General features: G+C 71.5%; 45 protein-coding genes and 2 pseudogenes. 20 read left to right on the top strand and 27 right to left on the bottom strand.

Going from position 1 to position 57,671, the window contains the following annotated elements; all coding sequences use genetic code 11:
- The first annotated feature begins 192 nt into the window (after positions 1-192).
- Entirely contained in the window at positions 193-720 is a 528-nt protein-coding gene (locus tag BKI49_RS13615) for a universal stress protein (RefSeq protein WP_095934526.1), read from the top strand.
- Between the two features lie 150 nt (positions 721-870).
- The gene (locus tag BKI49_RS13610) at positions 871-1,434 is read left to right on the top strand and encodes a GPR1/FUN34/YaaH family transporter (protein WP_095934525.1); all 564 of its coding nucleotides are present in this window, start codon (positions 871-873) and stop codon (positions 1,432-1,434) included.
- 119 nt (positions 1,435-1,553) lie between these two features.
- On the opposite strand, the gene glmS is transcribed toward BKI49_RS13610, so the two are convergent.
- Positions 1,554-3,371: a glutamine--fructose-6-phosphate transaminase (isomerizing) gene (gene glmS / locus BKI49_RS13605; protein ID WP_095934524.1), complete on the bottom strand. Its 1,818-nt coding sequence runs from the start codon at positions 3,369-3,371 to the stop codon at positions 1,554-1,556.
- 50 nt (positions 3,372-3,421) lie between these two features.
- Positions 3,422-3,679 carry a hypothetical protein gene (locus tag BKI49_RS13600; protein WP_095934523.1) on the bottom strand — a complete coding sequence of 86 codons (258 nt, stop codon included), beginning with the start codon at positions 3,677-3,679 and terminating at the stop codon, positions 3,422-3,424.
- 164 nt (positions 3,680-3,843) lie between these two features.
- Between BKI49_RS13600 and BKI49_RS13595 the strand changes: the two genes are divergently transcribed.
- Entirely contained in the window at positions 3,844-5,409 is a 1,566-nt protein-coding gene (locus BKI49_RS13595) for a purple acid phosphatase family protein (protein ID WP_179332445.1), read from the top strand.
- A 25-nt stretch (positions 5,410-5,434) separates the two neighbouring features.
- Here the strand turns inward: BKI49_RS13595 and BKI49_RS13590 are convergent, their stop codons facing one another.
- Positions 5,435-6,322, bottom strand: a complete 888-nt coding sequence (locus BKI49_RS13590) for a DUF4429 domain-containing protein (RefSeq protein WP_095934521.1) — start codon at positions 6,320-6,322, stop codon at positions 5,435-5,437.
- 62 nt (positions 6,323-6,384) lie between these two features.
- Between BKI49_RS13590 and BKI49_RS13585 the strand changes: the two genes are divergently transcribed.
- Positions 6,385-7,977, top strand: coding sequence for a beta-N-acetylhexosaminidase (locus BKI49_RS13585; protein ID WP_095934520.1), 1,593 nt, complete (start codon positions 6,385-6,387; stop codon positions 7,975-7,977).
- Positions 7,978-8,067: 90 nt separating this feature from the next.
- On the opposite strand, the gene BKI49_RS13580 is transcribed toward BKI49_RS13585, so the two are convergent.
- The 7 genes from BKI49_RS13580 to BKI49_RS13550 all read right to left on the bottom strand — a co-directional run bounded on the left by BKI49_RS13580 (position 8,068) and on the right by BKI49_RS13550 (position 17,393).
- On the bottom strand, positions 8,068-9,840 hold the full coding sequence (locus tag BKI49_RS13580) for an IucA/IucC family protein (protein ID WP_095934519.1): 1,773 nt from the start codon (positions 9,838-9,840) through the stop codon (positions 8,068-8,070).
- Positions 9,837-10,379, bottom strand: a complete 543-nt coding sequence (locus tag BKI49_RS13575; RefSeq protein ID WP_095934518.1) for a GNAT family N-acetyltransferase — start codon at positions 10,377-10,379, stop codon at positions 9,837-9,839. Before BKI49_RS13575 ends, BKI49_RS13580 begins: the two co-directional genes overlap by 4 nt.
- On the bottom strand, positions 10,376-11,656 hold the full coding sequence (locus tag BKI49_RS13570) for a lysine N(6)-hydroxylase/L-ornithine N(5)-oxygenase family protein (protein ID WP_095934517.1): 1,281 nt from the start codon (positions 11,654-11,656) through the stop codon (positions 10,376-10,378). The genes BKI49_RS13575 and BKI49_RS13570 overlap by 4 nt, the downstream gene beginning before the upstream one ends.
- On the bottom strand, positions 11,640-13,082 hold the full coding sequence (gene desA, locus BKI49_RS13565) for a lysine decarboxylase DesA (protein WP_095934516.1): 1,443 nt from the start codon (positions 13,080-13,082) through the stop codon (positions 11,640-11,642). The genes BKI49_RS13570 and desA overlap by 17 nt, the downstream gene beginning before the upstream one ends.
- Positions 13,083-13,303: 221 nt before the next feature.
- Positions 13,304-14,173, bottom strand: coding sequence for a siderophore-interacting protein (locus BKI49_RS13560; protein ID WP_095934515.1), 870 nt, complete (start codon positions 14,171-14,173; stop codon positions 13,304-13,306).
- Positions 14,174-14,220: 47 nt separating this feature from the next.
- Positions 14,221-15,267 (bottom strand): ABC transporter substrate-binding protein, encoded by a 1,047-nt coding sequence (locus tag BKI49_RS13555; protein ID WP_095934514.1) that lies wholly within the window; start codon positions 15,265-15,267, stop codon positions 14,221-14,223.
- 287 nt (positions 15,268-15,554) lie between these two features.
- A complete protein-coding gene (locus BKI49_RS13550; RefSeq protein ID WP_095934513.1) occupies positions 15,555-17,393 on the bottom strand; it encodes a tannase/feruloyl esterase family alpha/beta hydrolase in 1,839 nt (612 codons plus the stop codon).
- Between the two features lie 424 nt (positions 17,394-17,817).
- Here BKI49_RS13550 and BKI49_RS13545 point away from each other — a divergent pair, with 424 nt between their 5' ends.
- On the top strand, positions 17,818-18,246 hold the full coding sequence (locus tag BKI49_RS13545) for a hypothetical protein (protein ID WP_143658444.1): 429 nt from the start codon (positions 17,818-17,820) through the stop codon (positions 18,244-18,246).
- Between the two features lie 79 nt (positions 18,247-18,325).
- On the opposite strand, the gene BKI49_RS13540 is transcribed toward BKI49_RS13545, so the two are convergent.
- From BKI49_RS13540 to BKI49_RS13525, 4 genes are read right to left on the bottom strand one after another with little or no spacing between them, the layout of a single operon-like run.
- Complete coding sequence (locus tag BKI49_RS13540; protein WP_095934673.1) at positions 18,326-19,486, bottom strand: acyl-CoA dehydrogenase family protein; 1,161 nt, start codon at positions 19,484-19,486, stop codon at positions 18,326-18,328.
- 11 nt (positions 19,487-19,497) lie between these two features.
- Positions 19,498-20,445, bottom strand: a complete 948-nt coding sequence (locus BKI49_RS13535) for a hydroxymethylglutaryl-CoA lyase (RefSeq protein WP_095934511.1) — start codon at positions 20,443-20,445, stop codon at positions 19,498-19,500.
- Positions 20,442-22,373, bottom strand: a complete 1,932-nt coding sequence (locus tag BKI49_RS13530) for an acetyl/propionyl/methylcrotonyl-CoA carboxylase subunit alpha (RefSeq protein ID WP_095934510.1) — start codon at positions 22,371-22,373, stop codon at positions 20,442-20,444. The genes BKI49_RS13535 and BKI49_RS13530 overlap by 4 nt, the downstream gene beginning before the upstream one ends.
- Before the next feature lie 8 nt (positions 22,374-22,381).
- Positions 22,382-23,998 carry a carboxyl transferase domain-containing protein gene (locus tag BKI49_RS13525; RefSeq protein WP_095934509.1) on the bottom strand — a complete coding sequence of 539 codons (1,617 nt, stop codon included), beginning with the start codon at positions 23,996-23,998 and terminating at the stop codon, positions 22,382-22,384.
- 96 nt (positions 23,999-24,094) lie between these two features.
- Here BKI49_RS13525 and BKI49_RS13520 point away from each other — a divergent pair, with 96 nt between their 5' ends.
- The 5 genes from BKI49_RS13520 to BKI49_RS35295 all read left to right on the top strand — a co-directional run bounded on the left by BKI49_RS13520 (position 24,095) and on the right by BKI49_RS35295 (position 28,554).
- Positions 24,095-24,685, top strand: coding sequence for an SACE_7040 family transcriptional regulator (locus tag BKI49_RS13520; RefSeq protein ID WP_095934508.1), 591 nt, complete (start codon positions 24,095-24,097; stop codon positions 24,683-24,685).
- Positions 24,686-24,785: 100 nt separating this feature from the next.
- Positions 24,786-25,943, top strand: coding sequence for an acyl-CoA dehydrogenase family protein (locus BKI49_RS13515; RefSeq protein ID WP_095934672.1), 1,158 nt, complete (start codon positions 24,786-24,788; stop codon positions 25,941-25,943).
- A 35-nt stretch (positions 25,944-25,978) separates the two neighbouring features.
- The gene (locus BKI49_RS13510; RefSeq protein WP_095934507.1) at positions 25,979-26,866 is read left to right on the top strand and encodes an acyl-CoA thioesterase; all 888 of its coding nucleotides are present in this window, start codon (positions 25,979-25,981) and stop codon (positions 26,864-26,866) included.
- Positions 26,867-26,869: 3 nt separating this feature from the next.
- Positions 26,870-27,850 (top strand): cation diffusion facilitator family transporter, encoded by a 981-nt coding sequence (locus BKI49_RS13505; protein ID WP_095934506.1) that lies wholly within the window; start codon positions 26,870-26,872, stop codon positions 27,848-27,850.
- Between the two features lie 296 nt (positions 27,851-28,146).
- Positions 28,147-28,554, top strand: coding sequence for a hypothetical protein (locus BKI49_RS35295; protein ID WP_179332434.1), 408 nt, complete (start codon positions 28,147-28,149; stop codon positions 28,552-28,554).
- An 88-nt stretch (positions 28,555-28,642) separates the two neighbouring features.
- Here BKI49_RS35295 and BKI49_RS13495 read toward each other — a convergent pair whose 3' ends face one another.
- The gene (locus tag BKI49_RS13495) at positions 28,643-29,431 is read right to left on the bottom strand and encodes a phosphatase (RefSeq protein ID WP_095934505.1); all 789 of its coding nucleotides are present in this window, start codon (positions 29,429-29,431) and stop codon (positions 28,643-28,645) included.
- Between the two features lie 152 nt (positions 29,432-29,583).
- Positions 29,584-31,125 carry a PucR family transcriptional regulator gene (locus BKI49_RS13490; RefSeq protein WP_179332435.1) on the bottom strand — a complete coding sequence of 514 codons (1,542 nt, stop codon included), beginning with the start codon at positions 31,123-31,125 and terminating at the stop codon, positions 29,584-29,586.
- 217 nt (positions 31,126-31,342) lie between these two features.
- Between BKI49_RS13490 and BKI49_RS13485 the strand changes: the two genes are divergently transcribed.
- The 3 genes from BKI49_RS13485 (at position 31,343) to BKI49_RS13475 (ending at position 35,557) form a co-directional block, all read left to right on the top strand.
- Positions 31,343-32,803: a sodium:solute symporter family protein gene (locus BKI49_RS13485; protein ID WP_095934503.1), complete on the top strand. Its 1,461-nt coding sequence runs from the start codon at positions 31,343-31,345 to the stop codon at positions 32,801-32,803.
- 103 nt (positions 32,804-32,906) lie between these two features.
- A complete protein-coding gene (gene speB / locus BKI49_RS13480; RefSeq protein ID WP_028803529.1) occupies positions 32,907-33,875 on the top strand; it encodes an agmatinase in 969 nt (322 codons plus the stop codon).
- Positions 33,872-35,557 (top strand): thiamine pyrophosphate-binding protein, encoded by a 1,686-nt coding sequence (locus BKI49_RS13475; RefSeq protein ID WP_095934502.1) that lies wholly within the window; start codon positions 33,872-33,874, stop codon positions 35,555-35,557. The genes speB and BKI49_RS13475 overlap by 4 nt, the downstream gene beginning before the upstream one ends.
- Before the next feature lie 70 nt (positions 35,558-35,627).
- Here the strand turns inward: BKI49_RS13475 and BKI49_RS13470 are convergent, their stop codons facing one another.
- On the bottom strand, positions 35,628-36,431 hold the full coding sequence (locus BKI49_RS13470) for an endonuclease I family protein (protein ID WP_095934501.1): 804 nt from the start codon (positions 36,429-36,431) through the stop codon (positions 35,628-35,630).
- A 366-nt stretch (positions 36,432-36,797) separates the two neighbouring features.
- On the opposite strand from BKI49_RS13470, the gene BKI49_RS13465 reads away from it, so the two are divergent.
- Together BKI49_RS13465 and BKI49_RS13460 are read left to right on the top strand one after the other, a co-directional pair.
- Complete coding sequence (locus BKI49_RS13465; protein ID WP_095934500.1) at positions 36,798-37,733, top strand: serine hydrolase; 936 nt, start codon at positions 36,798-36,800, stop codon at positions 37,731-37,733.
- A 354-nt stretch (positions 37,734-38,087) separates the two neighbouring features.
- A complete protein-coding gene (locus BKI49_RS13460; protein WP_095934499.1) occupies positions 38,088-41,822 on the top strand; it encodes an ABC transporter ATP-binding protein in 3,735 nt (1,244 codons plus the stop codon).
- Positions 41,823-41,876: 54 nt separating this feature from the next.
- Here BKI49_RS13460 and BKI49_RS13455 read toward each other — a convergent pair whose 3' ends face one another.
- A complete protein-coding gene (locus BKI49_RS13455) occupies positions 41,877-42,353 on the bottom strand; it encodes a hypothetical protein (RefSeq protein ID WP_095934498.1) in 477 nt (158 codons plus the stop codon).
- A gap of 155 nt (positions 42,354-42,508) precedes the next feature.
- Here BKI49_RS13455 and BKI49_RS13450 point away from each other — a divergent pair, with 155 nt between their 5' ends.
- Positions 42,509-42,898, top strand: coding sequence for a hypothetical protein (locus tag BKI49_RS13450; RefSeq protein WP_095934497.1), 390 nt, complete (start codon positions 42,509-42,511; stop codon positions 42,896-42,898).
- 92 nt (positions 42,899-42,990) lie between these two features.
- Positions 42,991-44,439 carry a S28 family serine protease gene (locus tag BKI49_RS13445; protein WP_095934496.1) on the top strand — a complete coding sequence of 483 codons (1,449 nt, stop codon included), beginning with the start codon at positions 42,991-42,993 and terminating at the stop codon, positions 44,437-44,439.
- A 28-nt stretch (positions 44,440-44,467) separates the two neighbouring features.
- Here the strand turns inward: BKI49_RS13445 and BKI49_RS13440 are convergent, their stop codons facing one another.
- The 3 genes from BKI49_RS13440 to BKI49_RS13430 all read right to left on the bottom strand — a co-directional run bounded on the left by BKI49_RS13440 (position 44,468) and on the right by BKI49_RS13430 (position 48,488).
- On the bottom strand, positions 44,468-45,106 hold the full coding sequence (locus BKI49_RS13440; protein ID WP_095934495.1) for a hypothetical protein: 639 nt from the start codon (positions 45,104-45,106) through the stop codon (positions 44,468-44,470).
- 164 nt (positions 45,107-45,270) lie between these two features.
- On the bottom strand, positions 45,271-47,169 hold the full coding sequence (locus BKI49_RS13435; RefSeq protein WP_095934494.1) for a glycoside hydrolase family 3 protein: 1,899 nt from the start codon (positions 47,167-47,169) through the stop codon (positions 45,271-45,273).
- A 407-nt stretch (positions 47,170-47,576) separates the two neighbouring features.
- Complete coding sequence (locus tag BKI49_RS13430) at positions 47,577-48,488, bottom strand: LysR family transcriptional regulator (RefSeq protein ID WP_095934493.1); 912 nt, start codon at positions 48,486-48,488, stop codon at positions 47,577-47,579.
- Positions 48,489-48,576: 88 nt separating this feature from the next.
- Here BKI49_RS13430 and BKI49_RS13425 point away from each other — a divergent pair, with 88 nt between their 5' ends.
- The gene (locus BKI49_RS13425; RefSeq protein WP_037765671.1) at positions 48,577-49,485 is read left to right on the top strand and encodes an EamA family transporter; all 909 of its coding nucleotides are present in this window, start codon (positions 48,577-48,579) and stop codon (positions 49,483-49,485) included.
- A 4-nt stretch (positions 49,486-49,489) separates the two neighbouring features.
- Positions 49,490-50,725: a 3-phosphoshikimate 1-carboxyvinyltransferase gene (gene aroA / locus BKI49_RS13420; protein ID WP_095934492.1), complete on the top strand. Its 1,236-nt coding sequence runs from the start codon at positions 49,490-49,492 to the stop codon at positions 50,723-50,725.
- Between the two features lie 32 nt (positions 50,726-50,757).
- Here aroA and BKI49_RS36420 read toward each other — a convergent pair.
- Positions 50,758-51,501, bottom strand: a pseudogene (locus BKI49_RS36420) (DnaJ C-terminal domain-containing protein); the annotation flags it as partial.
- Between the two features lie 210 nt (positions 51,502-51,711).
- Positions 51,712-52,407 (bottom strand): annotated as a pseudogene (locus BKI49_RS36415) (caspase family protein); the annotation flags it as partial.
- A 206-nt stretch (positions 52,408-52,613) separates the two neighbouring features.
- On the opposite strand from BKI49_RS36415, the gene BKI49_RS13410 reads away from it, so the two are divergent.
- Positions 52,614-53,258: a GNAT family N-acetyltransferase gene (locus BKI49_RS13410; protein WP_095934490.1), complete on the top strand. Its 645-nt coding sequence runs from the start codon at positions 52,614-52,616 to the stop codon at positions 53,256-53,258.
- Between the two features lie 107 nt (positions 53,259-53,365).
- Here the strand turns inward: BKI49_RS13410 and BKI49_RS13405 are convergent, their stop codons facing one another.
- The 4 genes from BKI49_RS13405 to BKI49_RS13390 all read right to left on the bottom strand — a co-directional run bounded on the left by BKI49_RS13405 (position 53,366) and on the right by BKI49_RS13390 (position 57,547).
- Entirely contained in the window at positions 53,366-54,166 is an 801-nt protein-coding gene (locus BKI49_RS13405) for a sugar phosphate isomerase/epimerase family protein (RefSeq protein ID WP_095934489.1), read from the bottom strand.
- 55 nt (positions 54,167-54,221) lie between these two features.
- Positions 54,222-55,154, bottom strand: coding sequence for a bifunctional helix-turn-helix transcriptional regulator/GNAT family N-acetyltransferase (locus BKI49_RS13400; protein ID WP_095934488.1), 933 nt, complete (start codon positions 55,152-55,154; stop codon positions 54,222-54,224).
- Positions 55,155-55,719: 565 nt separating this feature from the next.
- Positions 55,720-56,316, bottom strand: coding sequence for a dihydrofolate reductase family protein (locus BKI49_RS13395; protein ID WP_095934487.1), 597 nt, complete (start codon positions 56,314-56,316; stop codon positions 55,720-55,722).
- Positions 56,317-56,497: 181 nt separating this feature from the next.
- On the bottom strand, positions 56,498-57,547 hold the full coding sequence (locus BKI49_RS13390; RefSeq protein WP_095934486.1) for a LacI family DNA-binding transcriptional regulator: 1,050 nt from the start codon (positions 57,545-57,547) through the stop codon (positions 56,498-56,500).
- Positions 57,548-57,671: the final 124 nt, after the last annotated feature.

Here is a 57,671-nt window from a genome sequence, read left to right as displayed (position 1 = left end):
TACGGGGCAGCAACCATTGCGTTACGGGCGCCTCTCATGCATGCTCCGGGGAACGCCGCACAGCGCGCGCGGGATCTGGGCAGAGGAGGCGTGCCGCCGTACCCTTGGGGGTATGGGGTTGGGAAGATGATTCCCGGACACTGCTCTGCCGCACGTCGTCCCCACCACGAGGATCCAAACGCCGAGATACCCATGGCCGGTCACGAATTCTTCGATCCCGCGAACCGCAAGCGCCCGCTCGCCGACCCCACGGCTGCCGAGCCCCTGGCGGCGGAAGAACCCCGCCAGTCCTGCGATCCCGCCTTCAAGCACGGTGTCGTCGTCGGCTTCGACGGTTCGACGTCCAGTGAGCGCGCCCTCGCCTACGCGATCGGCATGGCCCACCGCTCCGGCTCCGGCCTGATCATCGTGCACGTCGCCAACCGGCTGCCGACCACCGTGTGGGCGGGCTGCGAGCCACCGGTCTTCGTCGACGTGCCGGACCACCGCACCGAGGTGCTGGGGCTGGAGCTGGCCTGCGCCGAGTATCTGGCCGAGGTGCCGTGGATCCTCGTCGAGCGCGGTGGTGACATCTGCCACGAGCTCGAAGAGGTGGGCCGGGAGTACGAGGCGGACGCCATCGTCGTCGGCTCCACGCACGGCATCGTCGGGCGCATCTTCGGCTCGGTGGCCGGCCGGCTCGCCAAGCGCGCGCAGCGGCCCGTCGTCGTCATTCCGTAACTCGCCGTCGTCCCAGGTGAGATGAGCCCCGGGACCGTGCGGTGCTCCTGCTGTGCAGCGTGAAACTACCCGCGCGTAGAGGTGTTTGTGCCCTTGTGAAGGGCATATATCGCTCACCGCACAACTGCACATGCCTGAAGGGAGCCCGCCGTGGACAACGACGTCTCTGCGGGAAGCACCACCACGACCGTCGGCCGACTCGCCCTGGGAATCACCCTGTTGGCCTTCGGCCTCGGGTCCACCGACGTGATCGACGGCGTGACGGCGGCTGACGCCGTATCACTGGCCCACTACGTAGGCGGCGTTGCGCTCTTCGTCGCCGGTCTGCTGGCCTTCCGTGACCGCGACGCGGCGAACGGCACGGCCTTCTCGGCGCTCGGCGCCCTGTGGTTCACCTGGGCCGTCTCGGCCGGGAACCAGATCTCCGACAATGCCGCGGGACTCTTCCTGCTCCTGTTCGCCCTGGTGGCGCTCTCCTTGACGCTCGCCGGCGGCGACACGCTCGGCCAGGGCACCTACGGGCTGTTCTTCGTCTCCCTGCTGCTCCTCGCCGTCGCCCGGTTCGCGGACAGCGGCAGCCTCACCAAGGCGGGCGGCTGGTTCGCCGTGGCGGCAGGGGCGGTCGCCTGGTACGCCGCCACCGCGGCCCTCGCCCACTGGCCCACCACGCTTCCGCGACGCGCCGCCGGCCGGGGGGTGACGGCCACCGGCTGAGCCAGGCGCGGGCCGGGGTTTTGGGCGGCTCCGGCCCTTGGAAGAACGATCCCTGTGCGCGGGTGGCACGCACAGGGATCGTTCATGTCCGGCCGCCGGCCGGGGAGTTGACGGAGGGTCTACTCGACGGTGACCGACTTCGCCAGGTTCCGCGGCTTGTCGATGTCCCGGCCCAGGGCCAGCGCCGTGTGGTAGGCGAGGAGCTGGAGCGGGATGCCCATGAGGATCGGGTCGAGCTCGTCCTCGTTCTTCGGCACCACGATCGTCTGGTCGGCCTTCTCCTGCTCCTGGTGCGCCACGGCGAGGATCCTGCCGCTGCGGGCCTTGATCTCCTCCAGGGCGGCGCGGTTCTTCTCCAGGAGGTCGTCGTCGGGGACGATCGCGACCGTCGGCAGGGCGGGCTCGATGAGCGCCAGCGGGCCGTGCTTGAGCTCGGAGGCCGGGTAGGCCTCGGCGTGGATGTAGGAGACCTCCTTGAGCTTCAGGGAGGCCTCGCGGGCCACCGGGTAGCCCCGGACGCGGCCGATGAAGAGCATCGAGCGGGCCTCGGCGTACTCCTCGGCCAGCTTCTTGATCTCGTCCTCCTGCTCGAGGATCTCGGAGATCTGGGCGGGCAGTTTGCGCAGGCCCTCGATGATCCGCTTGCCGTCGCGCACGGACAGGTCACGGGTGCGGCCGAGGTGCAGCGCGAGCAGCGCGAAGGCGACGGTGGTGTTCGTGAAGCACTTGGTCGACACCACGCAGACCTCGGGACCCGCGTGGACGTACATGCCGCCGTCCGCCTCGCGGGCGATGGCGCTGCCCACGACGTTGACGACGCCGAGGACCCGGGCGCCCTTGCGCTTCAGCTCCTGGACGGCCGCCAGCACGTCGTACGTCTCACCGGACTGGGAGACCGCGACGTACAGCGTGTCGGGGTCGACCACGGCGTTGCGGTAGCGGAACTCGGAGGCGGGCTCGGCGTCCGCGGGGATGCGGGCCAGCTCCTCGATCATCTGGGCGCCGATCATGCCCGCGTGGTACGAGGTGCCGCAGCCGAGGATCTTCACGCGGCGGATCTGGCGCGCCTCGCGGGCGTCCAGGTTCAGGCCGCCGAGGTGCACGGTGGAGAACCGGTCGTCGATACGGCCGCGCAGCACGCGGTCCACGGCGTCGGCCTGCTCGTGGATCTCCTTGTGCATGTAGGTGTCGTGGCCGCCCATGTCGTACGAGGCCGCCTCCCACTCCACGGTGGTCGGCTCGGCCGTCGTGCGGGTGCCCTCGGTGGTGTACGTGCGGAAGTCGTCGGCCTTGAGGGTGGCCATCTCGCCGTCGTCCAGCGTCACTATCTGCCGGGTGTGGGCGACCAGGGCGGCGATGTCCGATGCGACGAACATCTCCTTCTCGCCGATGCCGAGCACGACCGGGGAGCCGTTGCGGGCCACCACGATGCGGTCGGAGAAGTCGGCGTGCATCACCGCGATGCCGTAGGTGCCCTCGACCACCCGGAGGGTCTCGCGGACCTTGTCCTCCAGCTTCTCGGCCTGCGAGCGGGCGATCAGGTGGGTGAGGACCTCGGTGTCGGTCTCGGAGAGGAACTCCACGCCGTCCGCTTCGAGCTTCCGGCGCAGCTCGGCGGCGTTGTCGATGATGCCGTTGTGGACGACCGCGACCTTGTTGTCGGCGGACATGTGCGGGTGCGCGTTCACGTCGGAGGGGGCGCCGTGGGTGGCCCAGCGGGTGTGCGCGATGCCGGTGGTGCCCTTGAAGCGTGCGGGGACCTTGGCCTCCAGGTCGCGGACCCGGCCCTTGGCCTTGACCATCTTCAGGCCGGCCGACTTGGGGGCCGTGACGACGATGCCCGCCGAGTCGTAGCCGCGGTACTCCAGGCGCTGGAGGCCTTCGAGCAGCAGCGGCGCCACGTCACGCCTGCCGATGTATCCGACGATTCCGCACATACAGGAGTACCTCTGTCCCTCGGTCGTTCAGTTCTGTTCTCGCCCGGCACTCAGCCGTAGACGATGCGGCGCAGCTGGCGGAGGGTGAGCTCCGGCGGCGCGACCGCGCGGTACTTCAGGTCCGCCTCGATCCGTTCGAAGATCGACGCGTTCACCAGGCCCTGGCCCTGGAGCTCGCGGTGGCGGCGACGGACGTAATCCTCGGTCGTCTCGTCGAAGTAGGCGAGCACGTCCTGGACCACCCGCAGTGCCTCGCCCCGGTTCAGGGGCGTGGACCGCGTCAGATGATCAACAAGTTCGTCGTGCACCCGATGATCCTGGGGTACCGGAAAGCGATCCGCAAGAATCCTGCCCGATATCGGGCAGCACTGTGTTGAAACTCTTATGGTGGTCTGTTCGGAAGCTGTCCATCCTGTGTCTTGCGCCACGTCGATTGCCGGGAGCAACTTTTCGAGCCATGGACACTCCACGTATGGGCGTACCGGAGCAGCTCGCCGAGCGCATGACCATGGCCGAGCAGCACGAGTACCTCCGCGCCAAGTTCTCCCGGCGCAACATGATCAGAGGCGGCGCCGTCACCCTCGGCGCCGTCGCGGGCGGTGCCTTCGTGCCGGGCGCCGTCGCACAGGCCGCGGTCCCCACCCAGCGGACGGCCGCGAGCACCGAGACGGTCGACGGCGCGCTCGTCGCCCCCTTCGGCCGCCACCTCGCCTACGGCAACGACCCGCGCACCGAGATCACGGTCTCCTGGCAGGTCCCCGCCGCGGTGAAGAAGCCGTACATCCGCATCGGCGCCCACCCCTGGGACCTCTCCCGCAAGATCGAGGCCGAGGTCCGCACCCTCCACACCCCGGCGGGCGTCGGCGCCAGCGGCGACCACACCCAGTACTACCTGCACGCCCAGCTCACCCACCTGCGCCCCGGCAAGACCTATTACTACGGCGTCGGCCACGCGGGCTTCGACCCGGCCGAGCCCCACCTGCTGGGCACGCTCGGCACCTTCACCACCGCCCCCGCGCACGCCGAGCCGTTCACCTTCACCGCCTTCGGCGACGAGGGCGTCGGCTACCACGGCCTCGCCAACGACGCCCTGCTGCTCGGCCAGAACCCGGCCTTCCACCTGCACGCCGGCGACATCGCGTACGCGGACCCGTCCGGCGCGGGCAAGAAGGAGGACACCGGCTTCGACTCGCGCATCTGGGACCAGTTCCTGGCCCAGACCGAGACGGTCGCCAAGCAGGTCCCGTGGATGCCGGCGTACGGCAACCACGACATGGAGGCCTGGTACTCGCCCAACGGCTACGGCGGCGAAGAGGCCCGCTGGAGCCTCCCCGACAACGGCCCGGACGCGAAGAACCTCCCGGGCGTGTACTCCTTCGTCTACGGCAACACGGCGGTCATCTCGCTGGACGCCAACGACATCTCCTTCGAGATCCCGGCGAACCTGGGTATCTCGGGAGGAACCCAGACGAAGTGGCTGGAGCGGCAGCTCAAGACCTACCGGGCGTCGAAGGACGTCGACTTCATCGTCGTCTTTTTCCACCACTGCGCGTACTGCACCTCCACGGCGCACGCCTCGGAGGGGGGCGTGCGCCAGGAGTGGGTGCCGCTGTTCGAGAAGTACACCGTGGACCTGGTCATCAACGGCCACAACCACCAGTACGAGCGCACCGACGTCATCAAGGCGGGCGAGGTCTCCAAGAAGCTGCCGATCGGCGGCACGGCGTACCCCGAGACCGACGGCGTCGTCTATGTGACGGCGGGTGCCGCGGGCCGCAGCCTCTACGCGTTCAGCGCCCCGCAGTCGTACGAGGGCCACGAGAACGAGGTCGACTCCGTCGCCTCGTTCATCAACCTCAAGGACGGCCGGCAGAACGAGACGGTGGCCTGGTCGCGTGTGCGCTACCTCAACTACTCGTTCCTGCGGGTCGACGTGACGCCCGCGCCCAAGGGCCGGACCGCGACCCTGAAGGTGCGGGGCATCGCGGAGACCGGGGAAGAGGTCGACCACTTCACGGTGGCCCGCCGGGCGCGCTGACGCACCGGTGGACGGCGGGCGGTCCTCACATGCGCCTGAGGACCGCCTGCTTGGCCAGCGAGAACTCCTCGTCCGTCAGCACCCCCGAGCTGTGCAGTTCGCCGAGCTCGCGCAGGCGGCGCAGCAGCGCGTCGTGATCGGCCTCGGCCGCCGCGGGCTCGGGCGCCGTCGGTGACAGCTCCTTCGGCCGCGCGTCCGCCTCGGCGGGCGGCGCGGCCGGATGCGGCAGCCGCGCCTGCACCGCCGCCGCCACCAGCGCCATCAGCGGGTCCTTCTTGAAGCCCCACAGCTCCACCGAGTTGGGGTCGTACTTCGGCGGCGCCTTGGTCTCCGCGCCGCGTACGGTGAAGCGCAGGCAGCCGTTCTCCAGGCCGACCGCGGGATGCCACTCGACGGCCGTGATGTCGTCCACGGCGAGCGTCCGGGCGCCGGCGGCGGCCTTCGCGTCCTCCGTCTTCCAGTTCCACTCCAGACGTACGTGATCGCCGTCGAAGCCGGCGGTGCCGTCACCGGCGGAGGCGGACAGCGGTACGGCGGGGCCGGGGAGCAGATAGCCGTCGACCGGGCCGGCGGGCACCTGGTCGAGCAGCAGGGCGTTGCGCACCTCGTCGACGAAGTACTCGGCGACCCCGTAGCGGTCGGACTCGACGGTCAGCTGGTACGGGTCGTTGGGCTCCGTGAGCTTGCCGCCGGTCGCCTGGAGCAGCGGGTCGGCGCCGTCGCGCAGCCGCAGCCTCAACCGCCCGCTCTTCTTGCCCTGTTCGAAGGAGACGCCGGCCAGGGCGCCCAGCGGGACGGCCAGTTCACCCAGGGCCCTGCGGAGCAGGCTGACGTTCTTGTCGCGTCCGGGAGTCAGTCGCAGCGCGTCGCCGCCGAAGGCCCACGTGCCGTCCTTCTGGATGATTTCCGCCATGCGATGGATTGTTTCACCGGTGCTGCGGGAGAGTGGTCTTTACCAATTTGAAGGGAGCGCATGTGAGACAGCACCACAGAACGCCCCGCCTTCTCGGTACGCTGCTGCTCGTGGCGGCAGCCGGAATATCCCTCGTCGGTGCGGCACCCGCGGCGACCCCCGGTCCCCTCGGACAGGTCGTCCCCGCGCCCGCCTCGGTCCACCCGGGCGGTTCCCCCTACCGCATCACCGGTGACACCCGCATCCGCGTCGACGACACGCGCGAGGCACGCCGGGTCGGCGAGTACCTCGCGGACATCCTGCGGCCCTCGACCGGCTACCGGCTCCCGGTCACCACGCACGGCGACAGCGGCATCCGCCTCCGGATCGGCTCGAAGCAGGCGGCCGGGTCCGCGGGCGACGAGGGCTACCGCCTCGACAGCGGGCCGTCCGGCATCACCATCACCGCCGCCCGGCCCGCCGGCCTCTTCCACGGGGTCCAGACCCTGCGGCAGTTGCTGCCGGCCGCCGTCGAGAAGGACTCCGTGCACCGCGGCCCCTGGCTGGTCGCGGGCGGCACCATCGAGGACTCCCCGCGCTACGCCTACCGCGGCGCCATGCTCGACGTCTCCCGGCACTTCTTCACCGTCCCCCAGGTCAAGCGCTACATCGACGAACTGGCCCTCTACAAGGTCAACAAGCTCCATCTGCACCTGAGCGACGACCAGGGCTGGCGCATCGCCATCGACTCCTGGCCGCGCCTGGCCGAGTACGGCGGCTCCACCCAGGTCGGAGGCGGCACCGGAGGCCACTACACCAAGGCCGACTACCGGGAGATCGTCCGGTACGCAGCCTCGCGCTACCTGGAGGTCGTCCCGGAGATCGACATGCCGGGGCACACCAACGCCGCACTCGCCTCGTACGACCGGCTGAACTGCGACGGCGTCGCCCCGCCCCTCTACACCGGCACGGACGTGGGCTTCAGCTCGCTGTGCGTGGGCAAGCCGGTGACGTACGACTTCGTCGACGACGTCATCCGCGAACTGGCCGCGATCACGCCGGGCAAGTACCTCCACATCGGCGGGGACGAGGCCCACTCGACCAGCCACGCCGACTACGTGGCCTTCATGGACAAGGTGCAGCCCGTCGTCGCCAAGTACGGCAAGACGGTGGTCGGCTGGCACCAGTTGACCGGGGCGACCCCCGTGAAGGGGGCCATCGCGCAGTACTGGGGTCTCGACGACACCGACGCGCAGGAGAAGGCCCAGGTCGCCCAGGCCGCGCGGAACGGCACGGGCCTCGTGCTGTCGCCCGCCGACCGGGTCTACCTCGACATGAAGTACACCGCGGACACCCCGCTCGGGCAGGACTGGGCGGGTCTGGTGGAGGTCAGGCGCTCCTACGACTGGAATCCCGGCGACTACCTTCCCGGCGCGCCCGCCTCGGCGATCCGGGGTGTCGAGGCACCGCTGTGGACGGAGACGATCGTGACCGGCGCCGACATCGACGTCATGGCGTTCCCGAGGCTGCCGGGCGTCGCCGAGCTCGGCTGGTCGCCGGCCTCGACGCACGACTGGGACGCCTACCGGGTGCGGCTCGCGGCGCAGGGACCGCGCTGGGACGCGCTGGGCATCGGGTACTACCGGTCGCCGCAGGTGCCCTGGCCGGGCAACTGACGCACCGGGCCCGGCCGTCCGCGGCCGGCGGCACGACGAGATCGACGGGCGTCCCGGAGGACCGTACTCCGGGACGCCCGTCCGCCCTGCTCAGAACCCCGCGATGGGGTTCTTCAGGTTCCCGACCAGCTGGAGCGCGCCGGACGGGTCGGCCAGGTCCACCATCTGCCGGTTGTCGCGCAGCTGGAGCCGGTTGAGGCAGGACAGCGCGAACTCGGGCGCGAACATGTCGTACTGCCGGAACTTGTCGGCGAGTTCGGGCGTCGCGTCCTGGTACTCGCGCACGCACCCGGCGACCGTCCGCCAGAAGTCCGCCTCGTCCAGGACGCCCTCGGCGGCGAGGTTCGCCGCGAGGAAGCGGAAGAAGCAGTCGAAGACGTCCGTGAACAGGGACAGCAGCTTCATGTCGTCCGGGACGTCGACCCGGATCCGCTCGACGGCGGGCGGCAGCACCGCGTCCGGGTCCATCACCGCGATCTCCTCGGCGATGTCCTTGTAGATCGCGCGCCGCACCGCGCCGTCCTCCAGGACCAGGATGACGTTCTCGCCGTGCGGCATGTAGACGAGGTCGTACGCGTAGAAGCTGTGCAGCAGCGGGGTCAGGTAGGCGCGCAGATAGCGGCGCAGCCACTCCACCGGGGTCAGCCCCGACCGCTCGATCAGCGCGCCCGCGAACGACGCCCCCGCGTGGTCGACATGGAGGAGAGAGGCCATGGTGGCCAGGGTCTCGCCGTCCTGGAGCGAGGGCACCGGGCTCTCCCGCCACAGCGCGGCGAGCATCTTGCGGTACGGGGAGTAGCGGTCGGTGGCGGCCTCGTACTCCAGGTGCCGGTAGCCGACCGCCGCACGCTCGCGGATGATCGACAGGCCGGTGGACTTCAGCACCGGGTCGTTGTCGACGAGCTGCGCCAGCCAGTCGTTGATCGCCGGGGTGGCCTCCATGTAGGCGGCCGACAGGCCGCGCATGAAGCCCATGTTGAGGACCGACAGCGCGGTCTTCACATAGTGCTTGCCGGGGGCGCTGTGGTTGAAGAACGTCCGGATCGACTGCTGGGCGAGGTACTCGTCGTCGCCCTCGCCGAGGCAGACGAGGTGCCGCCGGGCGACCTCGGCGGCGAAGGTCACGGACAGCTTGTTCCACCACTGCCAGGGGTGGACGGGTATGAGCAGGTAGTCGTCCGGGTCGAGACCCTGCTCGGTGAGCGTGCGGGCGAACCGTTCGACGGTCCCGTCGCCCAGCTCCGCACGGACGAACGACTCGTAGTCGATGCCCACGCCCGCCGTGAAGGCGGCCCGGGAGCGGTGCGCGGCCAGCCACACCAGCCGGACCGCGCTCGCGGTCTCCGGCGCGTACGAGAGGTACTCGTGCACCCCGAAGCCGAGCCGCCCGTTGTTGGCGACGAAGCACGGGTGGCCCTCGGTCATCCCGGTCTCGATCGCCTGGAAGCCTGCGCGGGCCAGCTCGGCGGAGGGGATCTGCGGCTTGGTGAGTTTGAAGCAGGTGCCCGAGAGCGTGGAGGAGATCTCCTCCAGGTAGACCGGCAGGACCTCGTCGCTCAGGCCGAGGGACTCCTTCAGCTCGATGAAGAAGTCGAGGGCGGCGAGCGGCAGTTCGGTTCCGTCGCGATGCCGGGTGACCGTCTCGGCGTCCACCTGCCAGTGGTCGAGCGAGCGGACGACGGCGGCGTAGCGGTAGCGGGTGAGACCGTCGTCGCTGCGGACCTCGTAGCGGCCGTCGGGCAGCCGTTCGGGGCTGATCAGCCGTTCGTGGGCGAACTCGGCGAGGGCCTTGCGGACGAGCAGCCGGTTGGCGCGGGCCCAGCGTTCGGGGGAGAGGTGGGCGACGGCGTCGGCGAGGGTCATGCGGACACCGCCTTCTCGAACTGCTCGTGGGTGCAGAAGCTCAGCAGCGCCTTCTTCTCCGGCTTCTGGATCTCGCGCTCGGGCACGAAGCCGACGGCCTCGTTGAGGGCGTGCACGGCCGTGTTGCGTACGTCGGGCTCGACGACGACGCGTACGGTCGTCGGATCGGCGAACAGGTGCCGCATCACGGCGGTGATCACGGCGCGGGTGAAGCCGTGCACGGGGGTGTCGGTCGGTGCCACCAGGAAGTGCATGCCGACGTCGCCCGGCCGCGGTTCGTACAGGCCGACGAGCTCGACGTGCGCCGGGTCGTAGCGCTCCATGAGGAAGACGGGCTCGCCGTCGCACAGGCCGAGGAACGCGTCGTGGTGCTCACTGGCCGCGATGGCCATGTACTCGCGCTCCACGTCCGGCAGTTTCGCCTCCTGCATCATCCAGAAGGCGGCCTTGGGGTGCGTGACCCACCGGTGCAGCAGCTCGGCGTCCTCGGCCGGGTCGAGCGGGCGGACGGTGAAGGTCTCTTCGAGGGCGGTGCTCATACGGCGAACTCCTGGAACGCGATGGTCTTCTCGACCGGGTAGTACTCGGTGCCGAGCAGCTCCCGGATGATGGACGCGTTGCGGTACGCGCCCATGCCGAGGTCCGGCGACGTGATCGAATGCGTGTGGACGCCCGCGTTCTGCAGGAAGATCCCGCGTCCCGTGGTGTCGACGGCGTAGTTGCGGGCCACGTCGAAGTTGCCCCGCGTGTCGTAGCGCAGCCGGTCGCGGACCGGCTTCAGGAACTCCGGCTCGGCGTACTTGTAGCCGGTGGCGAGGATCAGGCCCGCGGAGTGCAGCTCGTAGTCCTTGCCCTGTTCCTCCTGGCGCAGGCCCAGGGTGTACGTGCCGTTCTCGTACCGGGCGCTGTCGAGCGAGGAGTTGGTGAGCAGACGGGTGGGGACCGGGCCGCCGAGGTTCTTCTGGTAGAGCAGGTCGAAGATCTCGTCGACCAGATCGCCGTCGATGCCCTTGAACAGGCCCTTCTGCTCCGTCTGGAGGCGGTACCGGGTGGGCTCGGGCAGCGCGTGGAAGTAGTCGACGTACTCCGGGGAGGTCATCTCCAGAGTGAGCTTGGTGTATTCGAGCGGGAAGAAGCGGGGGGAACGGGTGACCCAGTTCAGCTGGTAGCCGTGGACGTCGATCTCGCTCAGCAGGTCGTAGTAGATCTCGGCGGCGGACTGGCCGCTGCCGACGAGCGTGATCGACTCCTTCGCCTGGAGCTCCTGCTTGTGCTGCATGTAGCGGGAGTTGTGGATGAAGTCGCCGCCGAGGTCCGCGCAGGCCTCCGGGATGTGCGGCGGGGTGCCCGTGCCGAGGACCAGGTGCCGGGCGCGGAGCGTGTCGCCCTCCCGGGTCCGCACGGCGTACACCCCGGCGCTCTCGTCGTACGTGACCTCGGCGACCGTGGTGTCGAAGCGGACGCTGCTCAGCTTGGACGCGGCCCAGCGGCAGTAGGCGTCATACTCGACGCGCAGCGGGTAGAAGTTCTCGCGGATGTAGAACGAGTACAGACGGCCCGATTCCTTCAGGTAGTTGAGGAAGGAGTAGGGGGACGTCGGGTCGGCGAGGGTGACCAGGTCCGACATGAACGGGGTCTGGAGGTGGGCGCCCTCCAGGAACATCCCGGAGTGCCACTCGAAGTCCGGCTTGGACTCCAGGAAGACGCCGTCCAGTTCGGCGATCGGCTCGCTCAGGCAGGCGAGGCCGAGGTTGAAGGGACCGAGCCCGATCCCGACGAAGTCGTGGACGCGGGTGGCTTCAGGAAGCGCGGTCAAGGGACTCTCCCAGGTACTGCTCGGCGTGGCCGGCGATCAGATCGAGGACGGCGGTGATGTCGTCCGCCGTGGTCTCGGGATTGAGCAACGTGAACTTCAGGTACTGGCGGCCGCCGACCTTGGTGCCCGCCACGACGGCGTCGCCGGAGGCGAACAGGGCCTTGCGGGCGTAGAGGTTGGCGCGGTCGATGTCGGCCGGGTCGGTGACGGCGGCCGGGATGTGGCGGAAGACGAGAGTGGACAGCGTCGGGCGGACGACGACGTCGAAGCGGGGGTCGGCCGCGAGGATCCGCCAGCCCTCCTCCGCCAGGTCGCACACCTCGTCGAAGAGTTCGCCGATGCCGTCGGCGCCCATCACGCGCAGCGTCATCCACAGCTTGAGGGCGTCGAAGCGGCGGGTGGTCTGCAGGGACTTGTCGACCTGGTTGGGGATGCGCTCCTGGACCATGCGCCGGGGGTTCAGGTATTCCGCGTGATAGGTCGCGTGGCGCAGGGTGGCCGTGTCCCGGACCAGGAGGGCGGACGAACTCACGGGCTGGAAGAAGGACTTGTGGTAGTCGACCGTGACGGAGTCGGCGCGCTCGATGCCGTCGAGGCGGTCCCGGTTCTTCACCGAGGTGAGCAGCCCGCAGCCGTACGCGGCGTCGACGTGCATCCAGACGCCGTACTGCGAGCACAGTTCGGCGATCTCGGGCAGCGGGTCGATGGAACCGAAGTCGGTGGTGCCGGCGGTGGCGACGACGGCCATGGGGACGAGGCCCTCCCGCTTGCAGCGGTCCAGTTCGCGGGCGAGGGCGACCGTCTGCATGCGCTTGTCGTGGTCGACGGGGACCGAGACGACGGAGTCCGCGCTCAGGCCGAGGAGTTTGGCGGACTTCTTGACGCTGAAGTGGCTCACCTCGGAGGCGAAGATCCGCAGTTTCGCGGGGCGGTCGGACTTGGCCTCCTCGCGGGCGAGGAGCAGTGCCTGGAGGTTGGACTGGCTGCCGCCGCTGGTGAAGACGCCGTCGGCGGCCGGGCCGAGGCCGACCCGCTCGTTCGTCCAGTCGATGAGCTTGCGCTCGATGAGCGTGCCGCCTGCCGACTGGTCCCAGGTGTCCAGGGAGGAGTTGACCGCGGAGAGGACCGCTTCGCCGAGCACGGCCGGGATGACGACCGGGCAGTTGAGGTGCGCGAGGTAGCGCGGGTGGTGGAAGTAGACCGCGTCGCGCAGGTAGACCTCTTCGAGTTCGTCGAGGACGGCCGTGGTGTCGTGCAGCGGGCGGTCCAGGTCGATGCGGTCGATGCGCGGGGCGAGGTCGTCGACGGCGATGCCCGTGAACGGGCGGTCTGTGGTGGCGAGTTTGGCCGCCACCCGCTCGATTCCCTCGGTCACGGAGCGGCGGTACCGATCCGCGGTCGTGTCATTGAGCAGGTGCGAGCGCATGTGGGGGTCCTCCGTGCGGGAGAGCGTCCGGGGCGGACGGGAGCGGGGACTGAACGGAAGCGGGACGGAGTCGCGACGTTCGACTTAGGTTAGCCTAACCTAAATTCATCGTGCGACCCCGCCCCGTCCGTGGCGTGCGTCTCTGCGTGGGAGGCGTTCGTGGCCCAGGAGTGCCGATCCCTCAGGCGGTTGACGTCACGTCAGCAGCCTTTCCGGGAGGGCTACTCGCCCTGTTCGCGCAGCTCTTCCTCGCTCAGCCCGCGCCGCCAGTAACCGACGAAGGTGACCTGCCTGCGGTCGATGCCGCGCTCGTGCACCAGATGGCGGCGCAGCTCCTTCACCTGACCGGACTCGCCCGCGATCCATGCGTACGGGGCCCGCGCGGCGGGAAGTTGCGCGGCGCGCAGGGCTTCGAGGCCGGAGGATGCGCGGCCGCCTTCCGCGTCCTGAGGGGACGCGCCGCGCACGAGCCAGGTGATCTCGGCGTCCGCCCGGGTCTCCAGGTCCTGGATGTCGCCCGGGTGATGGGCCTCCAGCCAGGCCCGCACACGGACGCCCGGAGGGAGCGACTCGATGATGGCGGACGCGGCGGGGACCGCCGTCTCGTCGCCCCACAGGACCACCAGGTCGCAGTCCTCGGGCGGACGGAAGCGGATGGCACGGTTGTCGCGGACGGCCGGCCCGAGCAGCAGCACACGGTCGCCGGCGACCGCCGTGGACGCCCAGCGGGAGGCGGGGCCCGCCGGTGCGGCCGATCCCGGCTCCACGCCGTGCAGGACGAAGTCGATGTCGATCTCGTCGGGGTTCCGCCGCAGAGCGCGCAGGGTGTACGAGCGCATCACCGCCCGTACGTCGTCGGGGAGGTCGCGCCAGCCCTGCCACCAGCCGTCGCCCAGCTCCACGGGGACGACGGGCGCGGACTGGCCCGGGTGCGGCAGGAAGAGGGAGAGCGACTGGTCGCGTCCGTCGGAGTGGAACGCCCGCAGATCGTCGCCGGCGAAGGTGACGCGGACCAGGGACGGGCCGAGCCGCCTCGTCCGTACCACCTGGAGGGAGAAGAAACGGAACGGAGCGGCTACGGCCGTCGTCATATGTGCTCCTGAGTCGTCGTCAGGGGGCTGTTGTGGAGCCGTCGGGCTCAGGCGACCTTCTTGGCCTTCTCGATGGCCTCGGCGAGGTTGTCGAGGATCGGGGTGCACTTGTCGTAGGACAGGATCGGCTCGGGCGTGCGCGCGATGACCTGGCCGGCCTTCACCGCGGGCAGCTTCTTCCAGGTGGCCTCGGTGATGTCGGCCGGCTGGATGGTCGAGGTGCGGTCGTCCATGATGATGACGTCGGCCGGGTACTTGTCGACGGTCTCCCAGCTGAGGTTCTCGAACCAGCCGCCGCTCGCCTTCAGGGCCTTCGCGGAGGGCTCGACGATGTTCACGCCGAGCGCCTTGAAGTACTCCAGGTCGATGGAGAGGTTCGAGCCGGAGACGTAGAAGATGTCCTGGCTCGCGGAGCCGGCCAGCACCTTGATCTCGGGGCGGGCCTTGGCGGCCTTGCGCAGGCGCTCGGCGGCCGCCTCGAACTTCTTCTTCGCCTCGGTGATCTTCGCGGACTTCACGTCGGCGCCCAGCGACTCCGCGAGCGCCAGCATGCGCTCCAGCGGCTTGGGCATCTGGACGTCGTAGACGGAGATGCCGACGCTCGGGGCCAGCTTGAGGATCTTGTCCTTGGACTCCTCGGGCACGTACCAGAGGGTGCCGGCGCCGTCGAACATCGTCGAGACGAGGACGTCGGGCGCGAGGCCCGCGTACTTCTCGATGTTGAACTGGCCCCACTCGTTGCCGAGCACGGTCACCTTGCTGACGTCCATGTCGCCGGCCTGGACGTCGGCCTTGCCGTCCTTGGTCCTGGTCGGCCCGAAGACGCCCTTGACCTCGATGCCGTAGTCGTACAGGGCGGCGGCGACACCGGTGAACGCGACGATGTTCGCCGGGATCCTGTCCGTCTTCACCGTCGTGCCGCGGTCGTCCTCGAAGGTCCAGGGGCCGGACTTGGCGGCGGCCTTCGTCGAGTCCGAGCCACCGTTTTTCTTGTCGTCGTCGCCGCAGGCGGCGAGCACGGCCCCGAGGCCGAGAGCGCCTCCGGCGGCGAGGATGCCGCGACGGGTGAGGTGGGTGGCACGGGCGTTGGACATGAGTGTGGCTGCTTTCGGCACGGGGCTGAGGGCCCGCCGGACAAGTTCGAAGGTAGGTTAGCCTAACCTCACCGATTGTCCAGGGGGCGGGGTCGCGGCCCGGGTGTGGAACTGCGCCGACACGCCTTGCCGGGACCATGTCTGACGGCCCGCCGGGCCCCGCGCCCGTCCGCCGGGCACGCGCGTCCGGTCCGTGCCCGGCGCCGGGTTCCCCGCACCCGAGCCGCGCCCGCGGCCCGCCGGGGTCACCCGTGCCCGGCGGGCCGCCGTTCCGGTCACCTCATCGGTCAGGCCTTGCCCTTGGTGACCACCCACCGGCCGCCGACCCAGTTGCCGACGGTCTCGTACCCGGAGCGGAACGAGCCGAGCCACTTCAGCGCGAGGTTCGCCTCGGCCGCGGACCTGACCGGCCGGTAGCTGTCCGCCTCGTCCGCGGGGCCGCCCGTGGTGTTCTCGGCGACGTACGGGAAGGGGTAGACCGGACGGGCCGCGGTGGCGTTCCCGCTGCCGTCGACCGACTCCGTCAGCAGACTGTCCGGCGCCCTGCCCTCGGTGACCCAGTCCACCAGCGCGGTCAGCGCGTCGAAGGAGTTCGGGCCCTGACCGCCACCGCAGTGCGCGACCCCCGGGAGCAGGAACAGCCGGGCGAAGTCCTCGGTCGCCCCGGCGGAACCCGTCGCCTTCTGCACCGCCCGGTAGTACGCCATGGTGCCGACGGCCGGGATGTGCTGATCGCCCAGGCCGTGCCACAGGATCAGCTTGCCGCCGGCCGCCTTGAACGCCCTGAGGTCGGGGTCGGTAGCGTCGTACATGCCCTCGTTGGGCCGCATGATCCTCTCGTACGAGGCCTCGGTGAACTCGACGTCCTGGTACGTCAGGGTCGGCCGCGGGCTGTCGTACACCTGGTAACGGAGGGTCTCCCGGACGAAGTTCATGTCACCGGTGGTGCCGTCGGCCGTGGCCGGCACGATGATCCCGGCCCAGTTCGGCTCGGAGCCGCGCAGCTGGTGTCCCGGGTACAGCAGCCTGCCGTGCTCGTCGGTCGGTCCCGCGTAGATCCTGCGCACGGTGGTGACCTGGTCCTCGGTCAGGCAGTACTCCGCGGCTGTGGATGCCTGTCCCGCCCGGCACTTGACGGCGGCCGGGTCCCAGGTGCAGCTCAGCGGGTCGGCGATGATGCCGTCGGTGGCGCCGCAGCCCTTGAGCACCGCCGCGTGCAGGGGTGCGAGGTCGGCCGTCGTGATCGTGGCCGGGCCGCCGTCGAGGAACACCGACTGGGCGGTCCAGGCGTGCGAGAAGGTGTTCAGCGCGGTGAAGTTGTTGGCCGGGGCGCCCGCGACGACGCCGTCGAAGTCGGTCGGGTAGCGCTGCGCCTCGGTCAGGGCCTGGTGGCCGCCCTGTGAGCAGCCGTCGAAGTACGCGTGGCCGGCGGGCCGTCCGTAGTAGGCCTTGACGACCGCCTTGGCCGCCTGGGCGAGCAGGTGGTCGGACCTGTAGCCGAAGTCGGCGCGCAGGGTGGGGTCGGTGGAGAACAGTCCGCCGCCCTGGTAGTGGCCCTCGTCGCTGGAGGCGACGGCGAAGGCGCCCTCGGTCAGCGGGACGCAGCCGGCGGAGGCGGGGGCGCTGCCCGTGTTCACGCTCCCGCACAGCCCGCCGCAGCCGAGCTGGAGGTAGTCGCCCTGCCAGCCGGTCTCGGGCAGCCGGATCTCGAAGTGGATCTGCGGGGCGATGACGCCCTTCACGTCGCAGGCCGCCCAGGCGCCGAGGGTGTTGCTCCCGGCGGCCATCCCGGTGGCCGAGGTGATCTCGAACGGCACGCCGGGCACCGCCGAGGCCAGGTCCTCGGAGCCCAGGTCGGCGCAGGACAGGGCGGGCGCGATGCCGCCCGACGCGCCGCCCGGTGCGCGGCTCGCGGTGCCGTCCGAGGTGCCGGTCGACGCGCTGTCCGACACGGTGGCCGCCGTGGTGGTCACGGCCGAGGAAGTGGCGGACGGGGCGCCGCCGGCCGCGACCCCGGCGAGCGCCGGGCTCCCGCCGGTCACGAGCGCGAGGGCGGTGGCGAGGGCCGCCATGAGGGTGGCCGATGCCCACCGGTGCCGTCGTTGCCGTCTGAACAGCGTGGCCATGCTCGGTCTCCGTTCGATCGTCGGATCGGGACGTGCGCCGGTCGGACGGGCCAGGAGCGTCGCGTGGGGCGGCGCGCGGCCGCGTCCGGCCCGCGGTGGCGGCCGCGCGTGGTGGCGGCCGTACCGCTGTGGCGGTCTGCGGGTCGACTGGGTGACGGGAGGTGCGGAGCCGGCTCTGCTGGGGGTACGGCGAAGGAAGGTAGCCCGCTTCCGATCAGCGACGCAAGACATGTCGACGAGATTGTCGACGATTTTGTCAGGTGTTTGTGTGTCGGGGCATGCGGGTGCGCCACGCTGTGGTCCGAGTCACCACGCGTGCGCCCGGATATCAGTTGTCGATCACTTCGGCTGTCTCTACCGTTTTGATCAACAACTCTGGCCACACGCGGAGTTGACCGACCGTTAGATGAAGAGGGGAACGAACGTGGGCAGATACAAGCAGGGGCTCGCAGTGGCGGTAGCGGGGGCCGCACTGACCGTGGGGATGTCGGCCGCGCCGGCTTCCGCGACTTCGTACACGCTGTACTGCGACACGTCGTCGGCGTCGGGCGCCGGCACGATCAACGGCTGGGCCAGCGGTGCGACGAACCTCGGCGTGATCCTGTCCGTGTACGACGCCAAGGCGGACGGCCACCACGTGGCCATCCGTCTGATCGCCAAGAACGACGGCGGTGGGGTGCTCACGCCCTGGCCGTGGCACCACAACTACGACGGGTACGGCGAGAGCCTGACCCTGAGCACCACGGCCAGCTACTCCGCGGGCATGTACGACGTCGGCATCGAGGTCGCCACCTTCGAGGGCAGCACCGAGCTGAACTACTGCCGGGACTGGCTGCGCTCCGACCAGACCTGACGGACCGCCGGGCGCCCTCGGCTCCCGGCGGACCAGCGGCTCCCGGCATGGTCCGGGAGCCGCGGCGCCGGTCTCGGGCTCAGCCCGCGAGACCCAGCTCCCGGGCGATCAGCATCCGCTGCACCTCGCTGGTGCCCTCGCCGATCTCCAGGATCTTGGAGTCACGCCACATACGGGCCACCGGGTACTCGTTCATGAAGCCGTAGCCGCCGTGCACCTGTGTGGCGTCACGGGCGTTGTCGACGGCGATCGTGGACGAGTAGAGCTTGGCGAGCGCCGCCTCCTTCTTGAAGGGCTCGCCGCTGACCAGACGGGAGGCGGCGTCACGCCACGTCACGCGGGCCGTGTGCGCCTTCATCTCCATGTCGGCGATCTTGAACTGGATGGCCTGGTTCGCGCCGATCGGACGCCCGAACGCGTGCCGCTCCTTGGCGTACTTCACCGACTCGTCGACGCAGCCCTGCGCCAGTCCCGTGGCGAGCGCGGCGATGGCGATCCGCCCCTCGTCGAGGATCCGCAGGAACTGCGCGTAGCCGCGGCCCCGCTCGCCGAGCAGGTTCGCCGCCGGCACGCGCACGTCGGAGAACGACAGCTCACGGGTGTCCGAGGCGTTCCAGCCGACCTTGGAGTACGGGGCGGCGACGGTGAAGCCCGGGGTGCCGGACGGGACGATGATCGAGGAGATCTCCGGCTTTCCGTCGGGCTTGCGGCCGGTGACCGCGGTGACCGTCACCAGGCCCGTGATGTCCGTACCGGAGTTGGTGATGAAGCACTTGCTGCCGTTGATCACCCACTCGTCCGTGTCGGGGTCGAGCCGGGCCGTCGTGCGCGTGGCGCCCGCGTCCGAGCCGCCGTCCGGCTCGGTCAGCCCGAACGCGCCGAGGATCTCCCCGGAGCACAGGCGCGGGAGCCATTCCCGCTTCTGGGCCTCGGTGCCGAAGAGGTGGATCGGCATGGCCCCGAGGGAGACACCCGCCTCCAGGGTGATGGCCACGGACGAGTCGACCCGGGCGAGCTCCTCCAGGGCGATGCCGAGGGCGAGGTAGTCGCCGCCCATGCCGCCGTACTCCTCGGGGAAGGGCAGGCCGAACAGCCCCATGCGGCCCATCTCCCGCACGATCTCGTACGGGAACTCGTGCCGCTCGTAGAAGTCGCCGATCTTCGGCGCCACGACGTCGTGTGCGAACTCCTCCACCGTGCGTCGGAGTTCTTCGAGTTCGGGGGAGAGGCGGTGGTCCAGGGACATGGGGATCACTCCTGGTGGGAGAGGGCTTTGACGGTGCGGGACGGGCTGGGTCGGCCCAGTTGTCCGGCCATCCACACGCTGGTGGCGGTGAGGCGGCCGAGGTCGACCCCGGTGTCGATACCGAGGCCCTGGAGCATCCATACGAGGTCTTCGGTGGCGAGGTTGCCGGTCGCGGACTTCGCGTACGGGCAGCCGCCGAGGCCGCCCGCGGAGGCGTCGACGGTCGTGACGCCGTGCTGGAGGGCGGCCAGGGTGTTGGCGAGCGCCTGGCCGTAGGTGTCGTGGAAGTGCACGCCGAGCGCGCTGGTCGGCACGCCCTCCTCGTTGAGCTCGGCGAGCAGGCTCTGGACGTGACCGGGCGTCGCCACGCCGATCGTGTCGCCGAGGCTCAGCTCGTCGCAGCCCATGTCCATGAGCGCCTTGCAGACCCGTACGACCTGGTGGACGGGGACGGCGCCCTCCCAGGGGTCGCCGAAGCACATCGAGAGATAGCCGCGGACGTGCAGCCCGTGGGAGCGCGCCTTCTCGACGACGGGCGCGAACATGGCGAGCGCCTCGTCGACGGTGCGGTTCAGGTTGGCCTTCGCGAAGGACTCGGTGGCGCTGGCGAACACCGCGATACGGCGCACGCCGAGGGCGAGCGCGCGGTCGAGTCCGCGCTCGTTCGGTACGAGGACCGGCAGGTGCACGCCAGGCAGGTCGGCGACGAGCGGGAACAGCTGCTCCGCGTCCGCCAGTTGGGGCACCCACTTGGGGTGGACGAAGCTCGTGGCCTCGATGGTGGTCAGGCCCGCGTCGGCGAGGCGCCGCACGAACTCCGCCTTGACCTCGGTCGGCACCGTCGACTTCTCGTTCTGCAGGCCGTCGCGGGCGCCGACCTCGTGGATCCGGACCCGCGCGGGAAGGCCCTGCGCGGGAACGACCATGGGGAGGCCGGGTACGGGGCTGCTCATGCCGTCTCCTCCTCGGCGGGCGTGATGACCGCGAGGACCTGGTCCATGGCGACCGTCGCTCCCGGCGTGACGTCCAGCTCGCTGACGGTGCCCGCGTGCGGCGCGGAGATGACGTGCTCCATCTTCATCGCCTCGACGACCAGCAGGCTCTGCCCGGCGGCCACCTCGTCGCCCACGGCGACCTTGACGACCGTCACCGTGCCGGGCATCGGGGCGGTGAGGGAGTCGGCGCCCGCGTGGCCGGCGCCGGTGAGGGACGCGGCCACCGGGTCGTGGTCGCGCACGTGCCAGGCGTCGCCCTCACGGCCGAGCCAGTCCCCGGCGCGGTGGAAGGTGTGGCGGACGCCGTCGAGGGTCACCGACACCCGGTCGGCGGTGACGGTGTGAGCGCCGCGCGGGGTGTACTCCACGGGGTCCAGCACCCGCAGCGGGAAGCCGACCGGCCGGGCCGCGCCGCCGAGCCGCCAGCCGCTCGGCACGGAGAACGGGTCGGTCCAGCCCTCGCCGGAGGGACGCAACGCGTCCAGACGCACGGCCGCCGCGGCCTCGTACACCGCGTCCGGTACGTCACCGTCGATCAGGGAGTCCGCCTCGCGTTCCACGAGTCCGGTGTCCAGCTCGCCCGCCACCACCGCCGGATGGGCCAGCAGCCGGCGCAGGAATCCGGCGTTCGTCTGGACGCCGAGCGTGACGGTCTCCGCGAGCGCCGCCCGCAGCTTGCGCAGCGCGGTCGCCCGGTCCGGGCCGTACGCGATGACCTTGGACAGCATCGGGTCGTACAGCGAGCCGACCTCGGTGCCCTCGCTGAGCCCCGAGTCGGTGCGCACGCCCGGGCCTTCGGGCTCGTGCAGCGCCAGGATGGTGCCGCCGGAGGGGAGGAAGCCGCGTGCCGGGTCCTCGGCGCAGATGCGGGCCTCCACCGCGTGTCCGGTGAGCGTGACGTCCTGCTGTCCGTACGGCAGGGCCTCGCCGGCCGCGACCCGCAGCTGCCACTCCACAAGGTCGAGGCCGGTGATCAGCTCGGTCACCGGGTGTTCGACCTGGAGCCGGGTGTTCATCTCCATGAAGAAGTACGACGAGGGGTCGCCGCCGGGCACGATGAACTCGACCGTGCCCGCGCCGCGGTAGCCGCAGGAGCGGGCCGCCTGGACGGCCGCCTCGCCCATCGCCGCCCGGGTGTCCGCGTCGAGCAGGACGCTCGGCGCCTCCTCGATGATCTTCTGGTGGCGGCGCTGGAGCGAGCACTCGCGCTCGCCCAGGTGCACGACATTGCCGTGCCCGTCCGCGAGGACCTGGATCTCGATGTGCCGGGGCCGGTCGATCCACCGCTCCACGAGGAGGGTGTCGTCGCCGAAGGAGGCGCGGGCCTCGCGCCGGGCGGCGGCGATCTCGTCGGGCAGCGCCGCCGGGTCGCGCACCAGCCGCATGCCCTTGCCGCCGCCGCCCGCCGAGGGCTTCAGCAGCACCGGCACGCCGATCTCGTGGGCGGCCTCAGCCAGTTGGGCGTCGGTGAGCCCGCTGCCGCTGGAACCGGGCACGACCGGGACCCCGGCCGCCTCGACCGTCTCCTTGGCGCGGATCTTGTCGCCCATGAGCTCGATCGCCGAGGCGGGCGGTCCGATGAAGACGAGGCCCGCGTCCGCGCAGGCCTGCGCGAAGGCCGCGTTCTCCGCGAGGAAGCCGTACCCGGGGTGGACCGCCTGGGCTCCGGTCCGCGCCGCGGCCTCCAGCAGCCGCTCGGCGGACAGATAGCTCTCGGCCGCCGGGGCCGGACCGATCCGTACGGCCGTGTCCGCCTCGCGCACGTGCCGGGCGTCGGCGTCGGCGTCCGAGAAGACGGCGACCGAGCGGACGCCGAGCGCGCGCAGCGTACGGATGACGCGTACGGCGATCTCGCCCCGGTTGGCCACAAGCACCGTGTCAAACATGGGTCCCCTCACATCCGGAATACGCCGAACTGGGGGTCACCCAGGGGCGCGTTGGCGCAGGCGGTCAAGGCGAGTCCCAGCACCTGCCGGGTCTCCGTCGGGTCGATCACGCCGTCGTCCCAGAGCCGGGCCGTCGCGTAGTAGGCGTTCCCCTGGTGTTCGTACTGGGCGCGGATCGGGGCCTTGAAGGACTCCTCGTCCTCGACGGGCCAGGACTCGCCGCGCCCCTCCAGCTGGTCGCGCTTGACGGTCGCGAGGACCGAAGCGGCCTGCTCGCCGCCCATCACGGAGATCTTGGCGTTGGGCCACATCCACAGGAAGCGCGGCGAGTAGGCCCGGCCGCACATCGAGTAGTTGCCCGCGCCGTACGAGCCGCCGATCACGACGGTGAACTTCGGGACGCGGGTGCAGGCCACCGCCGTCACCATCTTGGCGCCGTGCTTGGCGATGCCCCCCGCCTCGTACTGGCGGCCCACCATGAACCCGGAGATGTTCTGCAGGAACACCAGGGGGATGCCGCGCTGGTCGCACAGCTCGATGAAGTGGGCGCCCTTCTGGGCGGACTCGGAGAACAGGATGCCGTTGTTCGCGACGATGCCGACCGGGTGGCCGTGGATCCGGGCGAAGCCGGTGACCAGGGTCTGCCCGAACTCCGCCTTGAACTCGGCGAAGCGCGAGCCGTCGACCACGCGCGCGATGACCTCCCGCACGTCGTACGGGGTGCGGGAGTCGACCGGCACCGCGCCGTACAGCCCGTACGGGTCGACCTTGGGCTCGGCCGAGGGCTCCACGGACCAGGGCATCGGGCCGCGCGCCGGCAGGGTCGCCGCGATGTTCCGGACGATCCGCAGGGCGTGGGCGTCGTCCTCCGCCAGGTGGTCGGTGACGCCCGACACGCGCGAGTGGACCTCGCCGCCGCCCAGCTCCTCGGCGGTGACGACCTCGCCGGTGGCGGCCTTCACCAGGGGAGGCCCGCCGAGGAAGATCGTGCCCTGATTGCGCACGATCACCGCTTCGTCGCTCATCGCGGGCACATAGGCGCCGCCCGCCGTGCAGGAGCCGAGGACGGCCGCGATCTGCGGGATCCCGGCGCCGGACATCCGGGCCTGGTTGTAGAAGATCCGCCCGAAGTGCTCGCGGTCGGGGAAGACCTCGTCCTGCATGGGCAGGAAGGCGCCTCCGGAGTCCACGAGATAGATGCACGGCAGGCGGTTCTCGAGGGCCACCTCCTGGGCGCGCAGGTGCTTCTTCACCGTCATCGGGTAGTACGTGCCGCCCTTGACGGTCGCGTCGTTGGCGACGATCACGCACTCGCGTCCGCTGACCCTGCCGATCCCGGCGATCACGCCCGCGGCCGGTGCCTGTCCGTCGTACAGCCCGTCGGCGGCGAGCGGGGCCAGTTCGAGGAAGGGCGACCCGGGGTCGAGGAGAGTGTCCACGCGGTCGCGCGGGAGCAGCTTTCCGCGCGCGGTGTGCCGCTCGCGGGCCCGCTCGCCGCCGCCCAGCCGGGCCGCGGCCAGCTTCCGGCGCAGCTCCTCGCCCAGCGCGCGGTGCGCCTCCTCATTGGCCCGCCAGGCCTCCGACGCGGGATCGGCCGCGCTCGTCAGCTCCGGTGCCTCGTGCATCCTGCGGTCCCCTCACCAGTGGTCGACCAGTTAATGAGCGTTAACGCATTTCCTTCAGGTTAACGACCGCTAACCTCCCTGTCTAGAATTGGTTCCATGGCCACCAGAACCGACGCCCCCACCCGTCGCGAGCAGATCCTCAAGGAGGCCGCCCGGCTCTTCGCCGAGCGGGGCTTCCACGGCGTCGGCGTGGACGAGATAGGAGCGGCCGTCGGTATCAGCGGCCCCGGTCTCTACCGCCACTTCCCCGGCAAGGACGCGATGCTCGCCGAACTGCTGGTGGGCATCAGCGGTCAGCTGCTCACCGGCGGCAAGCGCCGTGTGGCGGAGGCGGACGGGGATGCCGAGGCGGTCCTCGACTCGCTCATCGAGGGGCACATCGACTTCGCGCTCGACGACCGTCCCTTGATCACCCTGCACGACCGGGAGCTGGACCGCCTCCGGGACAGTGACCGCAAGCTCGTGCGGCAGCTCCAGCGGCAGTACGTCGAGCTGTGGGTGGAGGTGGTCCGCGAGGTGTATCCGGCGCTGTCGGAGCCCAGCGCGAGGTCGGCCGTGCACTCGGTCTTCGGCCTGCTGAACTCCACGCCGCACCTGGGCCGGCCGGGTGCCCTGCCGGGCCGCGCGGGGACCGCGGAGCTGCTGCACCGCATGGCCCGCGGGGCCTTCGCGGCCGCCGGGGAGTGACGAGCGTCTCGGGGGGATGGCTCTGGACGGCGCTCGCGACCCACCGGTAACCTGAAATCTGAGCAAGCGCTTAGACATGCATCCGGTGGAGGTGGCGGCAGTGCGCCGTACGGTGTTCAACGAGGATCACGAGGCGTTCCGGGAGACCCTGCGGTCCTTCATCGAGGCCGAGGTCGTTCCCGTCTACGACGAGTGGTTCGCCGCGGGCCAGGCGCCGCGCGACTTCTACTACAAGCTCGCGGAGCTCGGTGTCTTCGGCATCCGCGTCGACGAGGAGTTCGGCGGCGCCGGCATCGACTCGTACAAGTTCGAAGCCGTGATGTACGAGGAGACCGCCCGCGCCGGTGTCCAGTTCGGTGGCTCCGGCGTGCACGTGCTGCTCGGCCTGCCGTACATCAAGATGCTCGCCACCGACGAGCAGAAGAAGCGCTTCCTGCCGAAGTTCGTCTCCGGCGAGGAGATGTGGGCCCTCGCGATGACCGAGCCGGGCACCGGCTCCGACCTCGCGGGCATGAAGACCACCGCCAAGCTCTCCGAGGACGGCACGCACTACGTCCTCAACGGCGCCAAGACCTTCATCACCGGCGGCGTCCACGCCGACCGCGTGATCGTCTGCGCCCGTACCTCCGCGCCCACCGCCGAGGACCGCCGCTTCGGCATATCCCTCTTCGCCGTGGACACCAAGGCCGAGGGCTACTCCGTGGGCCGCAAGCTCGACAAGCTCGGCCTGAAGACCTCCGACACCGCCGAGCTTGCGTTCGTCGACGTCAAGGTGCCGGTCGAGGACCTCCTCGGCGAGGAGAACAAGGGCTTCTACTACCTCGGCCACAACCTGGCGTCCGAGCGCTGGGGCATCGCCTTCGGCGCGTACGCGCAGGCCAAGGCGGCCGTCCGGTTCGCCAAGGAGTACGTCCAGGACCGCACCGTCTTCGGCAAGACCGTCGCGTCCTTCCAGAACACCAAGTTCGAGCTGGCCGCCTGCCAGGCCGAGGTGGACGCCGCCGAGGCCGTCGCCGACCGCGCCCTGGAGGCCCTCGACGCGGGCGAGCTGACCCCGGCCGAGGCCGCCAGCGCCAAGCTGTTCTGCACCGAGGTCGCGCACCGCGTCATCGACCGCTGCCTCCAGCTGCACGGCGGCTACGGCTTCATGAACGAGTACCCGATCGCCCGCCTGTACGCGGACAACCGCGTCAACCGCATCTACGGCGGCACCAGCGAGATCATGAAGACGATCATCGCCAAGGACATGGGCCTGTAAGGCCCGCGAAAAAAGTTCACGGTACAACTGACGACATGAGTCAGGCACTCCAGTCCCTGCTCGATCTGCTCGACCTGGAGCGGATCGAGCGGGACATCTTCCGCGGCCAGTCCCGCTCCGCCGTCGTCCCCCGGGTCTTCGGGGGACAGGTGGCGGCGCAGGCACTGGTCGCCGCCGGGCGCACGGTCCCCGAGGACCGGCACGCGCACTCCCTGCACGCGTACTTCCTGCGTGCGGGGGACCCCGGCGCGCCCATCGTGTACTCGGTGGACCGCATCCGCGACGGCCGCTCCTTCACCACCCGGCGTGTCGTCGCCGTCCAGCACGGCCAGCCGATCTTCCACCTCTCCGCGTCGTTCCAGACGTACGAGGAGGGCATGGAGCACCAGGCCCCGATGCCGTCCGCGCCCGACCCGGAGACCCTGCCGACGGGCGCCGAACTGCTGCCGCGGTACGCGGACGTGTTCGCCGACCCGGTCATCGCCGAGCGCCTGCTGGAGGCGCGCGAGTCCGTCGACCTGCGCTACGTCGACGCACCGCCGTACGGCACCGTCGGGGAGATCCGCGAGCCGCGCTCCCAGGTGTGGTTCCGCACCAACGGCAAGCTCGACGGGGCCATCGACGAACCGCTGCTGCACGTCGTCCTCGCCACCTACGTCTCCGACATGACGCTCCTCGACTCCATCCTGCTCGCGCACGGGCGCGGCGGCTGGGCGGTCGGTGACGTCGTCGGGGCCTCCCTGGACCACGCGATGTGGTTCCACCGCCCGTTCCGCGCCGACGAATGGCTGCTGTACGACCAGGAGTCCCCGTCCGCGTCGGGCGGCCGGGGACTGGGCCAGGCCCGTATCTACACCCAGGACGGCCGACTGGCGATCTCGGTGATCCAGGAGGGCGTGGTCCGCATCCCTCGGTCAGACTGAGGCATGGCCGAAGAAGACGCTGGGGCACAGCGGAGCGACGGCGGCGGCGAGAGCACCTTCACGGTGATCGTCGCCGCCGTCGCCAATCTCGGCATCGCGCTCGCCAAGGCGGTCGCCGGCATCATCAGCGGTTCCAGCGCGATGCTGTCGGAGGCCGCGCACTCCGTCGCCGACACCATCACCGAGGGGCTGCTGCTGACGGCGCTGAAGCGCAGCGAGAAGCCGGCCGACGAGGACCATCCGCTGGGATACGGCCCGGAGCGTTACATCTGGGCGCTGCTCGCCGCGGTCGCCACCTTCGTGGGCGGCGCCGTGTTCTCCCTGTACGACGGCATCCACACCCTGGTCGCGGGCGAGGAACTCGGCGACCCGCTCGTCTCCTACATCGTGCTCGGCATCGCCTTCGTGCTGGAGGGCTTCTCCCTGCGGACGGGCGTGCGGCAGGCGCGGGGCGAGGCCGAGCGCCACGGCGCGCCGTTCCAGCGGTACCTCAGACGCACGCCCGACACCGCCGTGAAGGCCGTCGTCATGGAGGACTCGGCCGCGCTGGTGGGTCTGCTGCTCGCCGCGGGCGGCCTGCTGGGCGGCCAGCTGACCGGCTCGGGTGTCTGGGACGGCGTCGCGTCGCTGTGCATCGGCCTCCTGCTGCTGTACGTGGCCTGGGTTCTCGGCCGCTCCAACGCGGAGTTGCTCATCGGCCGCGCCCTGCCCCGGCCGGTGCGGGAGCGGATCAGGGCCGAACTGCTGGCCGTCGAGCACGTGGAGGCCGTACTGGAGTTGACGACTCTGGTGCAGGGGCCGCGGGAGGCGCTGGTCGCGGCCAAGGTCGACTTCCGTGACGTGTCGACCGCGGCTCAGGTCGAATGGGCCTGCGAGCGGGCCGAAGAGCGACTGCGGGCGGTGTTTCCCGTGGTGAGCCGGGTGTACCTGGACCCCACGCCGGGCCCCGGCAGCGGCGGGCCGACCGGGGTGCATGATGCCTGAGTTGCTCTCGAGATGACGAGTGACGGGTGCGGGATTAGTCTTTATGGGTGAAATGCCGCGACGCACGGCATACCGTCCGACGAGGTTCCGTCACCGCGGGAACCCGGTCACAGCGGTCACCCGCGCAACCTGGCGCAGGGGGCTCTGGAGACGTCGGCGGCAGGGCCGTGCCCCTCAGAATGCCGCGGTAAGCCCATAGACCGCGCCGCATCTTCTTCCTTCTACTGCGGCGGCGGCCATCCACCTCGCGTCGGTCCTTCAGGGAGCCGCGAGAGACGATGGAGAGGTATTTTCCCATGCGATCACAACGCGCCAGGCGCGTCTTCGTGATGTCGGCCGCCGGTCTGCTGATGGCCGGAGGTGCCGCGATCGGCACGGCGGGCACCGCTTCGGCGAGCTCGAACCACGACTCCGGTTACAGCAGTTCCTGGAACGACGACGACGACAACGGCTACGGCTACGGCGGCGGCTACGACGACGACGATAACGGCTACGGCGGCGGCTACGGCGGCGACCACGGCGGTGGCGGCTACGGTGGCGACCACGGCGGCGGCGGTTACGGCGGCGGCGACCACGGCGGCGGCGGTTACGGCGGTGGCGGTCACGGCGGCGGTGGCGGCGGTCACGGCGGCGGTGGCGGCGGTCACGGCGGCGGCGGTGGCGGCGGCCACGGCGGCGGCGGTGGCGGCGGTGGCGGGCACTGATCCCCACCGCACCGAATAGGACGATGTGCGACTCCGTCAGCGGAGTCGCACATCGCGCCGGTCCACGGCTCAGGGGCCGTGGACGGGGCTACGCCAGGCCCGCCTCGGCCAGCAGATAGGCCGTCAGGGGGTCGTAGTACCGCGGGCTCTTGACGTGGTCGTCCAGAGGGATCGTCACCTGGAGCGTCCCTTCGGCCTCCGCGAGGAACAGCGCGGGGTCGTTGCAGTCGGCGTACCCGATGGAGTCCAGGCCGAGCTGGCCGGCGCAGCCCGCCCACCCGTGGTCCGCGACGACCAGGTCGGGCAGTGGACGGCCCTCGCGTTCCAGACCGGTGAGGATCGCCCGCATCGGCTCGCCGGAGTGGGTGTGCCAGAGGGTGGCGCCGTGCTCCAGGACGGCGACGTCCGCGAACTGGAAGACATAACCCTCGTCGGTCTGCAGACCGTCCGGGATGACGACGATCTCGCAGCCGGCGGCACGCAGGGCCGCGGCGGTCGCGCGGTGCACGTCGAGCAGACCCCCCGGGTGCCCGGTCGCGAACAGCACCCGCTGCTCGCCGTCGGCCGCCTTGCGCAACCGGGCCGCGGCCCGCTCCAGCGCGTCCACCGTCAGTTCGGGGTCGATGGTGTCCTGCCCGTACCGGTACTCCGGATCGTCGCTCACCCCGCAGCGCTCCGCCATCACCGCGAGGACGTCCTGCTCGTCGGTCCAGCGGTCGCCGAGCTCCAGGCCGAGCCAGAAGTTCCGGTCGCCGTTCGCGAGCTTGCGGTAGTGGGAGAGGTTGTTCTCGCGGGGCGTGGCGACGTCACCCGCGATGCGGGTCTGTACGAGGTGGTCGACGAGCTCGGCGCGGCTGGGGGTCCCGGGTATCGGCATGCCTCCCATTGTGCCGGTGCGCCCGGTCCCGGGGGTGGCCGTCCCGACCGCTGGGACACGGGTCACTCGGCGGCCGACGGGCACTCATGTGCCCGTGCCGGCTCGCGGACCTGCGGCCTTGCCGACGCGCCGGGACGCTGCGCCCGCAGACGTCAGTCCTGCCGCAGGGCGAACCACAACTCCATCCGCACATCCGGATCGTCGAGGTCCGCCCCGAGCAACGCGGCGCACCGGGCGATGCGTTGGCGGACCGTGTTGCGGTGCACCGACAGGGCCACCGCCGTGCGGTCCCAACTGCCGTGCAGGGAGAGCCAGGTGCGGAGGGTCTCGGTGAGCGCGGGGGTGCCGGCGACGGGGGCGAGCAGGGTGCGGGCGTGGGCCTCGGCGTCCTCAGGGGGGACGAGGTCGGCCAGCACCGGACGTTCGCCGTGCCGGACCAGCGCGGTGCGCGTCGCGCGGGCGCGGGCCAGGGCGCGGGCGGCCTGGGTGTCGGCGGTCGGCCACTCCTGCGGGGTGACGGGCGCGCTGACCCCGCACGTCCAGCCCGCCTGCTCGGCGGGCACGCGGTCGCCGGGGACGAGGACGCGGACGACGTCACCGCCGGTGTCGACCAGCGCGGAGCCCACCGCCGCCCCCAGCGCGGACGCGGCGACGGCGTCCGGCGCGGGGCCGTCGGCGGCGGGCCGCGCATGCACGACGACCCAGCGGTCGCCGCCGAGGAGCGGGGCCACGTCCTGCGGCGCGGCCCCGAGCAGCATGCGGACGAGCGCCGCCGTGCGCGCCGCGCCGCTGCCGCTCTGGTGCTCCCCGGTGAGCAGGGAGAGCAGCACGGCCGCCACGGAGGCGATGGTGTGGTCCCCCGGCTCCCGGTGCGGTGCGCCGACGCCGAGCACGAAGCCCCGCCCGGCGCCGAGGGCGTAGGCAAAGAGGTGGAGACCGCCCGCGGTGTCGGCGGCGGAGGTGGGGCCGGGGCCCTTGCCCTCTTCGGGCCGCACGACGCCGGCGAGCTCCGCGAGGGCCCTCGCGGCGGGGGACTCCGCGGCCGGGGCCGCCCGGCCGGCCGTGGCCAGTACCGCGCCGTCCGGTCCGTACAGCACGGCCCAGCCGCTCACGCGCTGGGCGAGCTGCCGCAGCACGGCGGGCACCGGGTCCGGCCGCGCCGCGGCTGCGGCAAGGCTCTGCTGGGCCTCCGTGGTGCGCCGCAGCTCCGCCATGCGGGCCTGGGCCATCAGCTGCCAGACGGCGCGCGCCACCCCGGAGAAGGTGGTCTGGGGCGGGACCTCCAGCAGGGGAAGCCCGTGGGCGTCGCAGGCGGCGACCAGCGCCAGCGGCACGGTGTCGTGCACCGGGGCCAGCCCGAACCCCAGTGCCGCCCCGCCCGCCGCCACGATCCGGGAGACGTAGGCGTCGAAGTACTCCTCCAGGCTGCCTGCCCCGCCCGGCCGGGGAGGGCCCCCGTCCGGGCCCGCCGCCTCCGGGACGTGCACCCCGGCGGTCAGCAGCAGCTCGCCGCCGAGCAGGTACGGATAGGGGTCCGCCATCTCCGACGTGTGCGCCCAGTGGATCAGCGTGCCTTCGTCCACCGGTCCGGCGATCTGGCGCAGGCCGAGGTCCTCCCGGGCGGTCAGCGCGCTCAGCGGCACCGGTGTGGTGGGTGGGGTGGGAGTTGCGAAAGGGGCAGATGGGTCCGGCATGGTGGACGTTCCCTCCATCCGGTTCAAGAACAGTGGATGAAACGTACACTTCAGAGTCGCTTTTCGGCCACCTAGGGTCAGTGCCGTCGGCAGCCGCGGGTACGGGCGTATGTCCCCGCGATCCGCTGTCGGTCTCCCGGCCGGGGCGTTGCTCCCGGCCGCGTCCCCCAACCATCTGCACGACACGCCACCGAGAGTGCGCGAAGGAGGGCCCAGCATGGCCGTCGACTACACAGTGATCGTCGTCTACCTGGCCGGCATGCTTGCCATGGGCTGGTGGGGCATGCGCCGCGCCAAGTCCAAGAGCGAGTTCCTCGTGGCGGGACGACGGCTGGGCCCGGCCATGTACTCCGGCACCATGGCCGCCATCGTCCTCGGCGGCGCGTCCACCATCGGCGGCGTCGGCCTCGGCTACCAGTACGGGCTCTCCGGCGCCTGGATGGTGTTCACCATCGGGCTCGGCCTGCTCGCCCTGTCGATCTTCTTCTCGGCGCGTATCGCCCGGCTGAAGGTCTACACCGTCTCCGAGATGCTCGACCTGCGCTACGGCGGCCGGGCCGGCGTGATCTCCGGTGTCGTCATGTGGGCGTACACCCTCATGCTCGCGGTCACCTCGACCATCGCGTACGCCACGATCTTCGACGTCCTGTTCGACATGAACCGCACGCTCGCCATCGTGATCGGCGGCTCCATCGTCGTGGCGTACTCGACGCTCGGCGGCATGTGGTCGATCACCCTCACCGACATGGTGCAGTTCGTCGTGAAGACGATCGGTGTGCTGCTGCTCCTGCTGCCCATCGCGGTGGTCAAGGCCGGCGGCTTCAGCGAGATGAAGGCCAAGCTGCCCACCGAGTACTTCGATCCGCTGGGCATCGGCGGCGAGACGATCTTCACCTACGTGCTCATCTACACCTTCGGCATGTTGATCGGGCAGGACATCTGGCAGCGCGTGTTCACCGCGCGCAGCGACAAGACGGCCAAGTGGGGCGGCACCGTCGCGGGCACCTACTGCCTGGTCTACGCCCTCGCCGGCGCCGTCATCGGCACCGCCGCCAAGGTGATGTACCCGAAGCTGCCCAGCGCCGACACGGCCTTCGCGACCATCGTCAAGGACGAACTCCCGGTCGGTGTGCGCGGACTGGTGCTGGCCGCCGCCCTCGCGGCCGTCATGTCCACCTCCTCCGGCGCCCTCATCGCCTGCGCCACCGTCGCCAACAACGACATCTGGGCGAAGCTGCGCGGGGTGGTCAAGCGTGACAGCGAGGAGCACGACGAGGTCAAGGGCAACCGCGCCTTCATCCTGATCATGGGCGTCGCGGTGATCTGTACGGCGATCGCGCTCAACAACGTCGTCGAGGCGCTGACCGTCGCCTACAACCTGCTCGTCGGCGGCCTGCTCGTACCGATCCTCGGCGGCCTGCTGTGGAAGCGCGGCACGGCGGCCGGCGCACTGGCCTCCGTCGTCGTCGGCGGCCTCGCGGTCATCGGCCTGATGGCGGGCTACGGCATCCTCGCCAACGAGCCCGTCTACTACGGCCTGCTGTCCTCGCTCGTCGCCTACGTGGTGGTGTCCCTGGCCACCAAGCCGACCGAGGCCGCCGTCCTCGCCGCCTGGCGGGAGCGCCTGGCCGGCCGGGGCTCCGAACCCCAGTCCGAGCCGGTCCCGGCTCACCAGTAGAGTCCTCGCAGTCGTACAAAGAAGTACATAGCCCTGCATACATGTACAGGACTGCGCATAGCTGTAAATACGCGATGACGCGTAAGAGGAAAGGCACTTCACCATGAGCAGCAACGAGACGCCCCGCGGTCCCGTCGACTCGTCCCGCATCCCGCGGTACGCGGGCCCCGCGACCTTCGCCCGGCTGCCGCGCCTCGACGAGGTCGGCACCGCCGACGTCGCCGTGGTCGGCGTGCCGTTCGACTCCGGCGTCTCGTACCGGCCGGGCGCCCGCTTCGGCGGCAACGCGATCCGCGAGGCGTCCCGGCTGCTGCGCCCCTACAACCCCGCGCAGGACGCCTCTCCGTTCGCCCTCGCGCAGGTCGCCGACGCCGGCGACATCGCGGCGAACCCGTTCAACATCAACGAGGCCGTGGAGACCGTCGAGGCCGCCGCGGACGAGATCCTCGGCACCGGCGCCCGCATGATGACCCTGGGCGGCGACCACACCATCGCGCTGCCGCTGCTGCGCTCGGTCGCCAAGAAGCACGGCCCGGTCGCGCTGCTCCACTTCGACGCGCACCTCGACACCTGGGACACGTACTTCGGCGCCGAGTACACGCACGGCACCCCGTTCCGCCGTGCCGTCGAGGAGGGCATCCTCGACACCGAGGCGCTCTCCCACGTCGGTACCCGCGGCCCGCTGTACGGCAAGCAGGACCTCACCGACGACGAGAAGATGGGCTTCGGCATCGTCACCTCGGCCGACATCTACCGCCGCGGCGCGGACGAGGTCGCCGACCAGCTCCGCCAGCGCATCGGCGACCGCCCGCTCTACATCTCCATCGACATCGACTGCCTCGACCCGGCCCACGCCCCGGGCACCGGCACCCCGGAGGCGGGCGGCATGACCTCCCGCGAGCTGCTGGAGATCCTGCGCGGACTGTCCTCCTGCAACCTGGTCTCCGCCGACGTCGTGGAGGTCGCGCCGGCCTACGACCACGCGGAGATCACCGCCGTGGCCGCGTCCCACACGGCGTACGAGCTGACCACCATCATGTCCCGCCAGATCGCGGAGGCCCGGAACAAGTGACTCACGACCACGACCTGGTACTCCGTCCGACGGCGGCACAGACGCAGGCCGCGCTCGACCCGCCCGCCGGCCGCAACGGCGGAGACCTGGTCGTGGAGACCCTCACGGGTCTCGGGGCGACCACCGTCTTCGGACTGCCCGGCCAGCACGCGCTGGGCATGTTCGACGCGCTGAGCCGTTCCTCGCTGCGGTACGTCGGCCTGCGCGTCGAGAACAACGCGGGGTTCGCGGCCGACGCCTACGGCCGGATCACCGGCGAGGCCGCGCCGCTGCTGCTGTCGACCGGCCCGGGAGCGCTGACCTCCCTGGCCGCGCTCCAGGAGGCGGCGGCGTCCTCCGCCCCCGTCCTCGCGATCAGCAGCCAGATCCCCACCGCGGGCCTCGGCGGCGGACGCCACGGCTATCTGCACGAACTCCCCGACCAGCAGGCGTCGTTCCGGGGCATCGTGAAGTCGGTCCACACGGTCCGTACGCAGTCGCAGATCCCGTCGGCGATCGCGGCGGCCTGGAAGTCGGCGCTGACCGCTCCGCACGGACCGGTCTGGGTGGAGATCCCGCAGGACGTGCTCCTCGCAGGGACGGACCTGCCGGTCGTGACCGCCGTGGACGCGACCCCCGAGGACCTGGCGCCGCGCCCCGAACTGACCGCGGTGGCGGCCGACCTGCTGTCGAAGGCGGCCCGGCCGGCGATCATCGCGGGCGGGGGAGTGGTCCGCGCGGACGCCGCGGGCAAGCTGCTCCAGCTGGCGGAGCGGCTCCAGGCCCCCGTCGTCACGACCTTCGGCGGCAAGGGCGCCTTCCCCTGGGAGCACCCGCTCTCCCTCCAGTCCTGGCTGGAGGACCGCCACACCACCGACTTCCTGGAGGACGCGGACGTCCTCCTGGTGGTGGGCTCCGGCCTCGGTGAACTCTCCTCGAACTACCACACGTTCAAGCCCCGCGGCCGGGTGATCCAGATCGAGGCGGACCTCGGCAAGCTGGAGTCCAACCACCCCGCGCTCGGTGTCCACGCCGACGCCCGCCTCGCCCTCCAGGCCCTGCTGGAGACGGTCGGGGAGCGCACGGACCCGACGGCCGCCGAACGGGTGCGCACGGTCCTCGACAAGGTCGCCGAGCGCATCGGCTCCCAGGAACTCACCCTGGAGCAGCAGGTGCTGGCGTCGGTGCGCCGGGCCCTGCCGGACGACTCCCCGTCGTTCTGGGACATGACGATCCTGGCGTACTGGGCGTGGTCGGCGTTCGACGCGCGCGGTGCGAACACCATGCATTCCGCCCAGGGCGCGGGCGGCCTCGGCTACGGCTTCCCGGCGGCCCTCGGCGCGGCGGTGGCCGACCCCACCCGCCCGGTCCTCGCGGTCTCCGGCGACGGCGGCGCCCTCTACTCGATCGCCGAGCTCGCCGCGGCCCGGCAGCACGACCTGAACGTCACCTGGCTCATCGTCGACGACGGCGGGTACGGCATCCTCCGCGAGTACATGACGGACGCCTTCGGCCGGCCGACCGCGACGGAACTGTCCCGCCCGGACTACGTGGCCCTGGCCGAGTCCTTCGGGGTGCCGGGCGTGCGCACGAGCGCCGAGACCCTGGAGGAGGACCTGGCGAAGGCGCTGGCCACGCCCGGCCCCTCGGTTGTGCTGCTCCCCGCGGTGCTGCGGATGTTCGCGCCGACGCACCTGGGCTGACCGGCCGCGCCGGACACCGTACGGCGGTGAACACCCTCCTCTGCGGAGGGAGTTCACCGCCGTCGTGCGTCTACCAGATCGCGTCGACCCACTCCGGGTGGTCGATGAACGGGTTGCGGTTGTGCTGGTACGTGTCGTAGATGACCTGGTTGCGCTTCTCCTCGAAGGCGCTCGGCGGGTCCTCGTCGCTCCACTGCTTGAGGACGGACAGCTTGCCGATGTACGGGTTGCTGCCGTTGTTGACCTTCTCGTTGGGCTCCAGGTCGGCGAAGCCGTCGCCTCCGTCGTAGCGGACCGCCATGTAGAGGATCATGCGGGCCACGTCGCCCTTGTCCGCGTCGCGCGGCTCGAAGGAGTCGGAGTCGGTGAGGCTGCCGCCCCCGCCGCTGACCGCGCTGCCGCCGTTGTCGAAGTCCTTGTTGCCGCGGATGCTGTTGACCTGGACGTCCGCGGGGCGCAGGTGGTGCAGGTCGGTGCCGGGTCCGGTCACCTCGCCGAAGTCGCCGTGCGACTTGGCCCACACGTGCTCGCGGTTCCAGTCGCCCGTGTCGCCGCCGTTGAGGGACTTGGCGCGCGAGACGCCGCTGTAGAGCAGGATCACGTTGTTGCTGTTGTTCGGGTCCTGGTCGGTGACCTTCAGCGCGTCCCAGACCGCCGCGTACGAGATCTTGCTCTGGCTGCTGATGATGGTGTGCAGCGAGGACTTGAGGCTCGCACCCGTCTTGCCGACGGCGTTCTTGTAGTACGTGCTGTCGTACGAGGTCGTCGTCGCGCTCGCCGGGCCGGCTGTCGCCGCGGGCAGCGTGAGGCCGACGAGCAGGGCCGAAACGGCCAGTGCCGGCGTCTTCCAGCGGTGCGTGTGCGTCACGGGCATGGTGGGGGCCGTCCGATCTACGCGGGTTGATTGAGCGGGCAACCGGAGCGTGACATGGACATGTGTACAAGGTGGTGAAGGCGAGGTGACCGTTGTGTGTCGGAACCTCGCAAGTCGCCTGCTGTGAAGGCCCTTTGACGCGCCGGTGGCCCTCGTCCGGAGTGCGACGGGAGGGCCGCCCGGCGGGGTGGTTCGGGGTCCGCCCGGCGGGGTGGTTCGCCCCCCGCCGGGCGGCGCGGTCGGGGGTGCCGGACTCGAATCACCCCGCGGGGAACGTCCGTACAACTTTCGGCCGGGTGTGTGAGTCAACAGGGGCGAGCGCGCCTCAGGCGCCCTCGTATCGGTTCAAGGGGATGGGAAGCCTCCATGACTCACCGGATATCCCGGGGTGCCCGTGTGCTCGCAGCGAGCCTCGGTGCCGCGGTGGTCGTGCCGTTCGTGGCATCCGCCGCGCCCGCCGCCGCCGCGACGCCTCAGGTCAGCTGCACATCGGCCAAGGCGGGCCTGGCCGCCAAACTGCAGAGGGACATCACCGCCGCGCTCGCGGGCCGTTCGGGCACCGTCGCCGTCGGTCTCTACGACCGGACCACCAAGACGACGTGCTCGCTGCGTTCGAGCACGGCCTACGACTCCGCCAGCGTCGTCAAGGTGACCGTCCTCGCCACGCTGCTGTGGGACGCCAAGAAGCACAACCGCTACCTCACGCAGCGCGAGGCCGACCTCGCCAAGGCCATGATCACCAAGTCGGACAACAACGCGACCACGAGCCTGTGGAATCAGCTCGGCATGACGAAGATCAAGGGCTTCCTCGCGGCGGCGGCCATGACCCAGACCAAGCCGGGCACCGGCGGTTATTGGGGCCTGACCCAGATCACCGTGACGGACGAGCAGAAGCTGCTCAAGCTCGTCACCGCCAAGAACACCGTGCTGAGCGACAACTCCCGGGCGTACATCCTCAAGCTCATGGGCCAGGTCATCTCCTCCCAGCGCTGGGGCACGCCGGCCGGGGCGCCCTCGTCCGTCGCCGTGCACGTCAAGAACGGCTGGCTGTCGCGGTCCACGCACGGCTGGCGTGTGCACAGCGTCGGCACCTTCAACGGCGGCGGCCACGACTACATGATCACGGTGCTCACCCACGGCAACAGCACCATGAACTACGGCGTCACCACCATCCAGAACGTCGCCAAGGTCATCCACAGGGACCTGGTCCCGACGACGTCCACGAGCAGCGCCACCGTCCAGCGGTACGTGCCGACCAGCACGCCCCAGGAGGCGTTCCCGGCGGTGCCGTCCAACGGCTGACCCGTCCCACGGGTCTCGGAGCGCGGGCATCCGGCTCCGAGGCCCGGCCGGGCAGCACCCGGCCGGGTGGATCTTCCGCGTCGTCGCGCGCAGCGAACGGCCCGGTCCACCCCTCTCCACGGTGACACCGAGGCGCCCCACGGTCACGGACCGTGGCCGAGCCCGCCCGGCCGCCCCTCTCTGGTCACCTCTCCGGCAGGCGACGACAGTCGCGGCACCGTCCACGTCGCCCGGACCCTCGTCACCGAGCGTGATTCCGCCGTCGTTCCGTACGAGAATTGTTGCGGAGGGATGAAATCCGGTTGTTTCGGCGTTGGCTCTCCCGGCAGATCAGGACGGACGGAAGGCATCGGCGTGGAGACGCAGCGGGGATGGGCACGGCGGCTCGCCGGGTACGCGTGGCGCTACCCGAAGGACGTCCTGCTCGCGCTCGGCTCCTCGCTCGCGGGCATGGCGGTCCTGGCGCTGGTCCCGCTGATCACCAAGGTGATCATCGACGACGTCGTCGGTGACCACACCCGCGGCATGGCGCCCTGGGCCGGCGCGCTCATCGGCGCCGCCGTCCTCGTCTACGGCCTCACCTACGTCCGCCGTTTCTACGGCGGCCGCCTCGCCCTCGACGTCCAGCACGACCTGCGGACCGAGATGTACGAGACGATCACCCGGCTCGACGGGCGGCGTCAGGACGAACTGTCCACCGGCCAGGTCGTCGGGCGGGCCACCAGCGACCTACAGCTGATCCAGGGCCTGCTCTTCATGCTCCCGATGACCATCGGGAACCTGTTGCTGTTCGTGATGTCTCTCGTGATCATGGCCTGGCTGTCCCTGCCGCTGACCCTGGTCGCGCTCGCCGTCGCCCCGGCCCTCTGGTTCATCGCCAAGCGCAGCCGCTCCCGTCTGCACCCCGCCACCTGGTACGCGCAGGCGCAGGCCGCCGCCGTCGCGGGCGTCGTCGACGGCGCCGTCACCGGCGTACGCGTGGTGAAGGGCTTCGGACAGGAGGAGCAGGAGACCGGGAAGCTCCGCGAGGTCGGGCGCCGGCTCTTCGCCGGGCGCCTGCGCACGATACGGCTGAACGCCAAGTACACCCCCGCGCTCCAGGCCGTCCCGGCCCTCGGCCAGGTCGCGATGCTCGCGCTGGGCGGCTGGCTCGCCGTGCGCGGACAGATCACCCTGGGCACCTTCGTCGCGTTCTCCTCCTACCTCGCCCAGCTCGTCGGACCCGTGCGCATGCTCGCCGTCGTGCTCACCGTCGGACAGCAGGCCCGCGCCGGTGCCGAGCGCGTGCTGGAACTGATCGACACCCGGCCGTCCATCCAGGAGGGCACCAAGACGCTGCCGGCCGACGCGCCCGCGAGCGTCGAGTTCGACGACGTGTCCTTCGGCTACGAGAAGGGGCGGCCGGTCCTCGACGGGCTCAGCTTCGAGATCCGGCCGGGCGAGACCCTCGCCGTCGTCGGCTCCTCGGGGTCGGGCAAGTCGACGGTGTCGCTGCTCATGCCCCGCTTCTACGACGTGACCCATGGCGCCGTCCTCATCGGCGGGCACGACGTCCGCGAGCTGACGACCGAGTCGCTGCGCGCGGCGATCGGGCTCGTCCCCGAGGACTCCTTCCTCTTCTCCGACACCGTGCGCGCCAACATCGCGTACGGCCGCCCCGAGGCCACCCAGGACGAGATCGAGACGGCCGCGCGTGCCGCCCAGGCCGACCGGTTCATAGCCGAGCTGCCCGAGGGGTACGACACGAAGGTCGGCGAGCACGGCCTCACTCTCTCCGGCGGCCAGCGCCAGCGGGTCGCGCTGGCCCGCGCCATCCTGACCGACCCCCGCCTGCTGGTCCTCGACGACGCCACGTCCGCCGTCGACGCCCGTGTCGAGCACGAGATCCACGAGGCGCTCAAGCAGGTCATGGAGGGCCGCACGACCCTGCTGATCGCGCACCGGCGTTCCACCCTCAACCTCGCCGACCGCATCGCCGTGCTCGACGCCGGGCGCCTCGCCGACATCGGCACCCACGAGGAGCTCCAGGACCGCTCCCCGCTCTACCGGCGCCTGCTCACCGACCCGGACGAGCTCGGCGGGGTCTCGCCCGGCCACGAACAGCCGTCCGTCCCGCCGGAGGACACCTCCGTACGGGATGAGCTGGACGCAGAGTTCGACGCCGAGCGGGGCGTCACCCCGCACCTGTGGACCGGCGACCGTGAGCCCAAGGACGACGCGCTCACCGGCATGCCCGCCACTCCCGAGCTCCTCGCCCAGGTGGAGGCCCTGCCGCCCGCCGTGGACGCCCCGCACGTCGACGAGGCCCGCGCCGTCACCTCCGAGGACTCCTACGGTCTGCGGCGGCTGCTGCGCGGCTTCGGGGCGCCCCTCCTGGTGAGCCTCGGGCTCGTCGCCGTCGACGCGGGCATGGGTCTGTTGCTCCCCGTGCTGATCCGGCACGGCATCGACGAGGGCGTCACCCGCATGGCCCTCGGCGCGGTGTGGGCGGCGGCCGGCCTCGGACTGGTCACCGTGCTCATTCAGTGGGCGGCCCAGATCGGCGAGACCCGGATGACGGGACGGACCGGCGAGCGCGTCCTGTACACGCTGCGCCTGAAGATCTTCGCGCAGCTCCAGCGCCTCGGACTCGACTACTACGAGCGGGAGCTGACGGGCCGGATCATGACCCGCATGACGACCGACGTCGACGCCCTGTCGACATTCCTCCAGACGGGTCTGGTCACCGCGTTCGTCTCGGTCGTCACCTTCTTCGGCATCATGGGCGCGCTGCTGGTCATCGACGTGCAGCTGGCGCTGGTCGTCTTCGTGACGCTGCCGCCGCTGATCGTCGCCACGTTCTTCTTCCGCCGGGCGAGCGTGAAGGCGTACGAACTCGCCCGCGAGCGCGTGTCGGTGGTCAACGCCGACCTCCAGGAGTCGGTGTCCGGACTGCTGATCCTCCAGGCCTTCCGGCGCGAGGGCTCCGGCGGGCGGCGGTTCGCCGAGCGCAGCGACAGCTACCGCCAGGCGCGGATCCGCGGGCAGCGGCTGATATCCGTGTACTTCCCGTTCGTGCAGCTGCTGTCGTCGGTCGCGGCGGCGGCCGTGCTGATCGTGGGCGCCCACCGGGTGGACGCGGGCACCCTGACGACCGGCGCCCTGGTCGCCTATCTCCTCTACATCGACCTGTTCTTCGCGCCCGTCCAGCAGCTCTCCCAGGTCTTCGACGGCTACCAGCAGGCCACCGTCTCGCTCGGCCGTATCCAGGAGCTGCTGCGGGAGCCGACGTCGACGAAGGCCGCCGACGCGCCGATGGAGGTGCGCTCGCTGCGCGGCGAGATCGCCTTCCAGGACGTCGACTTCGCCTACAACGCCGCCGACGGCCAGGACGCGGAGGAGGCCCTCAGCGGGGTGTCGCTGCGCATACCCGCCGGGCAGACCGTCGCCTTCGTCGGCGAGACCGGCGCCGGCAAGTCGACGCTGGTGAAGCTGGTCGCGCGGTTCTACGACCCGACGGGCGGGCAGGTCACCGTCGACGGCACCGACCTGCGGGCCCTCGACATCACCGCGTACCGCCACCGGCTCGGCGTGGTCCCGCAGGAGGCGTACCTCTTCCAGGGCACGGTCCGCGACGCCATCGCGTACGGCCGCCCGGACGCCGCCGACGCCGAGGTGGAGGCCGCCGCCCGCGCGGTGGGCGCGCACGACATGATCGCCACCCTGGAGGGCGGCTATCTGCACGAGGTCGCCGAGCGGGGCCGCAACCTGTCCGCCGGGCAGCGCCAGCTGATCGCGCTGGCCCGTGCCGAGCTGGTGGATCCGGACGTCCTGCTGCTCGACGAGGCCACCGCCGCGCTGGACCTGGCGACGGAGGCCCTCGTCAACCAGGCCACCGACCGGCTCGCCGGGCGCCGCACCACCCTGGTCGTCGCCCACCGGCTGACGACCGCCGCCCGCGCGGACCGGGTCGTCGTGATGGACCACGGCCGGGTCGTCGAGGACGGCACGCACGACGAACTGCTGCGGCAGGACGGCCGCTACGCCGAGCTGTGGCGGACGTTCGTGGGGGCGCCGGAGCCGGAGGAACCCGTGGGGTCCACCGCCTGACGCCCCCGGCGGTCCGCCGGCGGCGGGTGCGCGCCGCCGGCCGGTGTCCCCGCGTCAGGACCTGGGCTTGATGTCGGAGATCTTCTTCGTGGCGAGGTCGGACTGCACCGTCAGATAGGTGTACGTCGGGTGCTGGGCGGACCCCCAGGTCAGGCGGACCGTCGACCAGGTGTGGCCCATGCCGCTGTCCCCGGCCGTGACCTTCCAGGCGCGCGGCACGTCCTGGGCGCGCAGGACGCCGTCCGCGTGTTCACGGTTCTCCCAGGTGGCCAGGCGCGAGCGGAGGCCCGAGGTCAGGTAGAAGCCGCGCAACTGGCTGTCGAGGCGGCCGGATCCGGAGTCGGTCACAGCGTCGATGTAGGCGCCGTAGAAGTCGGCCACCCGGTCGTAGGCGGGGCCGTTGCTGCCGCTGCGGGCCGGTGGCGGAGCGGTGGAACTGGCGACTGCGGGCACGGAGGCGCCGGCCGTGGCGAGGAGGGCCGCCGCGACGAGTGCGCGCGTGGTGGTACGAGAGGGCTTCATGCCGGTCATGGACTACCGCCTTTCGTTTTCCGACCAGTTGGACCTCGGGAAAACGGGCACGGTTGCCCCAAACTCGGAAAAAACCTCTCATGGGCGAACGCAACCATCCGCCGTACGTCGTGCGTCCGTACACCAGTACGCTGATTGCTGCGGGAGGGACGACAGTGGACAGTGGTGCGATACGCCGACGGCTGGCGATCGGTATGGCCGTGCTGACCGTCTCCGGTCTGTTCGCCCTCGCGAGCCCCGGCAGCGCGCAGGCCGCCACCTCCTACTGCGCCGGACGCAAGGTCCGCACGCTGCCCTTCTCGACCGGTTCGGTACAGGTCTACAAGCGCGGCGGCTACGTCTGCGCCGTCACCTTCCCCAAGACGCAGGGCGGCCGCAGGACGATGTCCGTCAGCGTGCAGGCGCGCGGCAACCGGCCCGTGGTCGACTCCGGCCACTTCGCCCACCACGCGGGCCCGGTGACCGTGCACGCCGGCCACCGCTGCGTCCGGATCAAGGGCTCGGTGGGCTCGGGCTCGGTGAACTCGGGCTGGATTCTGTGCTGAGTCGCTGACGCATTGACGCAAGCACCCCTGGTGTCACGGGAGTTGCTCCGCTAGGTTCCGGCGGACATCTGCGTAATCCCAGGGGAGGGTGCATGCGCAAGGCGCTCAGATGGCTGCTGGCGCTCACGGTGCTCATAGGCACGCTGAGCACGGCCGGGGCGGCCACCGCCGCCCAGCCGGAGGCCACCGGCACCAGCGGCACGACCAGCGAGGACATCAAGGACCGGCTGCTCGCGATACCGGGCATGAGCCTCATCCAGGAGAAGCCCTACACCGGCTACCGGTACTTCGTCCTCAACTACACCCAGCCGGTGGACCACCGGCACCCGTCCAAGGGCACGTTCCAGCAGCGGATCACCGTGCTGCACAAGGACACCGCGCGCCCGACGGTCTTCTACACCGGCGGCTACAACGTCTCCACCACGCCCAGCCGCCGTGAGCCGACCCAGATCGTGGACGGCAACCAGGTCTCCATGGAGTACCGCTTCTTCACCCCGTCCCGTCCCGCCCCGGCCGACTGGTCCAAGCTCGACATCTGGCAGGCGGCCAGCGACCAGCACCGCATCTTCCAGGCGCTGAAGCCGATCTACGGCAAGAAGTGGATCTCCACGGGCGGCTCCAAGGGCGGTATGACCGCCACGTACTACGAGCGGTTCTACCCGCGCGACATGGACGGCGTCGTCGCGTACGTCGCACCCAACGACGTCGTCAACCAGGAGGACTCCGCCTACGACCGCTTCTTCGCGGGTGTCGGCACCAAGGAGTGCCGGGACAAGCTGAACGCCGTGCAGCGCGAGGCGCTGGTGCGCCGGGAGCCGCTGGAGAAGAAGTACGCGGCCTACGCCGCCGACAACGGCTACACGTTCACCACCATCGGCAGCCTCGACCGGGCGTACGAGGCGGTCGTGCTCGACTACGTGTGGGGCTTCTGGCAGTACAGCCTGCTGTCCGACTGCGACGCGATCCCCGCGGACGCCACGCACGCGACGGACGACGACATCTGGAACTCGGTGGACTCCATCTCCGGATTCTCGGCCTACACCGACCAGGGCCTGGAGAACTACACGCCGTACTACTACCAGGCGGGCACCCAGCTGGGCGCCCCGACGATCCACTTCCCGAACATCGAGAAGAAGTACATCCGCTACGGCTACCAGCCGCCGCGCAACTTCGTGCCGCGGTCCATCCCGATGAAGTTCCAGCCGTCGGCGATGCGTGACGTGGACACCTGGGTCCGCCACAACGCCCACCACATGCTGTTCGTCTACGGCCAGAACGACCCGTGGGGAGCCGAGCGCTTCCGCCTCGGTTCCGGCGCGCGCGACTCCTACGTCTTCACGGCACCGGGCCTGAACCACGGTGCCAACGTCGCCGGTCTCGTGACCGACGAGAAGGCGCTCGCGACCGCGCGCATCCTGGAATGGGCGGGCGTGGCCTCCAGCACGGTCCGGTCGGACCCGTCGGCCGCGAAGCCGCTGGCCGCGTTCGACGCGAAGCTGGACCGGCGTGACGTGGAGCGGGAGCCCGCCCTGCGTCCGTGACCCGCGCCGCGTGGGCTGTGTCCGTCCGCTACACGGGGCGGGCGCAGCCCACCGGCCTGTCGCCGCCGAGCTGCACGTACAGCTCCGTGGACGCCGGGCACTTCGCCCGGGTGGTGACCGCCGACGTGACCTTGTACTCCGGGGGGTTCTTGCCCTTGCCGTCGCAGGCCGTCTCGCGCACCTGGCCGGTGCCCGCGCCGTAGACGCAGTCGCCGACGACGGTGCGGGGACCTCCGCCGCCGCCCGGGTCGCCGGGGTGCGGGGCTTCGAGCTTGCGCATGCAGGCGTAGCCCCGGGGGATCGCGCCGTCGCCGTCCTCGTCGGAGGAGGGCCGCGTCTCGCTGATGTGCAGGACGAAGTCGGTGGTCGCGGGGCAGGACGGCCCGTCCGCCACCCTGCCGTCGTAGCGGGCGACCACCCGAGCCGCCGCCCGTTCGCTGGAGCACGGCACCTCGGTGAAGCTGGTCGTGCCGAAGGAGCTGCACTCGCCGCGGGCGAGGAACTCCGCCCCGTAGCCCGACGGCCGCTTCGACGCCGCGACCGTGCCGGGCGTGTCCTGCGCGGAGCCGGAGTTGGTCCAGCGCTGGCAGCCGCAGAGCACGGCCAGGACCAGCACCAGCGCGCACGCCGCCCCGATGGAACCCCGACCCGACCCGCTGGCTCGCATGGCTTCCCCCCGATACCCCCGTCCAGCGTGACCCGCGGCAGCGGGCACACGCCAGACGTGCGGGGGCCTTTGCGCCAGTTGGGGGCGGGGCGCAGGTGGTGCGGCGTAGCCGTCGTACGACGGATGGACCGGGCGTACGACAGCGGGTGTCCGACCCGGTGGCCCTAGAAGCGCAACCCGTAGCCGATCGGGTAGAGCTCCTTCGTCGGATCGTCCGCCCGCTGGACCGGCACCGGCAGTTCGCCCCGTGGACGCACCCGACCGGCGATCACCCGTGCGGCGGCGCGCAGTTCGACGTCCGTCCAGGAGTAGGCGGCCAGACAGGCGCCCACACCCGGGAGCTGGGCGACGTCGTACGGGTTGCGGATCGCGACGGCGATCACCGGGACGCCGGTGGCGACCAGCTGGTCGACGAGCGTCTTCTGACTGCCGGCCGCCGTCACGTTGTACGTGCCGACGACCACCGCGTCCGCGTCCTTCGCCGCCGTGACCGCCTTGGCGATCGTCGCCGACGAGGGTGCCGTGCCGGTGGACAGGGCCGTCGCCGTGAAGCCCAGTTCGGTGAGGGCACCCGCGAGGACCGTGGTGGGCGGCCCGTCCGACAGGGACGGAGAAGCCGGGTCCGCTCCCACGACCAGCACCTTCGGAGTGCGCCGGCGCGACAGCGGCAGCAGACCCTCCTTGTTGACCAGCAGGGTGGTGGTGCGCTCGGCGATCCGGTCGGCCTCCTTCAGGTGGGCCGGGATGCCCACCACACGGTCGACGCCGGCGTCGCTGACGTACGGGTCGGACAGCAGGCCCAGCTTCGACTTCAGGCGCAGGATGCGCAGGATCGACTCGTCGAGGCGCGCCTCGGTCAGCTCGCCGCCGCGCACCGCGTTCAGGACCGCGTTCCAGGCCACCTCCATCGAGGGCGGGTTGAGCAGCTGGTCGACACCCGCCTTGAGCGCGAGGACGGGCACCCGGTCGTCGCCGTACTTCGTCCGGACGCCCTCCATGCCGAGCGCGTCCGTCACCACGACCCCGTCGTAGCCGAGTTCCTCACGCAGGATGCCGGTGAGGATCGGGTGCGAGAGCGTGGCGGGATCGCCCGCCGGATCGAGCGCCGGGACCATGATGTGCGCGGTCATGATGGAGTCGATGCCGGCCCGGATCGCCGCGCGGAACGGCACGGCGTCCAGCGTCTCCCACACCTCGCGGCTGTGCGTGATGACCGGGAAGCCGAAGTGGCTGTCCACCGCGGTGTCGCCGTGGCCGGGGAAGTGCTTGGCCGTGGCCGCGACGCCCGAGCTCTGGTACCCCTTCACCTCGGCGGCCACCAGGCCGGCCACCGCGTCCGGGTCGGCGCCGAAGGACCGTACGCCGATGACCGGGTTGGCCGGGTTGACGTTCACGTCGGAGACCGGGGAGTAGTCCTGGCGGATGCCGATGGCGTGCAGTTCGGCGCCGCCGATGCGGCCCACCGTGCGCGCGTCGGACCGCGATCCGCCCGCGCCCAGCGCCATGGCGCCCGGGAACAGCGTCGCGGGCTTGCCCACGCGTGCCACTATCCCGTGCTCCTGGTCGGTGGACACGAGGAGGGGCAGCCCGCCCGGCTGGTCCAGCGAGGCCTTCTGGAGGCCGTTGGAGAGCGCCGCGATCTGGTGCGGATCGCGGGTGTTGTGGGCCCACGCGAAGTAGATGATCCCGCCGACGCGGTACTTGGCGATCAGCTCGGCGGCCGTCCGGATGCCGAGTTCCTTGAGGTTGGCGTCGATGTCGGCCTGGTCGGGCGCGGTGGCCGAGTGACCGTACACCCGCGAGACGAAGACCTGCCCGACCTTCTCCTCCAGCGTCATACGGGAGATCAGGGCGCGCAGTTGCCTGTCGTCGTGCCGGCCCGCCGGGGCGGTCGTGCCGGCGGCCTGGGCGGCGGACGCGGTGGTGCCGGTGGCCAGGGCGCCGGTGACGCCCGCCGTCGCGGCGAGAACGGTACGCCGGGACGGTCTCGGCGGTCCCGACCGCTCCGACGGTCTGTACGGGTCGTTCGGTCTTGCGGTGCTTCCCGTGCTGGAGTCGCGCACGTGCGCCCCTTCCCTCGTGAAGGAAACTTCCGAGGAGCCACGATTATCCGGAAAGTTTCTTCCAGTCAAGAGTGTGCACAGTAACCCGCGTTGGGGCCGTCACCGGCGCAGTTGGAGGGGGGCGCGCCGGTGACGGCGTGCTGTCGGCCGCAGGCGGCGGAGAGGGTGGTCAGCGATCGCAGCCAGCAGCGAGGCCGACACCGCACTGCGGAGACTCGTCCGGCAGCACGCGCATTGGACGAAGGCCGTACCTCCAGGGTTCCCCACTTCGCCCCCGCCCCCGAAAGTCGTGACACGGGTGCCCCAGGAGCCGAATGAGCCCCCGAACGGGGTGCCCACGCCCCCCGAACGGGGTGCCCACGCCCCCCGAACGGTGTCGTCGACTGCGGCTTCGGCGGGCCGTGGGATCAGGCGTGCTCCGAGACCAGAGGCCAGTGCTCCTGAAGCGTCCGTACCGTCTCCGCGATGGCCGGCCGCCGCGCCGCCCCCGCCCGCCACAGCGCGTACAACCGCCGTACGGGCATCGGGTCCAGCGGCACCTCCACGACCCCTTCCGGCAGGGCCCCGCGCCCGAGCCGCGGAATGAGCGCCACACCGAGCCCCGCGGCGACGAGCGCGACCAGCGTCGGGTTCTCGTCGGCCTGGTGCACGATGTCCGGCTCGCACCCCGCCGCGCGCAGCGTCCGCACCAGCCAGTCGTGGCACACCCGCCCCGGCGGCTGACAGATCCACCGCTCGCCCGCGAGGTCCTCGCGCCGCACGGCGGCCCGCCCGGCGAACGGATGCCCCGCGGGGACGAGCAGGTCGCACAGGTCGTCCCCGATCACCGCCTGCTCCACCCCGGCCGGGGCGGGCAGCGGCGCGATGTCCCAGTCGTGCGCGACGGCCAGGTCCACCGCGCCCTTGGCGACCAGGTCGATGGACAGGTGCGGGTCGACCTCCGACAGCCGGGTGTCCAGCGCCGGATGCCGGACCGCGAGATCCGCCAGCACGCCCGGCATCAGCCCGCGCGCCGCCGAGGCGAACGCGGCCACGGTCAGCCGCCCCGCGGGCAGCCCCCGCCGCTCCTCCAGCTCGGTCTCGGCCCGTTCCACGAGCGCCATCAACTCCTGCGCGGTGGCGGCGAGTCGCTCGGCCTGCTCGGTGAGCCGCACACCGCGCCCCTGCCGCTCCAGGAGCACGGTCCTGGTCTCCCGCTCCAGCTTCGCGATCTGCTGGGACACCGCCGACGGGGTGTATCCGAGCGCTGCCGCGGCGGCGCCGACCGTGCCGTGCACGGAGACGGCGTGCAGGGCGCGCAGGCGTTGCAGATCGAGCACGGCCCGCCCCTTTCGTTAGGAATGCTTCATCCCATCATGCAGCAGACTTTGCTGGTGCTTAACGGTCGGCCGGGGTGATCCTCGACCCATGCGACCCGCCCACATCTGCCTCGCCGTCCTCGTCGCCGCCGTCTGGGGCGTCAACTTCACGGTCATCGAGGTCGGCCTCGACCACTTCCCGCCCCTCCTCTTCTCGGCGCTCCGCTTCCTGGTGGCGGCCCTGCCCGCGGTGTTCTTCGTGGGCCGGCCCAAGGTCGCCTGGAAGTGGATCGTGTCGGTGGGACTGGTCCTGGGCGTGGCGAAGTTCGGGCTGCTGTTCATCGGGATGGACGCGGGCATGCCGGCGGGGCTGTCCTCCCTCGTCCTGCAGATCCAGGCCGTCTTCACCGCGCTGATCGCCTTCGCTGCGCTCGGTGAACGCCCCACCCGCGTACGGCTGGCGGGCATGGCGGTGGCGCTGTGCGGAGTGGGCCTGGCCGCCCTGGACGAAGGCGCGTCCGGCCCCCTCGGCGCCTTCGCCCTGGTCGTCGCCGCCGCGGCTTGCTGGGGTCTGTCCAACGTCCTCACCCGCAAGGCGTCCCCGCCCGACTCGCTCAACTTCATGGTGTGGGTGAGCACCGTCCCCGTCCTGCCGCTGCTCGGCCTGTCACTGCTGACGGAGGGCCCGTCCCGGGACCTCGACGCGCTGCGTGCCCTGGACCCGCAGGGTGCGGCCGTCATCGTCTACGTCGCCTGGATCACCACGGTCTTCGGCTTCGGCGCGTGGGGCCGGCTGCTGCACCGGTACCCGGCCTCCACGGTGGCCCCCTTCTCGCTCCTCGTGCCGGTCTTCGGCATGTCCTCGGCCGCGCTCCTCCTGGGCGAGCCCGTCGGCCCGCTGCGGTGGGGCGCGGCGGCGCTGCTGGTCGGAGGCGTGGCGCTGACCTCGTTCGCGGCGCCGACGCGGGTCCATCTGGCGGACGTTCCAGCACAGGAGCGGGCGCGGGAGCCAGCATGAGGGCATGGCCGTCGTCGACATTCCCGGTTCCAAGTCCATCACCGCCCGCGCCCTCTTCCTGGCGGCGGCTGCCGACGGGGTCACCACCCTCGTGCGCCCGCTCCGCTCGGACGACACGGAGGGCTTCGCGGAGGGGCTGACCCGGCTCGGCTATCGCGTCGGACGGGCCCCGGAGGCCTGGCACGTGGACGGACGCCCGCAGGGCCCCGCCGTCCCCGAGGCCGACGTCCACTGCCGGGACGGCGCGACCACCGCCCGCTTCCTGCCGACGCTGGCGGCGGCCGGCCACGGCAGGTACCGCTTCGACGCTTCGGCCCAGATGCGCCGCCGACCGCTGCTCCCGCTCACCCGGGCGCTGCGCGACCTGGGGGTGGACCTGCGGCACGAGGAGACCGAGGGCCACCATCCGCTGCGCATCGCGGCGGCCGGGGTGACGGGCGGCGACGTGACCCTGGACGCGGGCCAGTCCTCGCAGTACCTGACGGCGTTGCTCCTGCTGGGCCCGCTGACCCGCGAGGGCCTGCGGATCGAGGTCACGGACCTGGTGTCGGCGCCGTACGTGGACATCACCGTCGCGATGATGCGCGCCTTCGGGGCGGACGTGCGCCGCGACGGCGATGTCTTCACCGTGCCGCCGGGCGGCTACCGCGCCACCACCTACGCCGTCGAGCCGGACGCCTCCACCGCGAGCTACTTCTTCGCGGCGGCCGCGCTCACCGGCGGCGAGGTCACCGTACGGGGCCTCGGCGAGGAGGCGCTCCAGGGCGATCTGCGGTTCGTGGACGTGCTGCGCCGCATGGGCGCGCGGGTGCACGTCGGCCGTGACGCCACCACGGTGTCGGGCGCCGGGCGGCTGGCCGGCGTCACGGTGAACATGCGGGACATCTCCGACACGATGCCGACACTGGCCGCGATCGCCCCCTTCGCCTCCGGACCGGTGCGCATCGAGGACGTCGCCAACACCCGGGTGAAGGAGTGCGACCGCCTCGAAGCCTGCGCGGAGAACCTGCGGCGGCTGGGCGTCCAGGCGCGGACCGGCCCCGACTGGATCGAGATCCACCCCGGCACCCCGGCCCCGGCCGAGATCAGGACGTACGGGGACCATCGCGTCGTCATGTCATTCGCCGTCACCGCGCTGCGCAGCCCCGGGATCACGTTCGACGACCCGGGGTGCGTCCGCAAGACGTTCCCGGCCTTCCACGAGGCGTTCGCGCGGCTGCGGACGGCACTGCCGGCCTGACATGCCCCTCCGGGCCACCGGGTTCAGCCGCGGATCTCGACACGCGCCAGGAGGTCGCCGCGGCCGCCGCCCTGCAGGTGCGTCACCCCCTGGCTCGGGAGCCGCAGGGTCCGGCCGTCCGGGAAGCCCTGGGGGAGGGCGACCGTCTTCCGGCCGTCCAGGGTGTCCACGGTGAGCTTGCCGCCCGTCGTCGCCAGGGCACGGGAGACGGTCACGGTGCGGTGCAGATCGTCGCCCACACGCCGGAAGACGGGGTGGGGGAGTTCCACGATCTCGACGTACAGGTCGGCCGGTTCGCCTCCGCCGGGACCGACCTCTCCCTGGCCGGCGAACTTGATCCGGGTGCCGTTGTCGACGCCCGCCGGGATCCGCACGGTGAGCGTGCGCCGGGAGCGGACCCTGCCGTCGCCGTTGCAGGCGGGACAGCGCGTGGGCAGGACCGTGCCGTAGCCCTCGCACGTCCTGCAGACACGGGAGTCGGCTGCCTGGCTGAAGAAGCTCCGTCGCGGCCCGGTCTCGCCGCGGCCCCCGCAGGTGTCGCACCGGACGGGCCGGGTCCCCGGTGCCGCCCCCTCGCCCGAGCAGGCCGAGCACACCACGGCCGTGTCCAGCTGGAGTTCCCTGTCGACCCCGAACGCGGTCTCCTCCAGCGGGAGTTCGAGCCGGATCAGCGCGTCGGAGCCGCGGCGTCTGCGCGACCGGCGACGGTCGGCCGTCCGTGTCCCGGTCCGTTTCCCCGCTTCGCCCGAGGCGAAGAACCGGTCCATGATCTCCGCCAGGTCCGGCTGCTCCGCGGACGCGGTCCCGGCCGTGGACGGAGCCCCGGACACGGGCGTGCCGGAGGCGTCCTGCGCGGGCGGCGTCCGGGGCGTCGGCGTGCCGGAGGCGTCCTGCGCGGGCGGTGTGCGCGGCATGGGCGGGATGCGGGTGTCCCCGGCGCGCGCCGTCCGCGCGATCGTCACCTGGTACTCCAGGTCGGCCCACATCCGCGGGGTCTGCTTCACCCCGGCGCCGTGCAGGGACTCGTACACGTAGTCGTACAGCTCGGTGACCGTGATCCGGCCGTCCCCGTTCAGGTCCGCCGCCCCGGTGCCCAGACCGTGGATCAGCGCCCCCGTGAACAGGGAGGGCTGGGGCGTCATGGACTCGACGCGCTTGCCCTCCCACGCGTACTCGGTGCGGCTGGTCGCGGTCAGCACGACACGGCCGTGGCCGCCGAGTTCGTCGCGCAGGTGGACCTGGTCGTCCGCCGACTTCGCGCCGTGCAGGAAGGCGCCGCTGTAACAGCAGTCGAGGAGCACGACGACCGTGCGGGCACGGCAGCGTTCCATGCGGTCGCGCAGGAAGGCCGCCGGGACGGCGCTGGAGGCGGGCAGGTCGCGGTCCGTGTCACGCGCGGCGAAGTACAGGCGCCCGTCGTCGTCCTTGATGCCGTGACAGGACACGTGCAGCAGGAGCAGGTCGTCGCGGCTGCGGTCCATGAAGAAGCGGTCCACCGCGCGCATCACCCGACTCGCCGGCGCGTCCCTGACCTGATCGGTCCGGAAGTCGCCGATGCGGGGGTCGGACAGCACCCCGGCGAGGCCCGCGCAGTCCTGTGCGGGTGAGCGCAGTGCGTGGAACCTGCCGTCGTCGTACGCCCCGGTCGCGATCAGGAGGGCGTCCCTGCGGCCTGCGCCCATCTCGTCCCCCGTTTCCGAACTGCGCCCATTCTAGGGGTGAACACCCCTTCAGGACGCGGGAGTCGACCGAGGTCCCGTGGGGCACGCCGGTCCGCCCGGTTATTCCGTTCGACGGGCCCGGAGGCGTACGGAAGACTCTGCCGGGCCGCGGCGAACCGTTCGCCGGGCCGGCCGTGCGGCCGTGCGGGACGAAGGGGTGCCGGGCGTTGGGCTTTCATCTGGAGGGGCCGGTTCTCGAAGGCGCGCTGGTGCGTCTGGAGCCGCTCGGTCACGGTCACACCGCCGACCTCGTCGCGGCGGCGGAGGAGCAGCGCGACTCGTACGCGTTCACCTGGGTGCCCAGGGCCGCGGAGGTCGGCGACTACATCGACGCGCAGCTCGCGCGTGCCGCCGACGGACGGCTCGCCCCCTACGCCCAGGTGTCCGTCGCCACCGGGCGCGCGGTCGGCGCGACCTCCTACTGGGAGCCGCGCTGCTGGCGCTCGGACGACCGGCTCGACGCGATCGAGGTCGGTTTCACCTGGCTGGCCGCGTCCGCGCAGGGCACCGGCGTGAACGCCGAGGCCAAGCTGCTGCTGTTCCGGCACGCCTTCGAAGCGTGGGACGTCTCCCGCGTCGACCTGAAGACCGACGCGCGCAACAGCCGCTCCCGCGCGGCGATCGAGAGCGTCGGCGCCCGCTTCGAGGGAGTCCTGCGCAACTGGTCCCGCTCCTGGGCCCCGGGCGAGGACGGCCGGCTGCGGGACTCCGCGATCTACTCGATCACGGCGGACGAGTGGCCCGCGTGCCGCGATCGGCTGGCGGAGCGGGTGCGCAGGGCGGTCCTGGCGGCCGGGGAGACCGTGGCGTAGCCGCACGCCGCGTCACTGCACCGGCGGACGTGCCGGGGAGCGTCGGACGCGGCGGACGTACCGAGAAGTTTCGGACGCGGCGAGGGGAGCCGGCAGGACCGCCGCTCTCACGCGGAGTCGTTCAGCAGCCGGGCCAGGTGCTCACGGCCCGCGGTCAGCAGGTCCGGCAGCGGGGTCACGCCCTCGTACCAGCGCTTCTCGTACTCCCAGCACAGCCAGCCGTCCCAGCCGCGGCGGGACAGCAGTTCCACGCACTCGGCGAGCGGCAGGGCGCCCGCGCCGAGCGGGAGCGGGGTGCTGTCCTCGGCCGACGCGATGTCCTTGACCTGGACGTATCCGAGGTACGGGGACAGTGCTGCGTAGGTGTCCGCGGGCTGTTCGCCGCCGAGCCAGGTGTGCATCACGTCCCACAGCGCGCCCACCTGCCGGTGGCCGACCGGTCCGAGGATCCGGATCACGTCGGCGCCGGTGCGGTGCGAGTCGTGGGTCTCCAGGAGGATGCGGACACCCACGTCGGCGGCGTGTTCCGCGGCCGTGCCGAGGCGGCGGGCCGCCGTCGCGTCGGACTCGCCCGGATCCTGGTCCGCGTCGCCGCCCGGGAAGACGCGCACGAACGGCGCGCCCAGGTCCCGGGCCAGGTCGACCAGCTCGCGGATCTCCGCCAGCACGGGGGCGTCGTCGCCCGGCGCCGCCACCCGCGCGTACCCCGCGAGGCCGAGGATCTCGATGCCGAGCGATTTGAACGCGGCCGCCACGTCGGCCCGTTCGGCCGCGGTGAGGCCCGGGTGCACGGGTTCCTCGGGATGGGCGCGCAGTTCCACGCCGTGGTAGCCGTGTGCGGCGGCGAGCCGCACGACGTCGGGGACCGGGAGCCCGGGTACGCCCAGGGTGGAGAACGCCAGTTTCATGGGGCGGACCCTACGGGCTGGTGTTGCCGTGAGGAAGGCGGCCGTCGAGTCACGGTCATTCGTGTCCGCCGTGCAGGTCCCGGCGCCAGTCCTGGCCGACGAGGTCCGCCCCGAAGGAGCGGTGGGGCTTCTCGGAGACCAGGACGAAGCCGTGGCGCTGGTAGAGCCGGCGGGCGGCGGCCAGGACGTCGTTGGTCCACAGGACGAGCTCGCGGTAGCCGACGCCGCGGGCGAAGTCGACGCAGGCCCCGACCAGCCGGTCCCCGATGCCGAGTCCGCGCGCGTCGGGCTCGACGAGGAGGAGGCGGAGCCGGGCCGTGCCGGGCGCGTCGTCGCGGACGCACATCACGCAGCCCACGGGCCGTCCGTCGAGCTCGGCGATCCACACGCGTTCCAGGTGCGGGTCGTGGTCTCCCGCGAAGTCGGCGACGATCCGCGCGACGAGGCTCTCGTAGTCGGTGTTCCAGCCGTACTCGGCCGCGTACAGCGCGGCGTTGCGCTGCACGATCCAGCCGAGGTCGCCGGGGCCCGGCTCACGCAGTACGACGTCCTCGGGGCCGGGGGAGCGGCCGTCCCCCAGGATCGTGCGCACCGTGCGCATCGCTTCGGCGAGCCGCGGCCGGTCGGCGGGCGGCACGGTCGCGAGCAGCGTGCCGACCGTCTCCCGGGCCCGCTCGTCGAGCAGGCCGGCGGCGTCCCGGCCGCGCGCGGTGAGGGTGATGCGGCGGCGGCGCGGATCCGTCTCGGAGGGCGCGCGCTCGACCAGTCCGTCCTGCTCGAACTTGTTGAGGATGCGGCTCAGATAGCCGGAGTCCAGCGAGAGCTCGGTACGCAGGTCGGCGGCATCGGCGCCCCGGGAGTGGGCGAGCTCGTACAGCACCCGGGACTCCGTGAGCGTGTACGGGGCGTAGAGGTGGCGGCCGTAGTCGAGCGCTCCGATGACGTTCGTGTAGAAGCGGTTGAAGGAGCGGATGTCCTGGACGGTCATGGTGGGCTCCGCGAGGTCTGCTCTGGGCGGTCCCTGGAGGATCGGCCTCCGGGATGACTGACTCAGTCAGAGATGTCGACGCTCCGAGCATAGGCCGGACCCCCGCGCACCGCCTACCCCCGGGGACCTCCGCCTCGGCCCTGCCGCCGTGCACCGCTCGCCCCTGGGGTCCTCCGCCTCGGCCGGGTCGCCGGATACCGCTCGTCCCCGGAGCGGCTCTCCGCCGTGGTCGGGCCACCTGGACCGCTCACGCCTCGGGGTCCTCCGCCTCGGCCGGGTCGCCGGATACCGCTCGTCCCCGGAGCGGCCTTCCGCCGTGGCCGGGCCACCTGGACCGCTCACCCCCTGGGGCCCTGAGCCTCTGCTGGGCCGCCGGACAGCGCCCGTTCTCGGAGAGGCACTCCGTCGTGATCGGGCCACCTGGATCGCGCGCCCCCGGGGCCCTGAGCCTCGGCCGGGCTGCCGGATACCGCCCGCCCCCCGAGCCCGCTCGGGCCGGGCCGCCATACCCTCGGCGGCCCCTCCCCCTCGGCCGGGGTGGCGCACTCCGCCCCCCGGCGTACCCTCACGCCTCGTCGGCCGGACGGTAGACGCACACCTCCACGCCCGTCTTGCCCGTGGCGGAGGAGACCAGTTCGAGCGGGCGCTTCACCCCGTCGACGGGGAAGATCGACTTGCCGCCGCCGAGGATCACCGGCATCCGGATGAGCTGGAGCTCGTCGACCAGGCCCTCGCTCAGCAGGGTCCGTACGAGGGTGGGGCTGCCCATCATCGCCAGGTCCCCGCCCTCGGCCGCGCGGAGCTCCCGGACGCGGGCGACGGCCTGGTCGCCGGGGATCAGAGTGGTGTTGTTCCAGGTGAGGTCGGACTCGTCGAGCGTGCCGGACACCACGTACTTCGGGAGGGAGTTCATCCGGTCGGCGAACGGGTCGCCCGCGCGCTCGGGCCACGCCGCGGCCATCGTCTGCCAGGTGCGGCGTCCGAAGAGGAGCGCCTCGGCCTTGCCGAGCCCCTCGGCGAAGGCGCCGCCCACGACCTCCGGGTCGAAGTAGGGGTGGGACCAGCCGCCGTGGGCGAAGCCGCCGTCGGTGTCCTCCTCGGGGCCGCCGGGCGCCTGCACGACACCGTCGAGGCTGATGAAGGCGCTGATCACGATACGCATGGGAGGTGCTCCTCTTCGTCGTTCTTCATCGTTCGTTCCGTTACGGCAATGAAGACCGCGGTGCCGCCGAGAACTCATCGCTCCGCGCACCGCGTTCTGAAACGGGCCCTTCGCGGGGCGTCGGGCCCGTGGTCCGCGTGCGCTCCGCGCCCCGCGGCACCTCCGCGCACCCCGGCGTGCCTCAGCCCCGCGGCACCCCCGTGGACCCGCGGACCATCAACTCCCCGCGCACCGTGGCGATCCCGCCCGGCGGCGGCTCCTCGCGCCCCATGGCGATCCGCCCGGCGCGGGCGCCCGCCTCGGTGAGGGGGAGCCGCACGGTGGTGAGCGCGGGCACCGCGTCGATGCTGAACGGCAGGTCGTCGAAGCCGGCGACGGACACGTCGTCGGGAATGCGCAGACCGGAGTCGCGCAGCGCGGCACAGGCGCCGAGCGCGACCGTGTCGTTGGCGGCGACGACGGCCGTCAGGGACGGGTCGCGGCGCAGCAGTTCGAGGGTCGCCTCGTATCCCGAGCGGCGGTCGTAGCGGCCGTGCACGGTCCATCGCGGATCGTCCTCGACGCCGTGCGCGGCCAGTGCGGCGCGGTGGCCCTCCAGCCGGTGCCGGGTGGTCGTGCGCTCCTCGGGGCCCGCGATGTAGCCGAGCCGCCGGTGGCCGAGGCCGATCAGGTGCTCGGTGAGCTCCCGGCCGCCGCCTCGGTTGTCGAAGGTGAGCGCGATCGCCTCGGGGGCCTCGGGCGCGGGCGGGCGTCCGCAGAGGACGACCCGGGTGCCCGCCTCGGCCAGCCTGCGCAGCTTCGCGGAGACGGCCGCCGCGTGCGTGGCGTCCTCGATCGCGCCGCCGGTGAGGACGACGGCGGCGGCGCGCTGGCGCTGCAGGAGTGTGAGGTAGGTGAGCTCGCGCTCGGGGGAGCCGCCGGTGTTGCACACGACTCCCAGCCGCTCGCCGCCGGCTCGTCCGCCGGGTCCGCCGATCTCGGACTGGATCGCGGCCGCCATGATGCCGAAGAAGGGGTCGGCGATGTCGTTGACCAGGATGCCGACGAGGTCGGAGGTCGCCGCCGCGAGCGAGCTCGCGGGCCCGTTCAGCACATAGTCCAGCTCGTCCACCGCACGCAGTACCCGCTCGCGCGTGGACGCCGCGACGGGATAGTTCCCGTTCAGCACCCGGGACACGGTCGCGGGCGAGACCTGTGCGCGGGCCGCCACGTCCGCCAGGGTCACGGTCATCTCGTCGTCCTCCGGTCACGCATCTCGTTGTCCTCGTTCTCAGGGACCCGGACGCGCGTCATGCGGTCCGTGCCCGTGCCCCAGCCGTACACCGTCCGTCCGCGGCAGCCTGCACCGCAGCCGT

Origin of the sequence: Streptomyces sp. Tue6028, from assembly GCF_002300165.1 — a bacterium.
GTDB lineage: Bacteria > Actinomycetota > Actinomycetes > Streptomycetales > Streptomycetaceae > Streptomyces > Streptomyces siamensis.
Note: the sequence above shows the minus strand (reverse complement) of the source record. Positions and strands in the feature narration are given on the sequence as shown.

Bases quoted from the DNA above. Each gene is read 5' to 3' on its own strand.
- BKI49_RS13615 (WP_095934526.1), top strand. From the start codon at position 193: ATGGCCGGTCACGAATTCTTCGATCCCGCGAACCGCAAGCGCCCGCTC.
- glmS (WP_095934524.1), bottom strand. From the start codon at position 3,371: ATGTGCGGAATCGTCGGATACATCGGCAGGCGTGACGTGGCGCCGCTG.
- BKI49_RS13595 (WP_179332445.1), top strand. From the start codon at position 3,844: ATGGGCGTACCGGAGCAGCTCGCCGAGCGCATGACCATGGCCGAGCAG.
- BKI49_RS13590 (WP_095934521.1), bottom strand. From the start codon at position 6,322: ATGGCGGAAATCATCCAGAAGGACGGCACGTGGGCCTTCGGCGGCGAC.
- BKI49_RS13580 (WP_095934519.1), bottom strand. From the start codon at position 9,840: ATGACCCTCGCCGACGCCGTCGCCCACCTCTCCCCCGAACGCTGGGCC.
- BKI49_RS13575 (WP_095934518.1), bottom strand. From the start codon at position 10,379: ATGAGCACCGCCCTCGAAGAGACCTTCACCGTCCGCCCGCTCGACCCG.
- desA (WP_095934516.1), bottom strand. From the start codon at position 13,082: ATGCGCTCGCACCTGCTCAATGACACGACCGCGGATCGGTACCGCCGC.
- BKI49_RS13560 (WP_095934515.1), bottom strand. From the start codon at position 14,173: ATGACGACGGCCGTAGCCGCTCCGTTCCGTTTCTTCTCCCTCCAGGTG.
- BKI49_RS13555 (WP_095934514.1), bottom strand. From the start codon at position 15,267: ATGTCCAACGCCCGTGCCACCCACCTCACCCGTCGCGGCATCCTCGCC.
- BKI49_RS13550 (WP_095934513.1), bottom strand. From the start codon at position 17,393: ATGGCCACGCTGTTCAGACGGCAACGACGGCACCGGTGGGCATCGGCC.
- BKI49_RS13535 (WP_095934511.1), bottom strand. From the start codon at position 20,445: ATGAGCAGCCCCGTACCCGGCCTCCCCATGGTCGTTCCCGCGCAGGGC.
- BKI49_RS13530 (WP_095934510.1), bottom strand. From the start codon at position 22,373: ATGTTTGACACGGTGCTTGTGGCCAACCGGGGCGAGATCGCCGTACGC.
- BKI49_RS13525 (WP_095934509.1), bottom strand. From the start codon at position 23,998: ATGCACGAGGCACCGGAGCTGACGAGCGCGGCCGATCCCGCGTCGGAG.
- BKI49_RS13520 (WP_095934508.1), top strand. From the start codon at position 24,095: ATGGCCACCAGAACCGACGCCCCCACCCGTCGCGAGCAGATCCTCAAG.
- BKI49_RS13510 (WP_095934507.1), top strand. From the start codon at position 25,979: ATGAGTCAGGCACTCCAGTCCCTGCTCGATCTGCTCGACCTGGAGCGG.
- BKI49_RS13505 (WP_095934506.1), top strand. From the start codon at position 26,870: ATGGCCGAAGAAGACGCTGGGGCACAGCGGAGCGACGGCGGCGGCGAG.
- BKI49_RS35295 (WP_179332434.1), top strand. From the start codon at position 28,147: ATGCGATCACAACGCGCCAGGCGCGTCTTCGTGATGTCGGCCGCCGGT.
- BKI49_RS13495 (WP_095934505.1), bottom strand. From the start codon at position 29,431: ATGCCGATACCCGGGACCCCCAGCCGCGCCGAGCTCGTCGACCACCTC.
- BKI49_RS13490 (WP_179332435.1), bottom strand. From the start codon at position 31,125: ATGCCGGACCCATCTGCCCCTTTCGCAACTCCCACCCCACCCACCACA.
- BKI49_RS13485 (WP_095934503.1), top strand. From the start codon at position 31,343: ATGGCCGTCGACTACACAGTGATCGTCGTCTACCTGGCCGGCATGCTT.
- speB (WP_028803529.1), top strand. From the start codon at position 32,907: ATGAGCAGCAACGAGACGCCCCGCGGTCCCGTCGACTCGTCCCGCATC.
- BKI49_RS13470 (WP_095934501.1), bottom strand. From the start codon at position 36,431: ATGCCCGTGACGCACACGCACCGCTGGAAGACGCCGGCACTGGCCGTT.
- BKI49_RS13465 (WP_095934500.1), top strand. From the start codon at position 36,798: ATGACTCACCGGATATCCCGGGGTGCCCGTGTGCTCGCAGCGAGCCTC.
- BKI49_RS13455 (WP_095934498.1), bottom strand. From the start codon at position 42,353: ATGACCGGCATGAAGCCCTCTCGTACCACCACGCGCGCACTCGTCGCG.
- BKI49_RS13445 (WP_095934496.1), top strand. From the start codon at position 42,991: ATGCGCAAGGCGCTCAGATGGCTGCTGGCGCTCACGGTGCTCATAGGC.
- BKI49_RS13440 (WP_095934495.1), bottom strand. From the start codon at position 45,106: ATGCGAGCCAGCGGGTCGGGTCGGGGTTCCATCGGGGCGGCGTGCGCG.
- BKI49_RS13425 (WP_037765671.1), top strand. From the start codon at position 48,577: ATGCGACCCGCCCACATCTGCCTCGCCGTCCTCGTCGCCGCCGTCTGG.
- aroA (WP_095934492.1), top strand. From the start codon at position 49,490: ATGGCCGTCGTCGACATTCCCGGTTCCAAGTCCATCACCGCCCGCGCC.
- BKI49_RS13405 (WP_095934489.1), bottom strand. From the start codon at position 54,166: ATGAAACTGGCGTTCTCCACCCTGGGCGTACCCGGGCTCCCGGTCCCC.
- BKI49_RS13400 (WP_095934488.1), bottom strand. From the start codon at position 55,154: ATGACCGTCCAGGACATCCGCTCCTTCAACCGCTTCTACACGAACGTC.
- BKI49_RS13395 (WP_095934487.1), bottom strand. From the start codon at position 56,316: ATGCGTATCGTGATCAGCGCCTTCATCAGCCTCGACGGTGTCGTGCAG.
- BKI49_RS13390 (WP_095934486.1), bottom strand. From the start codon at position 57,547: ATGACCGTGACCCTGGCGGACGTGGCGGCCCGCGCACAGGTCTCGCCC.